The 57,422-nt window shown below is 60.7% G+C and carries 49 protein-coding genes and 4 tRNA genes (2 of these 53 cut by a window edge); 41 read left to right on the plus strand and 12 right to left on the minus strand.

All coding sequences use genetic code 11. The features are described 5' to 3' along the window. From J2X56_RS00570 to J2X56_RS00580, 3 genes are all read right to left on the minus strand, one after another. Positions 1-769, minus strand: partial view of a hypothetical protein gene (locus J2X56_RS00570; RefSeq protein ID WP_310157283.1) — the 5' portion only. It extends 137 nt beyond the left edge of the window; only the first 769 of its 906 coding nucleotides appear in the window; its start codon is at positions 767-769; its stop codon lies off the left edge, out of view. A 208-nt stretch (positions 770-977) separates the two neighbouring features. After that, positions 978-1,064 (minus strand) — tRNA-Leu (locus J2X56_RS00575). A gap of 129 nt (positions 1,065-1,193) precedes the next feature. Continuing rightward, a complete protein-coding gene (locus J2X56_RS00580; RefSeq protein WP_209569116.1) occupies positions 1,194-1,355 on the minus strand; it encodes a hypothetical protein in 162 nt (53 codons plus the stop codon). 16 nt (positions 1,356-1,371) lie between these two features. Between J2X56_RS00580 and J2X56_RS00585 the strand changes: the two genes are divergently transcribed. The 16 genes from J2X56_RS00585 to J2X56_RS00660 all read left to right on the plus strand — a co-directional run bounded on the left by J2X56_RS00585 (position 1,372) and on the right by J2X56_RS00660 (position 16,534). Beyond that, on the plus strand, positions 1,372-2,238 hold the full coding sequence (locus J2X56_RS00585; RefSeq protein ID WP_209569196.1) for an alpha/beta fold hydrolase: 867 nt from the start codon (positions 1,372-1,374) through the stop codon (positions 2,236-2,238). A 73-nt stretch (positions 2,239-2,311) separates the two neighbouring features. Further along, positions 2,312-2,662 carry a RidA family protein gene (locus J2X56_RS00590; RefSeq protein ID WP_008328017.1) on the plus strand — a complete coding sequence of 117 codons (351 nt, stop codon included), beginning with the start codon at positions 2,312-2,314 and terminating at the stop codon, positions 2,660-2,662. 3 nt (positions 2,663-2,665) lie between these two features. Then, positions 2,666-4,918, plus strand: coding sequence for a bifunctional (p)ppGpp synthetase/guanosine-3',5'-bis(diphosphate) 3'-pyrophosphohydrolase (locus tag J2X56_RS00595; RefSeq protein WP_209569113.1), 2,253 nt, complete (start codon positions 2,666-2,668; stop codon positions 4,916-4,918). A 138-nt stretch (positions 4,919-5,056) separates the two neighbouring features. Then, a tRNA-Val gene (locus J2X56_RS00600) sits at positions 5,057-5,133 on the plus strand. 105 nt (positions 5,134-5,238) lie between these two features. After that, positions 5,239-5,315: transfer RNA gene (locus J2X56_RS00605), tRNA-Val, on the plus strand. Positions 5,316-5,651: 336 nt separating this feature from the next. Then, positions 5,652-6,059 (plus strand): response regulator, encoded by a 408-nt coding sequence (locus J2X56_RS00610; protein ID WP_209580743.1) that lies wholly within the window; start codon positions 5,652-5,654, stop codon positions 6,057-6,059. A gap of 478 nt (positions 6,060-6,537) precedes the next feature. Then, complete coding sequence (gene thrS / locus J2X56_RS00615; RefSeq protein ID WP_310157290.1) at positions 6,538-8,445, plus strand: threonine--tRNA ligase; 1,908 nt, start codon at positions 6,538-6,540, stop codon at positions 8,443-8,445. Between the two features lie 73 nt (positions 8,446-8,518). Next, on the plus strand, positions 8,519-9,040 hold the full coding sequence (gene infC / locus J2X56_RS00620) for a translation initiation factor IF-3 (protein ID WP_083859511.1): 522 nt from the start codon (positions 8,519-8,521) through the stop codon (positions 9,038-9,040). Between the two features lie 296 nt (positions 9,041-9,336). Then, complete coding sequence (rpmI, locus tag J2X56_RS00625; protein WP_006712688.1) at positions 9,337-9,534, plus strand: 50S ribosomal protein L35; 198 nt, start codon at positions 9,337-9,339, stop codon at positions 9,532-9,534. A 25-nt stretch (positions 9,535-9,559) separates the two neighbouring features. Further along, a complete protein-coding gene (rplT, locus tag J2X56_RS00630; protein ID WP_006712690.1) occupies positions 9,560-9,922 on the plus strand; it encodes a 50S ribosomal protein L20 in 363 nt (120 codons plus the stop codon). 209 nt (positions 9,923-10,131) lie between these two features. Next, positions 10,132-11,160 (plus strand): phenylalanine--tRNA ligase subunit alpha, encoded by a 1,029-nt coding sequence (pheS, locus tag J2X56_RS00635; RefSeq protein WP_034331543.1) that lies wholly within the window; start codon positions 10,132-10,134, stop codon positions 11,158-11,160. Positions 11,161-11,231: 71 nt separating this feature from the next. Next, positions 11,232-13,658: a phenylalanine--tRNA ligase subunit beta gene (gene pheT / locus J2X56_RS00640; protein ID WP_310157295.1), complete on the plus strand. Its 2,427-nt coding sequence runs from the start codon at positions 11,232-11,234 to the stop codon at positions 13,656-13,658. A gap of 64 nt (positions 13,659-13,722) precedes the next feature. After that, entirely contained in the window at positions 13,723-14,136 is a 414-nt protein-coding gene (locus J2X56_RS00645) for an integration host factor subunit alpha (protein ID WP_051057415.1), read from the plus strand. 3 nt (positions 14,137-14,139) lie between these two features. Then, a complete protein-coding gene (locus tag J2X56_RS00650; RefSeq protein ID WP_034331538.1) occupies positions 14,140-14,541 on the plus strand; it encodes a MerR family transcriptional regulator in 402 nt (133 codons plus the stop codon). A gap of 159 nt (positions 14,542-14,700) precedes the next feature. Beyond that, on the plus strand, positions 14,701-15,225 hold the full coding sequence (locus J2X56_RS00655; protein WP_310157302.1) for a GNAT family N-acetyltransferase: 525 nt from the start codon (positions 14,701-14,703) through the stop codon (positions 15,223-15,225). Between the two features lie 226 nt (positions 15,226-15,451). Continuing rightward, positions 15,452-16,534 carry a collagen-binding domain-containing protein gene (locus tag J2X56_RS00660; protein WP_310157305.1) on the plus strand — a complete coding sequence of 361 codons (1,083 nt, stop codon included), beginning with the start codon at positions 15,452-15,454 and terminating at the stop codon, positions 16,532-16,534. 81 nt (positions 16,535-16,615) lie between these two features. On the opposite strand, the gene J2X56_RS00665 is transcribed toward J2X56_RS00660, so the two are convergent. After that, a complete protein-coding gene (locus tag J2X56_RS00665; protein ID WP_310157308.1) occupies positions 16,616-17,218 on the minus strand; it encodes a phosphatase PAP2 family protein in 603 nt (200 codons plus the stop codon). 444 nt (positions 17,219-17,662) lie between these two features. Between J2X56_RS00665 and epsL the strand changes: the two genes are divergently transcribed. From epsL to J2X56_RS00705, 8 genes are all read left to right on the plus strand, one after another. Then, complete coding sequence (epsL, locus tag J2X56_RS00670) at positions 17,663-18,853, plus strand: XrtB/PEP-CTERM-associated polysaccharide biosynthesis outer membrane protein EpsL (protein WP_134135224.1); 1,191 nt, start codon at positions 17,663-17,665, stop codon at positions 18,851-18,853. 10 nt (positions 18,854-18,863) lie between these two features. Next, the gene (locus tag J2X56_RS00675) at positions 18,864-20,273 is read left to right on the plus strand and encodes an undecaprenyl-phosphate glucose phosphotransferase (RefSeq protein ID WP_051057491.1); all 1,410 of its coding nucleotides are present in this window, start codon (positions 18,864-18,866) and stop codon (positions 20,271-20,273) included. 90 nt (positions 20,274-20,363) lie between these two features. Further along, positions 20,364-21,332, plus strand: coding sequence for an EpsD family peptidyl-prolyl cis-trans isomerase (locus tag J2X56_RS00680; RefSeq protein WP_134135226.1), 969 nt, complete (start codon positions 20,364-20,366; stop codon positions 21,330-21,332). Between the two features lie 77 nt (positions 21,333-21,409). After that, positions 21,410-22,195, plus strand: a complete 786-nt coding sequence (gene epsE / locus J2X56_RS00685) for a polysaccharide export protein EpsE (RefSeq protein ID WP_039786590.1) — start codon at positions 21,410-21,412, stop codon at positions 22,193-22,195. 72 nt (positions 22,196-22,267) lie between these two features. After that, the gene (gene epsF / locus J2X56_RS00690; protein ID WP_121039630.1) at positions 22,268-23,665 is read left to right on the plus strand and encodes a chain length determinant protein EpsF; all 1,398 of its coding nucleotides are present in this window, start codon (positions 22,268-22,270) and stop codon (positions 23,663-23,665) included. Positions 23,666-23,713: 48 nt separating this feature from the next. Then, a complete protein-coding gene (gene epsG / locus J2X56_RS00695; protein WP_051156604.1) occupies positions 23,714-24,592 on the plus strand; it encodes a chain length determinant protein tyrosine kinase EpsG in 879 nt (292 codons plus the stop codon). Between the two features lie 30 nt (positions 24,593-24,622). Next, on the plus strand, positions 24,623-26,266 hold the full coding sequence (xrtB, locus tag J2X56_RS00700; protein WP_310157329.1) for an exosortase B: 1,644 nt from the start codon (positions 24,623-24,625) through the stop codon (positions 26,264-26,266). Between the two features lie 78 nt (positions 26,267-26,344). Then, positions 26,345-27,760, plus strand: a complete 1,416-nt coding sequence (locus J2X56_RS00705; protein WP_310157332.1) for an O-antigen ligase family protein — start codon at positions 26,345-26,347, stop codon at positions 27,758-27,760. 59 nt (positions 27,761-27,819) lie between these two features. Here the strand turns inward: J2X56_RS00705 and J2X56_RS00710 are convergent, their stop codons facing one another. Next, complete coding sequence (locus J2X56_RS00710; protein WP_121039638.1) at positions 27,820-29,223, minus strand: Atrophin-1 multi-domain protein; 1,404 nt, start codon at positions 29,221-29,223, stop codon at positions 27,820-27,822. A 511-nt stretch (positions 29,224-29,734) separates the two neighbouring features. On the opposite strand from J2X56_RS00710, the gene J2X56_RS00715 reads away from it, so the two are divergent. The 5 genes from J2X56_RS00715 (at position 29,735) to J2X56_RS00735 (ending at position 36,838) form a co-directional block, all read left to right on the plus strand. Next, positions 29,735-30,925 (plus strand): glycosyltransferase family 2 protein, encoded by a 1,191-nt coding sequence (locus J2X56_RS00715; RefSeq protein ID WP_121039641.1) that lies wholly within the window; start codon positions 29,735-29,737, stop codon positions 30,923-30,925. 10 nt (positions 30,926-30,935) lie between these two features. Then, positions 30,936-32,096: a WecB/TagA/CpsF family glycosyltransferase gene (locus J2X56_RS00720; RefSeq protein ID WP_310157336.1), complete on the plus strand. Its 1,161-nt coding sequence runs from the start codon at positions 30,936-30,938 to the stop codon at positions 32,094-32,096. 133 nt (positions 32,097-32,229) lie between these two features. Then, on the plus strand, positions 32,230-33,363 hold the full coding sequence (locus tag J2X56_RS00725; protein ID WP_039788631.1) for a sugar phosphate nucleotidyltransferase: 1,134 nt from the start codon (positions 32,230-32,232) through the stop codon (positions 33,361-33,363). After that, a complete protein-coding gene (locus J2X56_RS00730; protein ID WP_310157339.1) occupies positions 33,363-34,790 on the plus strand; it encodes a mannose-1-phosphate guanylyltransferase/mannose-6-phosphate isomerase in 1,428 nt (475 codons plus the stop codon). Before J2X56_RS00725 ends, J2X56_RS00730 begins: the two co-directional genes overlap by 1 nt. Before the next feature lie 710 nt (positions 34,791-35,500). Beyond that, positions 35,501-36,838, plus strand: coding sequence for a lipopolysaccharide biosynthesis protein (locus J2X56_RS00735; RefSeq protein ID WP_204725381.1), 1,338 nt, complete (start codon positions 35,501-35,503; stop codon positions 36,836-36,838). A 112-nt stretch (positions 36,839-36,950) separates the two neighbouring features. Here J2X56_RS00735 and J2X56_RS00740 read toward each other — a convergent pair whose 3' ends face one another. Genes J2X56_RS00740 through J2X56_RS00750 form a run of 3 tightly spaced genes read right to left on the minus strand, consistent with a single transcriptional unit; the run spans position 36,951 to position 40,278 of the window. Then, positions 36,951-37,880 (minus strand): beta-1,6-N-acetylglucosaminyltransferase, encoded by a 930-nt coding sequence (locus tag J2X56_RS00740; protein ID WP_310157343.1) that lies wholly within the window; start codon positions 37,878-37,880, stop codon positions 36,951-36,953. Beyond that, positions 37,877-38,875 (minus strand): polysaccharide pyruvyl transferase family protein, encoded by a 999-nt coding sequence (locus J2X56_RS00745; protein ID WP_310157346.1) that lies wholly within the window; start codon positions 38,873-38,875, stop codon positions 37,877-37,879. The genes J2X56_RS00740 and J2X56_RS00745 overlap by 4 nt, the downstream gene beginning before the upstream one ends. After that, positions 38,872-40,278, minus strand: a complete 1,407-nt coding sequence (locus J2X56_RS00750) for a lipopolysaccharide biosynthesis protein (protein WP_134135231.1) — start codon at positions 40,276-40,278, stop codon at positions 38,872-38,874. Before J2X56_RS00750 ends, J2X56_RS00745 begins: the two co-directional genes overlap by 4 nt. 301 nt (positions 40,279-40,579) lie before the next feature. Here J2X56_RS00750 and J2X56_RS00755 point away from each other — a divergent pair, with 301 nt between their 5' ends. Both J2X56_RS00755 and galE read left to right on the plus strand, forming a co-directional pair. Beyond that, positions 40,580-41,101 carry a serine acetyltransferase gene (locus J2X56_RS00755; RefSeq protein WP_121039659.1) on the plus strand — a complete coding sequence of 174 codons (522 nt, stop codon included), beginning with the start codon at positions 40,580-40,582 and terminating at the stop codon, positions 41,099-41,101. A gap of 92 nt (positions 41,102-41,193) precedes the next feature. Next, a complete protein-coding gene (gene galE, locus J2X56_RS00760) occupies positions 41,194-42,219 on the plus strand; it encodes a UDP-glucose 4-epimerase GalE (RefSeq protein ID WP_121039662.1) in 1,026 nt (341 codons plus the stop codon). 120 nt (positions 42,220-42,339) lie between these two features. Here galE and J2X56_RS00765 read toward each other — a convergent pair whose 3' ends face one another. Beyond that, a complete protein-coding gene (locus J2X56_RS00765; protein ID WP_121039665.1) occupies positions 42,340-42,897 on the minus strand; it encodes an FxDxF family PEP-CTERM protein in 558 nt (185 codons plus the stop codon). 1,189 nt (positions 42,898-44,086) lie between these two features. Between J2X56_RS00765 and J2X56_RS00770 the strand changes: the two genes are divergently transcribed. Next, entirely contained in the window at positions 44,087-45,169 is a 1,083-nt protein-coding gene (locus tag J2X56_RS00770; RefSeq protein WP_134135234.1) for an acyltransferase, read from the plus strand. 29 nt (positions 45,170-45,198) lie between these two features. On the opposite strand, the gene J2X56_RS00775 is transcribed toward J2X56_RS00770, so the two are convergent. Next, entirely contained in the window at positions 45,199-46,356 is a 1,158-nt protein-coding gene (locus J2X56_RS00775) for a glycerate kinase (protein ID WP_134135236.1), read from the minus strand. 291 nt (positions 46,357-46,647) lie between these two features. Here J2X56_RS00775 and J2X56_RS00780 point away from each other — a divergent pair, with 291 nt between their 5' ends. The 4 genes from J2X56_RS00780 to J2X56_RS00795 all read left to right on the plus strand — a co-directional run bounded on the left by J2X56_RS00780 (position 46,648) and on the right by J2X56_RS00795 (position 49,623). Beyond that, complete coding sequence (locus tag J2X56_RS00780; RefSeq protein WP_227022623.1) at positions 46,648-46,902, plus strand: hypothetical protein; 255 nt, start codon at positions 46,648-46,650, stop codon at positions 46,900-46,902. A 110-nt stretch (positions 46,903-47,012) separates the two neighbouring features. Beyond that, the gene (locus J2X56_RS00785; RefSeq protein WP_310157368.1) at positions 47,013-47,942 is read left to right on the plus strand and encodes a hypothetical protein; all 930 of its coding nucleotides are present in this window, start codon (positions 47,013-47,015) and stop codon (positions 47,940-47,942) included. A 141-nt stretch (positions 47,943-48,083) separates the two neighbouring features. Continuing rightward, positions 48,084-48,160, plus strand: a tRNA-Pro gene (locus J2X56_RS00790). Between the two features lie 305 nt (positions 48,161-48,465). Continuing rightward, a complete protein-coding gene (locus J2X56_RS00795) occupies positions 48,466-49,623 on the plus strand; it encodes an acyltransferase (protein WP_134135238.1) in 1,158 nt (385 codons plus the stop codon). A 33-nt stretch (positions 49,624-49,656) separates the two neighbouring features. On the opposite strand, the gene J2X56_RS00800 is transcribed toward J2X56_RS00795, so the two are convergent. After that, complete coding sequence (locus J2X56_RS00800; protein ID WP_209569109.1) at positions 49,657-50,607, minus strand: sialate O-acetylesterase; 951 nt, start codon at positions 50,605-50,607, stop codon at positions 49,657-49,659. Between the two features lie 626 nt (positions 50,608-51,233). Between J2X56_RS00800 and J2X56_RS00805 the strand changes: the two genes are divergently transcribed. From J2X56_RS00805 to J2X56_RS00825, 5 genes are all read left to right on the plus strand, one after another. Further along, positions 51,234-52,250 (plus strand): NAD-dependent epimerase/dehydratase family protein, encoded by a 1,017-nt coding sequence (locus J2X56_RS00805; protein ID WP_166675542.1) that lies wholly within the window; start codon positions 51,234-51,236, stop codon positions 52,248-52,250. 64 nt (positions 52,251-52,314) lie between these two features. Continuing rightward, positions 52,315-53,532, plus strand: a complete 1,218-nt coding sequence (locus tag J2X56_RS00810) for a glycosyltransferase (RefSeq protein WP_121039686.1) — start codon at positions 52,315-52,317, stop codon at positions 53,530-53,532. Between the two features lie 13 nt (positions 53,533-53,545). Then, positions 53,546-55,186 (plus strand): GMC oxidoreductase, encoded by a 1,641-nt coding sequence (locus J2X56_RS00815; protein ID WP_310157380.1) that lies wholly within the window; start codon positions 53,546-53,548, stop codon positions 55,184-55,186. 229 nt (positions 55,187-55,415) lie between these two features. After that, positions 55,416-56,654 (plus strand): acyltransferase, encoded by a 1,239-nt coding sequence (locus tag J2X56_RS00820; RefSeq protein WP_310157383.1) that lies wholly within the window; start codon positions 55,416-55,418, stop codon positions 56,652-56,654. Between the two features lie 118 nt (positions 56,655-56,772). Next, on the plus strand, positions 56,773-57,015 hold the full coding sequence (locus J2X56_RS00825; protein ID WP_034330072.1) for a hypothetical protein: 243 nt from the start codon (positions 56,773-56,775) through the stop codon (positions 57,013-57,015). A gap of 87 nt (positions 57,016-57,102) precedes the next feature. Here J2X56_RS00825 and dmeF read toward each other — a convergent pair whose 3' ends face one another. Next, positions 57,103-57,422 carry the final stretch of a CDF family Co(II)/Ni(II) efflux transporter DmeF gene (gene dmeF, locus J2X56_RS00830; protein ID WP_310157388.1) on the minus strand. The gene runs 673 nt beyond the window's last position, so 320 of the gene's 993 nt are visible here — the last part of the coding sequence; its start codon lies off the right edge, out of view — the gene reads right to left on this strand; the stop codon is at positions 57,103-57,105.

The following is a 57,422-nucleotide window of genomic DNA, read 5'->3' on the forward strand; positions in this document are numbered from 1 at the left end:
ACGCCGTGGGCACGAGCAGCCACGCGAAGCTGCTGCACAGGTTGAACAGCCGCTTGATGGCACCGCACGGTCCACCCAGTACCTCGGCCAGCAGCAGGATGGGCAGAGCGATGAACCCCAGCTTGTCACGCTGGTAGGTCGCCGGGTAGATGCGGGGCAGATCCAGTATCAGTGCGTTGAAGGTCCAGACCAGATAGATGGCAACCAGGACATAGAGGATGCTGCGACTCTTGCGTCGCAGACGCACGGTCCACGGTAGTGTCTCCGGTACCGGCAAGCCTTCGCGAAAATACTGATTGGATGGTGCGCGCGTCAACAGGTAGAGCCCGTAGACCCAGACGGCGATGTTCAGCAGATGTGCGCTACCCGCAATTCTCAAGGAAGGCGGGGTGGAAAACCAGATCGCCAGAGAGGGAATGACACGTATGCAGAGCAAAGGGCGGGCCCATCGCTTCGCCTTGAGCAAGGCATACGCTTCCAAGGGAGAGATGAGCACGTAATACCAGCAACTCGCCCAAAACACCTTCAGATAAAAAAGGACCTCCGGCTGCGCCAAGGCGACCTGGTAACTTTTGCCGTAGACCACCAGCAAGCACGAGAGCGTGCCGGCACTTATCAGCATCGTGTAAGCGAAGATGGCGACCACGGCAGGGCGTTCCCTGATGGGCTGGTGCGCCGGAACCGGCGCTTGAGCACCATCGGGGTTCAGCAGGTTCTCATCGGGAACGGGCGTACTGACCGATCGGGTGGAATCTTGGGTGGTCATCATGGCTGGGCAGTCATATTGCGGAGAAACGTCATGCCATCGCGCGCATTTTCTTTTCGGCTGAGCGCGACAATGGAACATTACTGCCTATAGTACCGAAATTTCCGGAGGGAAACTGATTCATTTGTTAGCGCGTTGACGGAAAGGATTGCGCCGAATTCGATGGCGCCAATCGCCAGAGCTGGCTGTTTTGTGTTGCTGAGAACACTGGTGGTGGGGGTAGTCGGAATCGAACCGACACGGCCTTGCGGCCGAGGGATTTTAAGTCCCTTGTGTCTACCAATTTCACCATACCCCCGGTCTTGCAGTCGTCGCCATGCCGCACGCAGGTGGGCTGGCTGAACTGTCTTGGTCATCGCCTGTGCTGCCGCGATGCCGGCGAGGGCCGCCGGAAAAGGGACGCATTATAGCAGCGACTTGCGCCGCATCATTTGTTTTTTCCTGTGGAAATTTCTGAATTTTTCTTGCGACGGAGGCCGGCGCGTCCGTTGCCTCGTTTACCTTCGGCAGACAGCATTCCCTCCTGTTCCAGGGTGCCATTTCCGGCCGACAAGCTGTCTTGAAAGAGTAGAATGACGACTTCTTTCATCTGGAAGGCCCTCACCATGACTGAAGCGGTAGTCAAGACAGTGCAGTGCATTTCGCCCGCCGGCCTGCATACCATGGCCTACAAGGAGTGGGGCGATGCGCGCAATCCCAATGTGCTGGTGTGCGTGCACGGCGTCACCCGGGTCTCCGACGATTTCGACCGCATGGCCCGCGAGCTCTGCGATACCTATCGCGTGATCTGCCCGGATGTGGTCGGACGCGGCCGTTCCGGACGACTGGCCAATCCGCAGTTTTACACGGTCCCGCAATACGTGAGCGACATGGTGACCCTGCTGGCACGCGCCGATGCCGAGATCGTCGACTGGTTCGGTACCTCCATGGGTGGCCTGATCGGCATGGGGCTGGCCTCGCTGAAGGGCAATCCCATCCGCCGCCTGGTACTCAACGACATCGGCCCTTCGATCAACGGTGCCGCCCTGGCGCGCATCGGCGACTACATCGGCCAGGACGTGCGCTTCGATACCTTCGAGGAGGCCGCCCAGTTCATCCGTACCATTTCCGTCAGTTTCGGTCAGCACAGCGATGAAGAATGGCACAAGCTGGCCAAGGATGTGCTGCGCCAGAATGAAGAGGGCAAGTGGGTGCGCCATTACGACCTGGACCTGGCGGTCCCCTTCAAGCTGACCACGCCGGAAGCCGCCAGCGCGGCCGAACAGATGCTGTGGGCAGCTTATGACGCCATCCGCTGTCCGACCCTGGTGGTACGCGGCGCCCAGTCCGACCTGCTGCTGCCGGAAGTGGCACAGGAGATGACCCGTCGCGGCCCCAAGGCCAAACTGGTGGAACTGCCCGACGTGGGGCACGCTCCCACCTTCATGCATGCCCCGCAGATCGAGGTGGCGCGCCAGTTCCTGCTGGGCTGAGCGGCTCCCGATCCGATTACGTTTTTCATCACCGGCGCGCATTGCCGCCGGGTTTTACTAGGAAGGAAATTTCATGTCCGTACAACGTCTGCACGTCGGCAAGCGTCTCTCCGAAGTCGCCATTCACAACGGTACCGTCTACCTGGCCGGCCAGATCGCCGAAGACGCCACCCAGAACATCGAAGGCCAGACCCGCGAAGTGCTGGGTCACATCGACCGCCTGCTGGCTGAAGCCGGCAGCGACAAGACCAAGATCCTGTCGTGCCAGATTTTCCTCTCTGATGTGAAGGATTTTGCTGGCATGAACGCCGTCTGGGACGAGTGGGTCGCCCCCGGCAATGCGCCCCCGCGCGCCACCGTCGAAGCCAAGCTGGCCCGTCCCGAACTGCTGGTGGAAATCATCATCGTCGCTGCACAGAAGTAATTTATGGTTTCGGTTGCAAGTACCCAGGGCGAAGGCCTGGCGGCCATTACCGCCGGCCTCGGTCCTGACGATGTCGCACGGGTCGAGCAGGCGCTGGCCGAACTCGAGCCGCTGTATGCCGACAGGCAGATCCTGTCCGGGCAGAATGCACTGCAATTCGCGGTCTCGGTGGCCACCGTGCTGACGGCGCTCAATGTCGATGCCGCCACCCGCATCGCCGGGCTGGCCTTCGAAGCCCAGATGCTGCATCCCGAGCTGGAAGAAAAGCTGGAAGAACGCTTCGGCAAGGAAATCGCCGAGCTGGTGGGCAATGTGCGCCAGCTGATGCGCTTTCACAGCCTGAGCTTCCAGCCGCAGAACCAGGAAGTTTTGCGCGGCAAGAACGCTGCCCAGCAGGCCGCCGCCCAGGTGGAAACCCTGCGCAAGATGCTGCTGGCCATGGCCACCGACATGCGCGCGGTGCTGGTGCGGCTGGCCTCGCGCGTGGCCACGCTGCGCTACTTCGCCGAGACCAAGCAGGAGAACGAAGCCAGCGCCCAGTATGCGCGCCAGACCTTCGATCTCTACGCGCCGCTGGCCAACCGGCTGGGCATCTGGCAACTGAAGTGGGAACTGGAAGACCTGTCCTTCCGTTTCCTGGAGCCGGTGACCTACAAGCGCATCGCCAAGATGCTGGAAGAAAAGCGGCTGGAGCGCGAAGCCTTCGTGGCCAACGCGATCACGCGCCTGCGCACCGAGATGGCGGCGCAGGATATCCGCGCCGAGGTCAGCGGCCGGCCCAAGCACATCTACAGCATCTGGAACAAGATGCGTGGCAAGTCCATCGATTTCTCCGAGCTCTACGATGTGCGAGCCTTCCGCGTCATCGTTGATGATGTGAAGACTTGTTATTCAGTGCTGGGCATCGTGCACAACATCTGGACGCCGATTCCCGAAGAGTTCGACGACTACATCTCGCGTCCCAAACAGAACGGTTACCAGTCCCTGCACACGGTGGTCATGGCCGAAGATGGCCGGGCGCTGGAAGTGCAGATCCGTACGCACGAAATGCACCACTTCGCCGAATACGGCGTGGCGGCGCACTGGCGCTACAAGGAAAGCGGCGGCTCCAATTTCTCGGCGCAGAAATATGACGAGAAGATCGCCTGGCTGCGTCAGCTGCTGGCCTGGAAGAACGAAGTCACCGATGCCGTGGTGGACCAGGAAGAAGTACGCCGCGATTGGGTGCAGAAGCTCAAGTCGGCCACGCTGGACGAGCGCATTTATGTACTGACACCGCAGGCGCGCGTGATCGAATTGCCCAGCGGCGCCACGCCGATCGACTTTGCCTATCACCTGCACAGCGATGTCGGCCACCGCTGCCGCGGGGCGCGGGTGGATGGTGTGATGGTGCCGCTGAACACCACGCTCAAGAACGGCCAGACAGTCGAGATCATCACGGCCAAGAGCGGTCCCGGTGTGGGGCCGTCGCGCGACTGGCTCAGTGCCGATTACACCGCCAGTTCGCGTACGCGCTCCAAGATCCGCGCCTGGTTCAATGCCATTGAGCAGCAGGAGACGCTTTCCGTCGGGCGCGGCTTGCTGGAAAAGACCTTGCAGCGCGAAGGCAAGACCGCCGTCAACCTCGAAGAGCTGGCCCAGAAGCTGGGCTTCGCCAAGGTCGATGACCTGTGCCTGGCGCTGGCCAAGGAAGAATTCAGCCTGCGGCACGTGGAGCAGGCGCTGCATCAGGGCGAGGAAAAGAAGCCCGAGATCGATGACGAAGCCCTCATCACGCGCAAAAGCCGTGCATCGAGCATCGTGCAGGGCGCCAAGTCGGGCGTGCTGGTGGTCGGTACCGATGGCCTGCTGACCCAGCTGGCGCGCTGCTGCAAGCCGGCACCGCCGGATGTGATCGCCGGCTTTGTCACGCGCGGCAAGGGGGTGTCCATCCATCGGGTCAACTGCAAGAACTTCGCCGAGATGAGCTTGCATGCGCCGGAACGGGTGATCCAGACCACTTGGGGCGCACCGGCCCGCGATACCGTGTATCCGGTCGACATCTTCGTGCTGGCCAGCGATCGCCAGGGTTTGCTGCGCGATATCTCCGATATCTTCCTGCGCGACAAGATCAACGTGATCGGGGTGAGCACGCAAAGCGTGAAGGGGCATGCGCGCATGGCCTTCACCGCCGAGATCGGCTCGACCGAGCAGCTGCAGAAAGCGCTTACGGTGATTCGCGAGGTCAAGGGCGTGATCGAGGCCAAGCGACAGTAATGCCCAGTTGTTTGGTGGTACAGGTGGGAGAGGGCGGGGAGGCTGGAGACTTGGCGAAATACGCTAACTATTTTTAATTTTTCATCATTTACCCCTTGGCAAATTTTGAAAAGCCTCCTATACTCTCGCTTCTTCGTTAGGCGCGTAGCTCAGCTGGTTAGAGCACTACCTTGACATGGTAGGGGTCGTTGGTTCGAGTCCAATCGTGCCTACCAATTCTTCTGGTTCCATTCGGAGCGGGTGAGTTGGGGCGAAGCAAACAAAAGGAGGCGCGTTCTCGGCTTCCTTTTTTGTTTTATCAAGTTCTTGCAGTCTTCGATAGGCGCGTAGCTCAGCTGGTTAGAGCACTACCTTGACATGGTAGGGGTCGTTGGTTCGAGTCCAATCGTGCCTACCAATTCTTTTGCTTCCTGATGGGGTAAAGGGGTTGGTTGAAGAAAGCTGCAGAAATCAACAAAAGGAAGCGCATTGGCGGCTTCCTTTTTGTTTTTCTGCCTCCCTTTTCTTTCACTTCATTCCGCCTTTCCTGTGTTCTGACTGCAGCTGACGCTGATCTCGCTCCGGCTGCGCGCCTGGCTTTGCGAAGGGTCAATCGCAGGTGTAAAAAAGCGCATCGCATGAAGGAATGTGCCAGATGTTTCGCGGAAGCATCTAAAAATGCTTTACACTTGCGTCGAATTTTTTCGGCAACAACATCTCCAATCCTCATTTTCACGGTTCAGCGAATTTTCCTATGGCAGCAGATGATCAGTATTTCCTCGTGGTTGATGACTTTTCGACGATGCGTCGCATTGTCAGCGGCCTGCTGAAGGAGCTCGAATACACCAAGATGGTGGAGGCCGATGATGGCTCTTCCGCACTGAAGATCCTGGAGGCGGGTGCCTTGCCGGTGACCTTCGTGCTGACCGACTGGAACATGCCGGGCATGGATGGCCTGACGCTGCTCAAGAAGATCCGCGCAACGCCTTCTCTGGCGCACTTGCCGGTGCTCATGATCACGGCCGAAGCCAAGAAGGAAAACATCGTCATGGCGGCGCAGTCCGGCGCGGATGGCTATATCGTCAAGCCCTTTACGGCGGCAACCTTGAAGGAAAAGATCGAGAAGATCCTGGCGCGGCGCGCTACGATGGCCAACGCGTAATCGGCGCTTGAGTCCGGATTTGGGTGCAACTGGGCCCCAATGTAAAAACGGCATCCTCGGATGCCGTTTTTACATTGGGGATCAAACTTCGCTTGTGAGTTGGTGAAAGTGAAGGGGCTTGCTAATCATTGCTGTTTCCGGGAGGTCGCATCGGCCTGCAAGACCGTGGCGACGGCGGTTCCCGGCGGTGCCATGCGGGAGTGGTGACGATGCCCGTGCAAAGTTTGCTATAATGCGCGGCCACGGTCTGATCTGCCCTTTTCGGCAGCGGCCTCCAGAATTCATCCCCTCATCTGTAAGAGCGAGAAAGGCAAACCGGTTATGACACCGCGAACTACCACCGAGGTTTTCACGCGACGCTAGTCGGGTTCTTTTTCGTCCTTTGAAAAAGCGCGGCTGGTCCGCGTTTTTTTTCGTCCTTCTTTCCGACATTACCCTCAACAGGCAAGGCAGCAAGGCTGCCGACATGGAGTGCACAATGGTTTCAGTTCGTCTTCCCGATGGTTCGCAACGCCAGTTCGACAATCCGGTCACCGTGGCGCAGGTCGCCGCCAACATCGGCACTGGCCTGGCCAAGGCGGCCCTGGCTGGCCGCGTCGATGGCAAGCTGGTCGATACGTCTTATCTGATCGACAAGGATGCCGACCTGGCCATCATCACCGACAAGGATCCGGACGGTCTGGAGGTGATTCGCCACTCCACCGCTCACTTGCTGGCTTATGCGGTCAAGGAGCTGTTCCCTGAGGCGCAAGTGACCATTGGTCCGGTCATCGACAACGGTTTCTATTACGACTTCTCGCACAAGCGTCCCTTCACGCCGGAAGATCTGCAAGCCATCGAAAAGAAAATGGCCGAGCTGGCCAAGAAGGATGAGCCGGTCACCCGCAAGGTGTTGCCGCGTGATGAGGCCGTGGCTTACTTCAAGTCCATCGGCGAAGCTTACAAGGCCGAGATCATTGCTTCGATTCCGCAGAATGAAGACGTGTCGCTGTACACCGAAGGCAGCTTCACCGACCTGTGCCGCGGCCCGCACGTGCCCTCCACCGGCAAGCTGAAGGTGTTCAAGCTGATGAAGCTGGCTGGTGCTTACTGGCGTGGCGATTCCAACAACGAGATGCTGCAGCGTGTCTACGGCACCGCCTGGGCCAAGAAGGAAGACCAGGAAGCCTACCTGCACATGCTGGAAGAGGCGGAAAAGCGCGACCACCGCAAGCTGGGCCGCGCGCTGGACCTGTTCCACTTCCAGGATGAGGCTCCGGGCCTGATTTTCTGGCATCCCAAGGGTTGGACCATCTGGCAGCAAGTGGAGCAGTACATGCGCCGCGTCTACCAGGACAACGGCTATCAGGAAGTGAAGGCGCCGCAGATCCTGGACCGCTCGCTGTGGGAAAAGACCGGCCACTGGGAGAACTATCGTGAAAACATGTTCACGACCGAGTCGGAAAACCGCGCCTATGCCCTGAAGCCCATGAACTGCCCGGGTCACATCCAGATTTTCAATTCGGGTCTGCACAGCTACCGCGACCTGCCGCTGCGCTACGGCGAATTCGGCCAGTGCCACCGCAACGAGCCTTCCGGCGCGCTGCACGGCATGATGCGCGTGCGCGGCTTTACCCAGGATGACGGTCACATCTTCTGTACCGAAGACCAGATCCAGGAAGAAGTGGCTGCCTTCAACCGCGTGGTGCGTGAAGTTTACGACTGCTTCGGTTTCAAGGAAGTGGCCGTGAAGCTGGCCCTGCGTCCGGAAAAGCGCATCGGCGCGGAAGAAGTCTGGGACAAGGCCGAGAACGCCCTGCGTGAAGCCATCCGTGCCTCCGGTTCGGAGTGGGAAGAGCTGCCGGGCGAAGGGGCTTTCTATGGTCCCAAGATCGAGTACCACCTGAAGGATTCGATCGGCCGTTCCTGGCAGTGCGGCACCATGCAGGTGGACTTCTCCATGCCGGCGCGCCTGGGGGCGGAATATGTCACCGAAGACAACAACCGCAAGGTGCCCGTGATGTTGCACCGGGCCATCGTTGGCTCGCTGGAGCGCTTCATCGCCATCCTGATCGAAAACCACGCCGGTGCCATGCCCTTGTGGCTGGCGCCAACGCAGGTTGTCATCCTGAATATTTCCGATGCGCAGGCGGATTATGTGCAGAACGTTGCACAAACGCTGAAAAAACAAGGGTTTAGGGTCGAGACCGATTTGCGCAACGAGAAGATTACCTATAAAATACGGCAGCATTCCATTCAGAAGCCGCCCTATATCCTGGTTGTCGGCGATAAAGAACGGGATGCAAACACTGTGGCCGTGCGAGCGCGGGGCAATGTCGATCTGGGCGTGATGTCCATCGACACCTTGGTGGAGCGCCTCAAGGATGAGGTGGCCGCCAAAGCCTGAGACGGGGAAGCCTAGGGCTTCCTCCCAGCGCAAGAGCACGGCTTAATTCATTGGATTTTAAAAGGAAACTGCAATAGCTACTGACAAGTCGCATCGCCTCAACCGCGAGATCACTGCACCGGAAGTGCGCCTTTCGGGTGTCGACAACGAGCCTCTGGGCATCGTCAGCCTGGCCGAAGCCTTACGGCTTTCCGAAGAGGCTGAAGTCGATCTGGTCGAGATTGCGCCCACTGCGCAACCTCCGGTCTGCCGTCTGATGGACTACGGCAAGTTCAAGTACCAGGAGCAGAAGAAGGCACACGAGGCCAAGCTCAAGCAGAAGGTCATCCAGGTCAAGGAAGTCAAGTTCCGCCCGGGTACCGATGATGGCGATTACAACATCAAGCTGCGCAACCTGACCAAGTTCCTGGAAGAGGGTGACAAGACCAAGATCACGCTGCGTTTCCGCGGCCGTGAAATGGCTCACCAGGAAATCGGCATGCGCGTGCTGGAGCGTCTGAAGGCTGATCTGGAGCCGTATGGCCAGGTCGAGCAGTTTCCCAAGATGGAAGGCCGCCAGATGATCATGGTGCTGGCGCCCAAGAAAAAGAAATAAATCGTTTATAACGTTTATATATTTTTCGTTTTTCCAGGTTGTACGTCGCAGTTTCAGTCTAGCCGTATCAGGACGACATCCCTCCGGTGTCGTCCATGCCGCAGCAGCCAGGCCAATCCAGGCGGTGGCGGCAGTGTAGGGCCGACAAAGGATTTGCTGGGCGCAGGCAACTGCGTCAGGCAAAAGCAGCGGGTTCACCCGCTGTCAAATAAGTGAGAGCAGGCATCCAAGAGCAGCGAGCGTGCTGCCACCTGCAATCATCAAAAAATGGAGCTGTCCGAAAGGACAGAGTTGCTATGCCTAAGATGAAATCGAAGAGCAGCGCGAAGAAGCGTTTTCGCGTCCGCCCGGGCGGTACCGTCAAGCGCGGTCAAGCCTTCAAGCGTCACATCCTGACCAAGAAGACCACCAAGAACAAGCGTCAACTGCGCGGTACCGAGGGCGTCCATGAGACGAACCTGAATTCCGTTCGCGCGATGCTGCCGTTCGCTTAACCTCACCATACACTAAGGAGCTACTATGCCTAGAGTCAAACGTGGGGTAACAGCACGTGCCCGCCACAAGAAAGTCCTCGCACTCGCCAAGGGTTACCGCGGCCGTCGCAAAAACGTCTACCGTATCGCCAAGCAAGCAGTCATGCGCGCTGGTCAGTACGCGTACCGTGACCGTCGTAACAAGAAGCGCGTGTTCCGCGCACTGTGGATCGCCCGTATCAACGCCGCTGCGCGTTCGCACGGCGTGACCTACAGCGTGTTCATGAACGGCCTGAAGAAGGCTGCGATCGAACTGGATCGTAAGGTCCTGGCCGATATGGCTGTCACCGACAAGGCTGCTTTCGCTGCCATCGTCAACCAGGTGAAGGCCAACATCGCTGCCGCCTAAATCGACAGCGTGTTTGCGGTAGCCGGCCGCAACATCGGACGCAAGTCAGACGAGCAGCCGGCGCTGCAAAATCCTGCGGGGCAGAGGTGATACACCGATGCCCCGTATGTTTTTGATCCACGGTTTCGTGGATTTTTTTGATTCACCTTCCGTGAATCCCTTCTTTTCGACTTCGTCGTCGGATTTTCGATTGGAGCGAGACTTACCGCATGAATCCCCTAGACCAACTCCTGGGCCAACTGGTCACGCAGGCGCAGGCTGATTTCGCCGCCGCGCCCGACGCCGCCGCACTGGAAAACGCCAAGGCCAAGTACCTCGGCAAGACCGGCCAGATCACCGAGCAGATGAAGGGACTGGGCAAGCTGGCGCCGGAAGAGCGCAAGGTACAAGGGGCGATCATCAACGTCGCCAAGGAACAGATCGAAACCGCGCTGACCGCACGCCGCGATGCACTGGCCAATGCCCAGATGCAGGCGCGCCTGAATGCGGAAGCCATCGATGTCACCTTGCCGGGCCGTGGCCGTGGCGTGGGCGGCATCCACCCCGTGATGCGCTCCTGGCAGCGCGTCGAGGAAATCTTCCGCTCCATCGGTTTTGATGTCGCCGACGGTCCCGAGATCGAGACCGACTGGACCAATTTCACCGCATTGAACAGCCCCGAGAACCACCCGGCGCGCTCGATGCAGGACACCTTCTACATCGAAGGCAACGACACCCAGGGCAAGCCGCTGCTGCTGCGTACCCACACCAGCCCGATGCAGGTGCGCTACGCCCGCATGAACAAGCCGCCCATCAAGGTCATCGCACCGGGCCGCACCTATCGCGTCGACAGCGATGCCACCCACTCGCCGATGTTCCACCAGGTCGAAGGCCTGTGGATCGCCGAGGACATCAGCTTCGCCGACCTCAAGGGCGTGTACCTCAACTTCGTCAAGGCCTTCTTCGAGACCGACGACCTGCAGGTGCGCTTCCGCCCCTCATATTTCCCCTTCACCGAGCCTTCGGCCGAGATCGACATCGCCTTCGGCAGCGGTCCCCTGAAGGGCCGCTGGCTGGAAGTCTCCGGCGCTGGCCAGGTGCACCCGACGGTGGTGCGCAACATGGGGCTGGATCCTGAACAGTACATCGGTTTCGCGTTCGGCTCGGGCCTGGAGCGCCTGACCATGCTGCGTTACGGGATCAACGACCTGCGCCTGTTCTACGAAGGCGACCTGCGCTTCCTGAAGCAATTCAATTAATTCGATCACGCAGGACGCCGCGCTGTCGCGGCGTGCCTCCGGCTCATAGCCGATAGCTGAAAGTCTGAATCATGCAATTCTCTGAAAACTGGCTGCGTACCATGGTCAATCCGACCATGACCTCGGATGAACTGTCGCACCTGCTGACCATGTCCGGTCTGGAAGTTGAGGAAGTCGAACCGGTTGCGCCTCCCTTCACCAATGTGGTGGTGGGTGAAGTGCTGGAAGTCTCCAAGCACCCCGATGCGGATCGCCTGAACGTGTGCCGCGTGAATGTTCATACCGGCACCATCCTCAACATCGTCTGTGGCGCGCCCAACGTGCGCGCCGGTCTGAAGGTGCCTTGTGCCATGGTCGGTGCCGTGTTGCCGCCGGGTGCCGATGGCAAGCCCTTCGAGATCAAGGTCGGCAAGCTGCGCGGCGTGGAGTCGCAAGGCATGCTGTGCTCGGCCCGCGAACTGAAGCTGTCGGAAGATCACGGCGGCCTGCTGGAGCTGCCCGACGATGCGCCGGTCGGCCAGAATTTCCGCGACTACCTGCAACTGAACGATCTGAAGTTCACCATCAAGCTGACCCCCAACAAGGCGGATTGCCTGTCGGTGCTGGGTGTGGCACGTGAAGTTTCGGCCCTGACCGGTACGCCCCTGAAGGCCCCGGCCTATCAGGCCGCCGCCGTCAACCTGGACGAGAAGCTGCCGGTGCGCATTTCCGCGCCCGACCTGTGCGGCCGTTTTGCCGGCCGCGTGATCCGTGGCCTCAACGCCAAGGCCGCCACCCCGCAGTGGATGAAGCAGCGCCTGGAGCGCAGCGGCCAGCGGCCGATCTCGGCGCTGGTGGACATCTCCAATTACGTGATGCTGGAGCTGGGCCGTCCCTCGCACGTGTTCGACCTCGACAAGATCCATGGTGGCCTGGACGTGCGCTGGGGCCGCAAGGGCGAATCCCTGAAGCTCCTCAACGGCAATACCGTGGAAGTCGATGAGTGGGTCGGCGTGATCTCCGACGACAAGGAAATCGAATCCCTGGCCGGCATCATGGGGGGCGATGCCACTGCGGTTTCGCTGGACACCACCAATATCTACCTGGAAGCCGCATTCTGGTTCCCGCAGGCGATCCAGGGCCGTGCGCGCCGCTACAACTTCTCGACCGATGCCGCGCATCGCTTCGAGCGTGGCGTGGACTTCGCCACCGTGGTCGATCACATCGAGCGCATCACGGCGTTGCTGCTGGAAATCTGCGGTACGCCCGAGACCCGCGTCGGCCCGGTCGACGACCAGATCGTCAATCTGCCCAAGCGTGAACCGGTCGCGCTGCGCACCGCGCGTGCGGCCAAGGTGATCGGCGTGGAGATCACTGACGAGATGGTGTCGGATATCTTCAAGCGTCTCGGCCTGTCCTTCGACTACCAGCCTGGCCTGTTCTCGGTGACACCGCCGTCCTATCGCTTCGACATCGAGATCGAGGAAGACCTGATCGAGGAAGTCGCCCGCGTCTACGGTTTCGAGAACATCCCGGCGCTGCCGCCGGTGGCCGCCAATGCCATGCGCATCGCGCCCGAGAACACCCGTTCGCTGTTTGCCATCCGTCGCCTGCTGGCCGATCAGGACTATCAGGAAGTGGTCAACTTCAGCTTCGTGGAAAGCGCCTGGGAAGCCGACTTCGCCGGCAACACCGATCCCATCAAGCTGTTGAACCCGATCGCCAGCCAGATGAGCGTGATGCGTTCTTCGCTCATCGCCGGACTGGTGGCCAATGCACGCTACAACGTCAACCGCAAGGCAGCGCGTATCCGCGTCTTCGAAGCGGGTGCCGTGTTCCACAAGAACGGCGCCATCACCGATGGTCCGCTGGCTGTCGCCGGTTTCGAGCAACCCAAGCGCGTGGCCGCATTGGCCTATGGTCCGGTGGCCGAGGAGCAGTGGGGCCAGCCGACCCGCAACGTCGATTACTTCGACGTCAAGGCCGACCTGGAAGCGCTGTTCGCGCCGCGTGCACTGCGTTTCGTCAAGGCCGAACATCCGGCGCTGCATCCGGGACGCACTGCGCACGTACTGCTGGGCGACAAGGTGGTCGGCGTCATCGGCGAACTGCATCCCAAGTGGCAGCAGAAGTACGACCTGCCGCTGGCCCCCGTGGTCTTCGAGGTGGATGCCGAGGCGCTGCAGGAGCGTGACCTGCCGTCTTACTCGGAAATTTCCAAGTTCCCGGCGGTCAGCCGCGACATCGCTCTGGTGGTCAAACACTCGGTCGGTGCGCAGCAATTGCTGGACGTTTTTGCCGCTGAAAAGCAGGCCAATCCGGATTGCAGCATCTTGCAAGCCCTTGTTTTATTTGATGAATATCAAGGCAAGGGTCTCGAAGCGGACGAAAAAAGCCTTGCGTTCCGCTGCACCTTGCAAGATACTCAAAACACCCTTCAGGATGACAAGGTTGACCTTGCGGTGAATGCACTGGTGGCCGCGGCGAGCGCCAAGCTCGGTGCCAGGTTGCGTGCCTGATGTGATGTCCGAGAGCGAAAATAATTACAGACCGGAATCGGTTGAGGCCCAGTCATTCATCGCCATGAACAACGTGAATTCGAACGAATTTCAATCCGTGCTGGACGCCGACCTGCATCGTGCCGTACTGGAATCCCAGGCACGTTCGCAGGCCGACAAGAACCTGCCGACGCTGACCAAGGCCGAGCTGGCCGAACTTTTGTTCGAGCAGGTCGGTCTGAACAAGCGCGAAGCCAAGGACATGGTGGAAACCTTCTTCGACGAGATCCGCAACGCTCTCGAACGTGGCGAGGCCGTCAAGCTGTCCGGCTTCGGTAATTTCCAGCTGCGCGACAAGCCGCAACGGCCTGGCCGCAACCCCAAGACTGGCGAGGAAATCCCCATCACTGCGCGCCGCGTCGTGACCTTCCACGCCAGCCAGAAATTGAAGGAAATGGTGGAACTCTCCAGCGGCGATGCCGTTGAAATGTCCGTCTAATCTATGAACGATCGTGTCAACAAACCGGCGGCCATCGTCTTGCCGCCCATCCCGGCCAAGCGTTATTTCACGATAGGCGAGGTCAGCGAACTGTGCGGTGTGAAGCCGCACGTGTTGCGCTACTGGGAACAGGAATTCACCCAGCTGAAACCGGTGAAGCGCCGCGGCAACCGGCGTTATTACCAGCACCACGAAGTGCTGTTGATCCGCCGCATCCGTGAACTGCTGTATGAACAAGGCTTCACCATCAGCGGTGCCCGCAACAAGCTCGATGGCACGCACGAGGCCGAGCAGCCGCAAGAGCCGCAGCGTCCCGTCATCAGCCTGGACGAGGCGGCCATCGATGCCTTGCGGACGGAGTTGCAAGCCGTGCTGGAAACCCTGAAGCCCGGGGCTGCAGCCTGATTTACATGCCAGGGTTGTTGCGCCGGAGATCTTGCCGACCAACATAAGCTTTCTCGCTTCTAGGTTTTTATTTTTACGCGCCACACGCTGGTCCTCATCGGCCACCGTGTGGCGTGTTCATTTCCGGGGTGCTCCCGGCCAACAGACGGAGATCTCACCATGAGTCCTTATCAATGGCGTCCGATGCGGGCGGCTGACCTGCCGCACGTGATGGCGATCGCTGACTTGGTTCACGCCGGCTATTTCGAAGCAGAAGAAGTCTTCGCAGAACGTCTGGCCTTGTTTGCGCCTGGCTGCCGGATCGCCGTGCACAGCGGGCAAGCGGACGGCACCGAGCAGGTCATCGGTTACGCCTTCATGCATCCCGCTCGCCTCGGTGTGCCGCCATCCCTCAACAGCTTGCTGAACGGACTGGATACTGCGGCCGATTGCCTGCATCTGCATGATGTCGCGCTCTTGCCGGCGGCACGCTGCTCCGGGCTCGGGCGGGAGTTGGTGGACGATCTGTGCCGGGTGGCTGAGCAGGCGGGGCTGCCGATGGCGACCTTGGTGGCGGTGCATGCATCAAGTGCCTACTGGCGGGCAGCGGGATTTGCCGAGGATGGGCAGGCGCTGGCAGGGAAGGGCGGGAGTCTGGCCAGCTATGGCGAGGGCGCGCTCTACATGTCCAGGCGGTTACGCTAGTGCCGGTGCTTGCTTTGGCGGAAGATTGATTGTTGTCAATGTGGCAAAAAGTTAACGCTCACGCGTTAACGAGTTTTTCACTTGATTGATCGACAACTGTTGTCTTAAAATTAATGAAAAATTTACAACAGTTTGCTTGGATTTGCGTCTTCCAAGCGCGTTCAATTCACTTCCGCCACCTGATCTGACAAGCGAAGGCGGCATCCGTTATAAGGGGTAACGTTCCATGTCGCGTCTTTCCAGGTCGGTGCTGGCCGGTGTTGCTGTCTTGCCTTTCCTTTCCCTTGGTGTGAGTGCCGCTGCGCAGGCCGCCGTAGTCCCGCTGACTGGCGCTGAAGCGCTGCAGCAGTTCAACCTGGTGGTGCTGGGTAATGCCACCTCCAATTCGCACGTCGATGGCCGGGCCTGGATTGGCGGTTCGGTGACGGGCGGTGACTACGTGCAGCACTCCGGCAGCACGCCCGCATCGAACTATGCCGGTCTGACCGTGATGGGGACGGCGAGCGGTCTGCATGTCAACGGACTGGGCTCCTATATAGGAGGCTCCTTCGTCGGCTCCACCGTCAACAGCGGTTCCAGCTATATTGCCGGTTCGGCGAGCGGCAGCAATCTGAATGGCCCTGCCTATGTGGCGGGCAGCACCAGCGGGGTCAACTTCAATGGCGGCCGCTCGTCGTCGCCGAGCACGCTGATGCAGACCAATGCCGATGCTGCCGGCTCGACCAATTTCAGCAACACGCTGACCAGCCTGTCCAATAGCCTCAAGACAGCCACCGCCAACAGCACGGTCTCCGTCGCGAACAACAAGGCCACCTTCAATGCCGTGGCCAACAACCAGGGTGTCGCGGTCTTCAATCTGGATAACACCACCAGCGCGTCGGTGTTCTCGGTAGGTGAATTTTCCTTCGCCGCCAATGGTGCCAGCACCATCATCATCAATTCCAGCGTGAGCTCGGCGGTCATCGGTGCCAACTTCCTGGGTGGACAAGCGCAGTCGTTGGGCAAGTCCATCGTCTGGAACTTCTACAATGCGACCAGCCTGATCATCAACAATCAGTTCGGCGGATCGATCCTGGCTACTCACGCCAGCCTGACCAACAACCAGAACATCGAAGGCGGAGTGTTCGTCAACAGCTTGACGCAGAACGCCGAGCTGCACCTGCAATCCTTCACCGGCAACCTGGCGGCAGTGGCCCCGGTCCCCGAGCCTGAGCAATATTTGATGATGCTGGGCGGCCTGGCCATCGTGATCGGTGTGGCGGCGCTGCGGCGTCGGCGCGTGGCGTTGCCCGGCCTGCGGCTCGCCTGATCGCGGCCCGGGGGGCGTATCAGCGGAAAGGCCGTTCAGTATGGACTGAGCGGCCTTTTTCTTGTAGAGCTGTTCAAAACGTCAGAGGGGGGCGTGGCGGACATAGACCTCGGTGCGGCCAGAGAGATTCTTGGCCAGTTCCTGCAGGAAACTTTGTGTCGGTGCCGGCTTGTCGAAGCCGGTCATCAGGAGGCCTGCAGCGAGGGCGAATGGAAGCAGAAAATGGCGCAAAGCCGGTGCCGGCTCGCGCAGCGACAGGCCAAAGGTCCAGGCCGCGCTGGCGCCGACCAGTAGTCCCAGCAGCACTTCCGATTCCGAATGCACCTTGATCATCAGCCGGGACAGCCCGACTGCCGTCACGAGGAGCGCGGTGATGGCCAGGATGGTGGTGCGCCAAGCCAGCGTGCTGCGTCGGGTCAGCAACAGAGCGACGGACAGATAGAGTGCGCAGGAGGAAGCAGTATGACCGCTGAAACCGGTGAAATTGAGCAAAGGTGGCCGGATATCCCAGCCCATGAAGAGCAGCTTGCTGATCACCACGATCAACATCGCGCCACCAAATGAAATGAGCCAGGCCAGCATCGGCCGCCACAGTCGGTTGACGGCCAGCCAGAGTGCCAGGATGCATGCACCGGGAACGGTGATGGCGCTGTCGCCAAGAAAAGTGATGGTGTGCCAGTTCATGAAAAGGGGATCAGCGGAGCGATTGCGTCAGCGATCTTACTCGCTTGCGCGGTGCGGAGAAAGCGCTAGGACTATTGTTCTCCTATAAACGTTCAGTTTTTGTTGCGGTGCGATATATATCGTTTACGAATTTTCATGAGTTTGTTGCCAATCTTTACATTTACCGTTTCTCCTACAAAGTCACGCTACCTTGTCTGATTGCCGCTTTTGGATGGGCGCGTATCCTTGTTGGTCTGCTTTCTGACCGGCAATGTTTTGCATAAATTTTTGCCTAAATTTCGAAAATGATGCATGATTACTTCTAATTTTTTTCGTGTTGCACTGCAACAATACGGACTCCAAATATTGCCATTGTTTTAAAAGTAAAACTAGAAAAAGAAAGGGCTCTGATTCGTGAAGCCATGGCAGTTTCGCATTAGCAGCGGGCGCAGGACTCAAGTGCAGATGTGCGCTCTGCTGGTGTCCGTGACATGCCCGCTGGCGTACGCAGCCGACCCGGGCCAAGTGGTCGTGCCGTATGTGCAGTACAGCTACTTGCATGATGACAACGTGCTGCGCCTGAGCGGACCCGACGCCGCCGTGTCGGCGCTCGGTGCGCCAAAGTTGTCCGATTCGGTGCAGAGCCGGACTGCCGGCCTGAAGCTGGACCGTGAGCTGAGTCGCCAGCACGTGACGCTGGACGCCAGCGCGACAAAGAATACGTACGATTATTTCTCGCAGTTTGACAATGATGCGCGCGATCTGAAAACCAACTGGAGCTGGTTTTTGGGGGAACGCTTTTCGGGCGACATCGGCTATGTGTATTCCAAGTCGCTCACGCCCTTCCAGAACTTCCGGATATTGGGTCTGAACATTCGCACCATGCAGACCAAATATGCAACGCTGGCATGGCAATTGCACCCGGACTGGACAGTGCGCAGCCAGGTCTCGCATTTCGCGCTGGGCTACGACCTGAATACGCAGCAGGCCAACAACTTCAGTCAGAACCTGGCTGAACTGGGTCTGGATTACAACCCGCGCAGCGGCAGCGTGGTCGGCGTGCAGGTGCGCAAGACCGACGGGCGGTATCCGAATGACGTGCTGGTGGGTACCGAGTCCATCAACAACTCATTTACTCAGGAAGACTACAAGCTCAAGGTGATCTGGCTGTACAGCGCCAAGACCAAGCTGCAGTTCCTGGGCGGCCTGACCCAGCGGGATCGCAAGTCGCCCACGGGTGGCGGCGGTTACCGCGGTTTCAATGCGCGTCTGGTCGGCGACTGGGCCGTCACTGGCAAGACCGGTTTCGTGGCCAACCTGTGGCGTGAAATTGGCGGCGTCAACGACGTCGATGCGAATTTCGCACTGACCACCGGTGCCAGCCTCGGTGCGACCTATCTGCCGACGGCCAAACTGCGGGTGGAAGGTCTGGTGGATGTCGAACGGCGCAACTACAACGGTGCCTCCATCGTCACCGGCGTGACGCCATCGAGCCGCCGGGACAGCTACGAGAAGGCCAGTTTGAGCTTGACGTATGCGCCGACGACCTCCTTGTCGATCTTGTTGGCGGTCTATCGTGAGAACTTGCAATCGAACATCAGCAACTTTGGCTACGTGTCCAACGGCGTATCACTGACTTCGCGCTATGAATTCTGAGGCTCCAAAAATGAGTGACCTGCATGACGGTCTGCCGTTGGCCAATGTCAAGGCCAATACCATCACGATGGTATTCAAGCGCTTTGTCGAACCAGCCCTGATCGTGGCTTACCTGTGGGTGCTGGTGCGCCTGCACGGTCATGCATTCAACGGGGATTATTGGGTGCTGGCCATCATGGCGTTTTTCCTCTCCTCCTATTTCTTCACCGAATTCCACGAGCGGCGTCTGCGCCGCAACCCCAAGGGGCCGTCGATCATTTCGCCCGTCCTGGACTGGCTGGCGGTGGCAGCGGTGCTGGTCGTGGTGGCGTATATCTGTGAGTTCTATCAGCAGTTTTCGCTGCGCGCGATTTTCTTCTGGGTGGTCACCACGCCGGTGGGCCTGATCATCTCCCAGCAATTGCAGTCGCGCGTGATGCGCGACTTGCACAGCAAGGGAGAAGTGCGCAAGGCCATCATCATCGGTGTCAATCCGGCCGCGCTGAAGCTGGCGGATCGCGTCGAGAAATATCCTTCGCTGATGATCAAGCTGATGGGATTCTTCGACGACCGCGAGCTCAATCGCCAGCCGGCAGGTACCTTCACGCCGCTGCACGGCAAGATGTCGGACGTGGCTGCGTACGTGCGCGAGAACAACATCAACATGGTCTACATCAGCATGCCGATCTCGGCGCAGCCGCGCGTGCTGCAGATGATCGACGAGTTGCAGGACACCACGGCCTCGATCTACTTCATTCCCGACATCTACATCTTCAACCTGATCCAGGCGCGCTTCGATTATGTCGGCGGGATGGCGGTGATGGCCATCTGCGAGACGCCCTTTACCGGTACCAACAACATCGTCAAGCGCATCAGCGACCTGGTGCTGGCCTCAGGCATCCTGCTCATGCTGCTGCCGGTGATGATGGTCATTGCCCTGTGCGTCAAGCTGACCTCGCCTGGCCCCATCATCTTCAAGCAACGCCGCTACGGGCTGGATGGGGAAGAGATCGTGGTCTACAAATTCCGCTCCATGACGGTCATGGAGGACGGCGGCAAGGTCACCCAGGCCACCAAGGGCGACATGCGCCTGACCAAGATCGGCGGCTTCCTTCGCTCCAGTTCGCTGGATGAATTGCCGCAGTTCTTCAACGTGCTGCAGGGACGCATGAGCATCGTCGGTCCGCGCCCGCACGCAGTGGCCCACAACGAGTTGTACCGCAAGCAGATCAAGGGTTACATGCTGCGCCACAAGGTCAAGCCGGGCATCACCGGCTGGGCCCAGGTCAACGGCCTGCGCGGCGAGACCGAGACGCTGGACAAGATGAAAGCGCGTATTGAATTCGACCTGGAATACCTGCGCCGCTGGTCGCTGATGTTTGACCTGTGGATCATCTTCCAGACCGTGCGCATGGTGATCAAGCGCGATAACGCTTATTGATGGACAAGGCCTTCTCGCAGGGGAGGGGCAGCAAGCACCGGCCGCGGTGGCCGGCAACAAGTGACACAGAAAAGAAGAGAGCTTGGTCAAATGAAAATCGGGAAGGCAACAGTTTCATGGCAGCACAATGTCGCGGCGAAGGCGCTGGTCTCCGCGATGCTTCTGGTGGCATTGGCCGCCTGCGGCGAGAAGAAGGCCGCGTCAGGTTCCAGCCAGGTGGTGGCCATTGTGGACGGTCAGGAAATCACCATTCACCAGGTCAACAATGAGTTGGCCAAGACCGGCGGCACGCAGGTCACCAAGCAGCTGCTTGACGGACTGGTGGCGCGTCAGCTGATGATCAACGCCGCCAGGAAGGACAAGCTCGACAACGATCCGGCCGTGGTGGCCGACATGGAGCGGGCACGCAACCTGGTGCTGGCGCAGAGCTACGTGGCCGGCAAGCTGAAAGCCCCGGTTCGCCCGTCGGATCAGGAGATCGAGGATTTCTATCGCAAGAATCCCGATTGGTTTGCCCAGCGCAAACAATATGAATTTGCCCAGTTGATCATCGCGGGGACCAGCCTCACCCCCGAACTCAACGCCCTGATGGACCAGCCCGGCAAGCGCCTGGACGATGTGGTCGGCTGGCTGGATTCGCACCGGGTGCAGTATGCGCGCCAGCAGGTGGTCAAGACTTCGGCGGATCTGCCGCAGCAGATGAATGCCAGCCTCAAGACCATGGAGCGCGGCACCATGTTCGTGGTGATCGAAGGACCGACGGCCATCCTGACCTCCTTGCAGGACGTCAAGAATGTGCCCATGACGCTGGCGGTGGCCTCGCCCCAGATCGCCCAGTATCTGGTGACCCTGCAGCAGAATCAGGCATCCGAGCAGTTGGTGGAACGATTGAAGAAGGACGCCAAGATCGAGCTCACCGAGCAGGCCAAGTCGTTCAAGGATCTGAGCGCGGCGGCCCCGGCGGACAAGGATGGCGCAGCCGCGCAGGGTAGCCCTGGCAAGGATGCTGCTTCAGCGGACAGCGAGGCGATCAAGCGCGGCGTCGCCGGTTTCAAGTAAGCATGGATCAACAACGGGCGTGCAGCGCCTGAATCAAGAACCTCAAGAACCTGATGTATTGCGGAGTAATGACGATGATGAGAAAAATAGTATTCCTGCTGATCGGTCTGATGCTGTCCAGCGTGAGCCTGCTTGCGCAGGCCGACGATATCCTGCTCGGGCCGGGCGACGTGATTCGCGTCAAGGTCTATGGCAGCGATGACCTCAGCCTGGAGACCCGCATCAGCGAAGCCGGCGTGATCAGCTTCCCGCTGGTGGGCGAAGTGAAGATTGGTGGCCTGTCCACCGCCCAGGCCGAGACCAAGATCGCCGGTCTGCTCAAGAAGGGTGGCTATCTGGTCAACCCGCAGGTGAACATTCTGGTCACCGTTCCCCAGAGCCAGATGGTGTCTGTGCTGGGACAGGTGTCCAAGCCGGGGCGCTACCCGCTGGATGGCAAGCGCAACGTGGCGGACGTCATCGCGCTGGCCGGTGGCGTGACGCCTGATGGCGGCGACGCCGTGACCATCGTGCGCAAGAACGGCGGTGCGGTCAGCAAGCAGCTGGTGGACATCTACAGCATCACGCACAGCGGCGACACCTCGGAACTGCCGGAGGTGCAAGCCAATGACGTGATCTATGTGGAGCGTTCGCTGCGTTTCTACATTTACGGTGAAGTGCAGCGTCCGGGCATGTACAAGCTGGAACGCGGCACCACGCTGCTGCAGGCGCTCTCCGTGGGGGGCGGCCTGACCCAGCGCGGTACCGAACGCGGGCTGGTGGTCAAGCGCCAGGTGGATGGCAAGCTGGAGGAGCTGCACTTGAACAAGGACGACCCGCTGCAGGCCGACGACGTCGTCTATGTCAAGGAAAGCTGGTTCTGATCCGGCACCCGGCTGCAACGCACATGATTTCCCATTTTGCTATCGCAAACGCCAACCAGGAGGCGTGATCCCATGAATCTTTCTCAATTTGTTCTGATCCTGCAGGCCCACCTGCGGGTGATCCTGCTGATCCTGTCGATCACCGTTCTGGTGGCGCTCGGTATCAGCCTGACCCAGTCCAAGCAATACAAGGCGACCTCGTCGGTGGTGCTGAACTACAAGGCCTCCGATCCGGTGACCGGCCTGGTGGTCGCGCCCCAGGCCTTGCCCGGCTTCATGCCGACCCAGGTAGCCATCATCAACAGCCCGTCGGTGGCACTGGCTGTCGTGGACAACCTGAAACTGGCGCAACAGCCTGCGGTCAAGGCTGCCTTCGACGCCCAGAATCATGGCGATATGGATATCCGCAACTGGCTGGCCGGCGTGCTGCTGGCAAAACTGGATGCGGTGGCCTCCAAGGAAAGCAGCGTGATCGACATCACCTTCCGCGCTGATGATCCGCAGTTTGCGGCACTGGTGGCCAATGCCTTCGCGGCGGCCTACCAGCAGGTCAGCATGCAGCTGAAGCTGGACCCGACCCGCAAGGCGTCGTCCTACTTCAACGACCAGACCAAGCTGTTGCGCGATGCCTATGAGCAGGCGCAGGCCAAGCTGTCGAAGTACCAGGAAGAGCATGGCATCACCAATCTGGACACCCGTACCGATGTCGAAAACAACCGCCTCAACGACCTGTCGACCCAGCTGGTGATGGCCCAGTCGGCCTTGGCCGAGGCGCAGTCTCGCAGCCGCCAGGCCAAGGCCGGTGGCGCTGCCGAATCGCCGGACGTCAATGCCAGTGGCCTGATCCAGACCCTGAAGTCCAACCTGGCCATCTCCGAAGCCCGCTTCGAGCAGGCCTCCAAGCGCCTGGGCGTGAACCACCCGGACTACCTGGCGGCCAAGGCCGAGCGTGATGGCCTGCGCGCGCAGCTGGCCAATGCGAGCGCCGCCATCTCCGCCTCGGTGGGCGGCAATGCCACCATCCTGGCCAAGCGTGAAGCCGAGATTCGTGCCGATTTCGAAGCGCAAAAGCGCAAGGTGCTGGAGATGAACCGCACCCGTGACGAACTCGCCGTGCTCAGCCGCGAACTGGAAAGCGCCCAGCGCGCCTACGAGATGACCTCGCAGCGCTTCGCCCAGACCAGCCTGGAAGGGCAGTCCAACCAGTCGGATATCTCGTTGTTGTCGGCCGCCGTCCCGCCGGTCAATCCGTCGAGCCCGCGCATCCTCATCAACCTGATCCTGGCCGTGTTCGTCGGCGGCATCCTCGGCGTGATGACTGCGCTGGGCCTGGAGCTGACCAATCGCCGGGTACGTTCCGAGCAGGACCTGGTGGAAGAGCTGGGGCTGCCGGTGCTGGGTTCGATCACTCGCCCGGTGACAAGCTCGTCTCGCCGCCGCTTCGGATTCGGACGCGGCAAGCCCGCCTGATCCGGGCCCGTTTTCATCGCCAATAAAAACAGATACCGCGGGAATAACATGACTACAGCAACGTTGACATTCACTGAAGGCACCTCGCTGCCGAACCGCTCCATCGGCGCCATCCTGGTCGACAGCGGCAAGCTGACTCCCGAGAATGCGGAACGCATTCTGCGTCTGCAGCGCGAGCGCGGCATGCGCTTCGGTGACGCCGCCATCCAGCTCGGCTTGCTGACGCAGTCCGATATCGATCAGGCCTTGTCGCGCCAGTTCGACTATCCCTATCTTCTCAAAGGCGAAAGCAAGGTCAGCGAGAAGGTGGTGGCGGCCTACAATCCGTTCAGCAAACAGGTGGAAGCCCTGCGCGCCTTGCGCAGCCAGCTCATGGTCCGCTGGTTCGACATCGACGGCAAGCACAAGGCGCTGTCCATCGTCAGCCCGGCCAGCGGGGAAGGGCGCAGCTTCATCGCCTCCAACCTGGCCGTGGTGTTCTCGCAGCTGGGCGAGCGTACTCTCCTCATCGATGCCGACATGCGTCAGCCCTGCCAGCACGAGCTGTTTGGCCTGGATAACCGCAACGGCCTGTCGGGCGTGATCGCCGGCCGCTGCAGCGCGGCCGATGCGCTCCAGCGCGTGCCGGATCTGCTGGACCTGTCGGTCTTGCCCGCCGGTCCGACCCCACCGAACCCGCAGGAATTGCTGGGCCGTCCCAACTTCACGCAGTTGCTGGGCGACCTGGTACAGGACTTCGATGTGATTCTGGTCGATACCCCGTCTGGCGGCCAGTATGCCGACGGCAACATGATCTCGGCACGCACCGGTGCCAGCCTGGTGGTAGTGCGCACCAACATGACCCACATCTCGGCCGTCCGTACGCTCACCGACAACCTGACCAGCGCACACGTGGCCGTCGTCGGCAGCGTCGTCAACGAGTTCTGATCTCCCGACCCTCCTGACGAGAACTGCAAGATGACTGCCCAGACCCTGCGCCCCATGCGTCAACAGCCATTCTCCGGCCTGCCCTGGCTGGTGGTGGCGGCGGGCCTGGCGGCCATGTACGTCCCCAGTTTCATTGACCTGTTCCATGGCGTGTGGGGCACCGAGCGCAATGCGCACGGCCCGATCGTGCTGGCCGTCGCGTGTTGCTATCTGTTCGTGCGGGTGCGCCAGCTGCATCAGGACGGGCTCATCGAGCGCCGTCCGGCACCCATCGCCGGCATGGTGTTCCTGTTGCTGGGCTTGCTGTGTTTCGTGCTGGGCCGCTCGCAGACCGTGCTCTTCATGGAAGCGGGATCGCTGATCCCGATCCTGATCGGCATCGTGTTGCTGCAGTTCGGGATCCGTACCTGCCGCCGCCTGTGGTTTGCCTTTTTCTTCATGTTGTTCATGGTGCCGCTACCGGCCTCGGTCGTGGACCTGCTCACCCAGCCGCTCAAGATCGGCGTCTCCTACGCCTCCGAACTGATCCTGCGTCAGTTCGGTTATCCGATCGCGCGCAGCGGCGTGATTCTCTACATCGGCCCCTACCAGTTGCTGGTCGCCGATGCCTGCGCCGGGCTGAACTCGCTGTTCACCCTGGAAGCGCTCGGCTTGCTGTACATGAACCTGGTGCGTCACCAGTCGCTGTTCCGCAATCTGGTGCTGGCGGTCCTGATCGTTCCGATTTCCTTCACGGCCAATACGGTGCGCGTCATGGTGCTGGCCCTGATCACCTATTACCTTGGCGATGCCGCCGGCCAGGGCTTCCTGCACGGGTTCGCCGGGATGCTGCTGTTCTTCGTGGCACTGGGCCTGATCATCGCGCTGGATAGCCTCTTGCGCTGGATTGCCGTGCGCCATGCGGCCTGGCGCGGGCTGCCGGCGCCCGAGGCCGTGCCGCGCCAGCGCGCCGCTGCGGCCGCGCAGGACACCACGCAGTTTTCCATGAACCTGCGGCTCTCCATTGCCGTGGTGATCGCCATGGTGGTCTCGGTGGGCCTGGTGCAGTTGCTGGTGCCGCGTGAGGTCAACGTCGTCAAGAAGGGCAACTTTGCTACCGTCATTCCCACCCAGTTCGGGCAGTGGAAGGAAGTGCCGTCGCCGTTCCTGCAAGTCAACGTGGGTCTGGAGGATGGGACTGACCGCAGCACCGACCAGCCCTACGACGACGTGCTTGGACGCACCTACGTCAACAGCCAGGGACAGATGGTCATGCTGGCGCTGGCCTACGCCAAGGAGCAGACCCAGGACGTGAAGATCCACCTGCCCGAAGTCTGTTATGTGGCACAAGGATTCGTGTTGAGCGGCAAGGAGCGGGTCGCCATCCCGGTGCGGGCGGGCAGCCAGCCCGTCATGGGTTCGCGCTTCGTTGCATCCCGCCAGAACCGGGTCGAGGCGGTCACCTACTGGGTGCGCATCGGCGATGGATTCCCCAACGGTGGCCTGGCCGCACGACTGAAGATATTTGAAGACGGCATGGCCGGCCGGATCTCCGATGGCATCCTGGTGCGCGCCTCCACCCTGGTGCAAGAGGGGGCATCGCAGGCCGACGAGTTCGCCTTGCAACAGCGTTTCCTGGAAGACCTGCAGTCAGCCGTGGGTGCGGGCAACCCCGGCCTGCTGGTACCGGCGTGAGCGCCTGCGTGATGGCCGGCGTGGAATGTTCAGCAGTCGCGCAACAGGCAGGCTCGGCTTGCAGCGAAGGACAATGAAATGAGAAAAATCAATCTGGACTTGACCCAGCTGCTCATCCTGGCAGCCGGCGTCATGGTGGCCGTGCTGGTCGGCATGGTGCTGCCGGTGGCGGCAACCTTGCTGGGCGACAGCGTCGGACGTCTGGCGGCAGTGCCGGCGCTGTTCCTGCTGGGCGCCATCTTCGTCTTCAACAAGCGCTTGCTGCTGTTGCTGATCCTGCTGCTGCGCGCCTCCGGCGACGTCGTGCTGGAGTCCACGCGGGTAGGGGCCGGCGGCGGCGGTGCCGGCCTCGGCGGGGCCATCAATGCTCTGATCATTTTGATCGCGCTGCTCTTCTTCATCGAGCGGCCGCGCCTGCTGCCGCGCAAGGCGGCCGTGGCCTGGCTGATCTTCCTGGCATGGGAGGCGGTGTGCGTAGTGGTCTCGCCCAATGCTGCCGTTGGCCTGAAAACCGCGCTCTCGCTGTGCTCCTACTTTGCCGTGTTCGTCTGCGCGTTTTATATCGTGCGCACCGAGGATGACTTCCGCTTCATGGTGCGCCTGATGATCGGCTCGTCGGTCATTCCCGCCATCTACGGGCTGGTCAGCGTGGCGATGGCCGGTGGCGTGTCCGGCGGCTTCCGCCTGCAGAGTACTTTTACGCACCCGAACATCCTGGCCTTCTACCTGACCCTGATCATTTCTCTGGGTCTGTACGTCCTGAAAAGCCCGACCTTCAAGCTGAGCCAGCTGCAGCGCTTTGCCTTCACGGGCTATCTGGGCGTGCTGATGGTCTTGCTGCTGCTGACTCAGACGCGCAGTGCATGGGCGGCGGTTCTGGTGCTGTTCGTTCTGTACGGGCTGATGTTCGAACGGCGCTACCTGATCTACCTGCTGGTGCTGTGCTGCCTGTCCTTGCTGATCCCCAGCGTGCAACAGCGGATCATGGATCTGGACGGAGGCGGTACGGTGGTAGGCAACTACGCCAAGCTCAATTCGTTCGCCTGGCGCGTGCTGCTGTGGGAGAGTGCGCTGAACTGGATGTCGCCCAGCCGCTACCTGACGGGCTATGGCGTGGAAGCCTTCGGTTACTACTCGAACGTGTTCTTCCCGCTGTCAGGCAACTTCGAGTGGAAGGCACACAATGTGTTCGTCCAGCTGATTTTCGATATTGGCGTCATCGGGCTGGTCGCCTACCTGGTGCTGTTCTATCAGGCCTTCCGGGCGCTGCTGCGGCTCTATCCCAGGGATCGGCTGGGTGCGGGCATCCTGATTTGCGCACTGGTTCAATATCTGGTCGTGTCGGCCTCCGACAACATGCTCAGCTATCTGGCGTTCAACTGGTATTTCTGGATGGCGATGGGCATGGGCTGGTCGCTCTATCTGAATGGACAGCCGGCTGATAAGGAAAGGGCGGGGCAAGCGTCGCGCCTGCCCGCAGCCCCTGCTGCCTGAGGGGCCATGATGGGTGGGCTGCGCCGTGCAGGTGCAGCCCACCGCAGCGGGCCTGGCCGTTATTCGGCCTTGATCAGCTCCGCTCCGACGGTCGAAGAAGCGCCGCCGCTCTGCGCGTAAATGATCAGTTGCGGGGTGTTGGCATTCCAGACGAAGGTCGTGCTCTGGCCATTGGCCAGGTAACCGGAGTCGGTGACCACCTTGCCGACCAGCTTGTCATAGATGGTCAAGCGCAGCTTGCCGCCACCTGTGGCACGCGCTGTCAGTTTGTACTTGGCACCCATGACCGGCTTGGCCCAATCGACCGGCTGCATGCCGCGATTGGAGTAATTGACGGCAATCGTGGAAGCACTGGCGCCGGAGATCACCACCGATTGCTGCCACGAGTCGAAGGTGGCCTGGCCGCTGCCGGCTTGCAGGGTCCAGGCACCGCGCATGGAGAGCAGGTTGAGATTCTGGTTGGGCGTGAAGGCCTTGCCGTTGCCATCGATCCAGCCGCTGGCCCCGGTCACGCGGCGCAGGGCGGCACGGATGGTTTGCAGTTCGTTGGAGACGGTGGCATTCCAGCCGCCCGGGGAAGGATTGGCGCTCGATCCGATCTCGGCAAAGATGGCGAAGGGCGTGCCGTCGTTGGCGTCGATGACGTAGGCACCGTAGCGCTTGAGCGTTTCAGCGATGCGGCGCACTTCTTCGTTGGTGATCTTGGATGTGTCAAAGGAAGGCGGCAGCATCATCAGCGCGCCTTCCGGGAATGGACCGCTGTTGACCTTCGCCGCATTGACGTCGGCCGAGGTGGCCGGGAAAACGTAGGTAGGCTTGGCGCTCAGGCCGTTGTAGGTCATCGTCATGGCCAGCGCGTGCGGATAGTACTCCGGCTTGGCGGCAGCTTCGTGGATGCGGATCAGCCCGGCCGAAGCAGGAACGCCCGCCGCACGCGCGCCCTGGTAGTAATGCGCAGGATCAGGCCAGCCGGTGCCGTTCATCTTGGTCCATGCGTAGAGTCGTGCAGTCCATTTGCCGTCCTGCTGTTTCAGGCCCCAGAAGGAATGGATGATGCCGGTGGACGGGTCCGCGATATCGGCGTGAGCATCGCCGCCCGGGCCCGGCTTGGTCGCGGCCGGCCAGTGGGGAATGGTGATGTCGCGGAAGACCTCTTCGTCAGCGATCTTGAGGCTGTTGCTGCCGGTTGGCCCGGTCACGGTGACCGCCGGATCATTCGGGCTGGCGAGGAACACGCCGGTCGAGTAATCGCCGTTGGTGATCAGCGGCGAATAGGTCGATGTAGGGATGACGTCGTTGGAAAAAGTGGGATTGACCGGCCGGCTGTTCCACAGTGAATCCGCAGCGAAGGGTTTGAGGTAGCTGCCCCATTCCTGAGCCCAGACCGGTGCACTGGCCAGGGCTGTGCATCCAAGCGCCAGACATAACTGGGCTTGGCGTAGCTTGCTGAATTTTCGTTGCATGAGCATTTCCTATGAAGTAGTGGGGGTGCCGCAGGGCAAGATGCTGCCTTGGGAATCAGTCTGACGCACAAAGCGCCCAACGGTTCGGTGCCCCTGAAAAGTATAGCGAGCCTGTCGCTGTTCATGGCGTAAAAAAAGCTGAAAGCTCAGGCCAGGTTGAATGCGAACTTTTCATTTGATGGGCTCTCGAAGCGCAGCAACAAAATGTGTGCAAGTGCAGCAAATTTGTGCGGAGGATGCCGCATAATGTGAAAGATAAGGTGAGCTTTCACTCTTGATGAGACCGGTTTGGTGCCATGTGGAAATGCACATTCTGACCAAGTCGTTGACTGCCGGTTGCGTGCCACTGGCCAAACTCATCAGGAGAGCGCGGCGCCAGGGCCAGTGGCTTCTGCTGCAGGTGAAAATGCGAGCCGGGTGGTTGCGGCGAAGCCTTCGGACAGCGCCCGGCGGCACGCTGGTGGCGCAGGGCGCATGAAGGATTTTGAATCGGAAGAGACGGAAAGAGACGATGTTGATAGGACTATTGCAAACGATACTGCTGCTGTTCCTGGTGCTGCTGGCCATTCCGGTGACGGTATTGCTGGTGCAGGTGCTGGCGGCGCGGTTCGCGCGCCCCCGGTCGACGGTGCTGAGTCCGCTGCGTCCGCGCATCGCGGTGCTGGTGCCGGCCCACAATGAGGCGGGAGGGATTGCCGAGGTCATCGCCGGCATCCGTGCCCAGCTGGTGCAAGGCGACCGTGTGCTGGTGGTGGCGGACAACTGCTCCGATGACACCGCTGCCATTGCCCGCGCGAGCGGTGCCGAGGTCACGGAACGCTTTCATGATGTCTTGCGCGGCAAGGGTTATGCGCTCGACCATGGCATCCGGCAGCTGTCGCAGGATCCGCCCGACGTGGTGATCATCGTGGATGCGGACTGCTTCCTGGGTCCCGATGCGCTGGACACGGTCAGCCGCGCCGCGGTGCAGTCGGGCCGTCCGGTGCAGGCCTTGTACCTGATGCATGTGCCGCAGGAATCCGGCCCGATGCGCAAGATCGCCGAGTTTGCGTGGGTGGTGAAGAATCATGTGCGGCCCCTGGGTTTCCAGCGCCTCGGCCAACCCTGCCAGCTGATGGGCACCGGGATGGCATTTGGCTGGCAGCAGATCGGACGGGTCGATCTGGCCACCGGTCACATCGTCGAAGACATGAAGCTGGGTGTCGACCTGGCCACCGTGGGACAGCCGCCGCTGTTCTGTCCGGACGCGCTGGTCTACAGCTACTTCCCGGTCAGCGAAAGCGGTGTCAGCACCCAGCGCACGCGCTGGGAGCACGGCCATCTGAGCGTGATCCAGACCTATGTGCCCAAGCTGCTGCGGCAGTCGCTGCGCCTGCGCAATGGTGCGCTGGCGGCGCTGGCGCTGGACCTGAGCGTACCGCCGCTGGCCTTGCTGGTCATGCTCACCGGCGTGGCGTGGCTGCTGGCCTTGCTGGCCGCGCTGGTCCTGGGCGGTACGGCGGCCCTTGGGCTGGCCAGCCTGATGCTGGCCGCGCTGGTGTCGTCGGTGCTGCTGGCCTGGTCCGGGTTTGCGCGCGATGTGATCAATCTGCGCCAGTTGCTCAGCGCCGTGGGCTATGTAGCACGCAAGGTGCCGTTGTATGTGAAGTTTCTTTTCAATCGTCAGGTAGAGTGGGTGAGGTCCAAACGTGACTCTGAATGAGCCTATTGCAGTGGCGTCCGCGCCAGTGGCTGCGCAGCCCGGTGCAGTGATCGATCCGGGGCCGGATTTCTCGCGCGAGGTGTATTGCATCCTCGGTTTGCCGTTCGACCTGGTCGATGTGCAGCAAGCCTGCGCGCGCATGCATCTGGCCAGCAAGGAACGCCGCCGCTGCTTCTTGTCCACGCCCAATCTGAACTTCGTGATCGCCTGCCTGCAAGACCTGCAGTTCCGCGAAACCGTCCTGCAGAGCAACCTGTCGGTGATCGACGGCATGCCCATCGTGTGGATCGCCCGCGCCCTGGGATTGCCCTTCACCGAACGCGTCTCCGGCTCGACCTTGTTCGACGCCCTGCGCAGCACGGCTGGCCGCAATGGCGTCGATCCCATGCGCATCTATTTCTTCGGCGGCTTGCCCGGCGTTGCCAAGCTGGCCTGCGAGAAGATCAACGCCGACCGCAGCGGCATGCAGGCGGTCGGCTATGAAACCCCCGGCTTCGGCACGGTCGAGGAAATGAGCAGCCCCGAGACCATCGCGGCGATCAACCAGAGCGGTGCCGATTTCCTCGTTGTGGCACTGGCCGCCCGCAAGGGCCAGCAATGGGTGCAACGCAATCGCGATGCCCTGCAGGTGCCGCTGATGGGCCACCTGGGGGCCGTGATCAATTTCGTGGCCGGAACCGTGTCGCGTGCTCCGGTCTGGGTCCAGAAGACCGGACTGGAATGGGCCTGGCGCATCAAGGAAGAGCCGGCGCTGTGGCGGCGCTACTGGAATGATGGCCGCACCCTGCTGAAGCTGCTGTGGAGCGTCGTGATCCCGGCCGCGCGGGCGGCGCGCCGTCCGGCGCCTGCCGTCGCGCAATTTGATGCGGCCGGCATGGAACTGAAGCTGGATCATGGCACCAGTGAATTGCTGCTGAGCGGTGCCATCGGCCAGCCCAACATCGGGCGCTGGCGCTTGCTGCTGGCCCAGGCTGCGCAAGGGCAGGGGCCGGTGGTGCTGGATTGCGCGCAACTGACCTGGATCGACAGCGCCGCCGTCGGTTCCCTGATCCTGCTGTATGCAGCCTGCATGGCTGCCAAGCGTCCCTGGGCGATCATCAACCCGTCGGCGTCGCTGCGGCGGCAGTTCGAGCTGATGTGCGCACAGTATTTGCTTGAGCCCTTGCGGTGACGCCGTCCCCGCTGTCCTTATTCCTGTCCTGGACAGAGGGACTGCGGCATGAGCGATCTTCGTGCCGCGACCTGTGCCGGGCAACCGTTTTTCGATTCAACTCCATAGAGCAAGAAAGGCAAACATGAAAGCGATGATTCTCGCAGCGGGCAAGGGGACCCGCGTTCGGCCGCTGACCTACGCGCTGCCCAAACCGATGATTCCCATTCTGGGCAAGCCCGTGATGGAGTATCTGATCGAGCACCTGGTGAAATTCGGCATCCAGGACATCATGGTCAACGTCAGCTACCTGCATGACCGCATCGAGAATTATTTTGGCGAAGGCCAGCGTTTCGGCGCGCGCATCGGCTATTCCTTCGAAGGCTATGTGGATGACGACGGCCAGGTCTTCCCGGATCCCATCGGTTCGGCAGGCGGCATGAAGAAGATTCAGGAGTTCGGTGGCTTCTTTGATGAAACCACGCTGGTCATCTGCGGCGATGCGCTGATCGATCTGGACATCCATTCGGCCCTGTTCGAGCACCGCCGCAAGGGCGCGCTGGTCAGCGTGATCACCAAGGAGGTGCCGATGGAGCAGGTCTCCAGCTACGGCATCGTGGTGACCGAGCCCGACGGCAAGGTCAAGTCCTTCCAGGAAAAGCCGAAGCAGGAAGAAGCCCTGTCCAATCTGGCCAGCACCGGTATCTACATCATGGAGCCGGAAGCCCTGGAGCTCATCCCCAAGGACAAGTTCTTCGACATCGGCTCCGACCTGTTCCCGCTGCTGGTGGAAAAGCAGTTGCCGTTCTATGCCCAGAAGCGCTTCTTCAACTGGATCGACATCGGCAACGTCACCGATTTCTGGTCGGTGCTGCAGAGCGTGCTGAAGGGGGAAGTGGCGCAGATGTACGTGCCCGGTACCCAGATCCAGGAAGGTGTGTGGGTCGGACTCAACACCCGCATCGAGTGGGAAGGCACCACCATCGAAGGGCCGGTCTACATCGGAGCCGGTTCTCATATCGCAGCCGGCTCGACCATCATCGGACCGGCCTGGATCGGCCATGGCAGCCATATCTGCAGCGGCGCGAAGGTCATTCGCAGCGTGCTGTTCGAGTATACTCGCGTAGCCAGTGGCACCACCTTTGAAGACAGCGTGGTCTATGGTGCCTACAGCGTCACCCATGATGGCGCAATGAAGCATACGTCCGATCAGCCGGACGAGCAGTGGAACGACGCGCGCGACCGCCGTCTCAAACCACGGACTGGCGTGGATAACAGGAGCACCTAATGTCAATCACCAAAATCTATCCCGTCATCTTGTCCGGCGGTTCGGGAACCCGCCTGTGGCCGCTCTCGCGTGCCGCCTATCCGAAGCAGTTCCTGCCGCTCGTGAGCGAACAGACCATGCTGCAGGAGACGGTCTCGCGTGTCGGTTCCTGGCCGGAAGTCCAGGCCCCGCTGATCGTCTGCGGCAATGAGCACCGTTTCATGATCGCCGAGCAGATGCGTGAAATCGGCGTGCGCCCGCTGGGCATCATGCTCGAGCCGCAGGGCCGCAATACCGCGCCGGCCGTCGCCGCCGCCGCCTTGCACCTGCAGCGCCTCGATCCGGAGGCGGTGATGCTGGTGCTGCCGGCCGACCACGTGATCAAGGACGTGCTGTCCTTCCATGAGGCAGTCCGCCGCGCCATGGCTTCGGTGCAGCAGGGTGCGCTGGCCACCTTCGGTATCGAGCCCACGCAGCCGGAAACCGGCTACGGATACATCCTGCGCGGTGGCGCCCACGGTGCCGATACCGGCAACTTCCTGGTGGATCGCTTCGTCGAGAAGCCGGATCTGGAGACCGCCACCGGTTTCCTGAAGCAGGGCGGCTATTACTGGAACAGCGGCATGTTCCTGTTCAAGGCGCGCGATTTCCTCGCCGAACTGGAAGCCCATCGTCCGCTGATCGGTGCGGCCGTCAAGGAGGCGGTGAGCAAAGCCTACAACGACCTCGATTTCTGTCGCCTGGATGAGGCCGCCTTCGCCGCGTCCCCCTCCGAGTCGATCGACTACGCCGTGATGGAAAACACCTCGCGCGCGGTCGTGGTGCCCGCCAGCATAGGCTGGAGCGATGTCGGTTCCTGGAGTGCGCTGCACGAAGTGCTGCCGGCGGATGCCGAGGGCAACGTGGTGCGCGGAGACGTTCACCTCAACCAGGTCAAAAATACCCTGGTGCGCGCGGAAAGCCGCATGGTGGCGGTGCTCGGCGTGGAAGACCTGATCGTGGTGGAAACCGACGATGCCGTGCTGGTCGCCAATCGTGAGAAGGTGCAGGAAGTGAAGGCCTTCGTCGACAAGCTCAAGAATGCCAAGCGCACCGAGCACGTCCATCACAAGCGCGTCTTCCGTCCTTGGGGCAGCTACGAGAGCGTCGATTCCGGCGAGCGCTTCCAGGTCAAGCGCATCATCGTCAAACCGGGCGAGAAGCTGTCGCTGCAGATGCATTACCATCGCGCCGAACACTGGGTCGTGGTCAGCGGCTCGGCCCTCGTCACACGCGGCGAGGAAGTCACCCTGCTCAGCGAGAACGAGTCCATCTACCTGCCTATCGGCGTGACCCATCGCCTGGAAAATCCGGGCAAGCTGCCGCTGCACCTCATTGAGGTGCAATCGGGCAGTTACCTGGGCGAAGACGACATCGTCCGTTTCGACGACGTCTACAAGCGCGCCTGAGGTCGCCGGACCGTTACCAGGGCCTGTTCACCTTGAATCTCGCAGATTCAAGGTGAACAGGCCCTGATTCTTTTGCCTTGCAGCCGGCTTCTCCGGCAGTGGCATCAGGAAACTGCATCACGCCCGATGGCTGCCATCGGGCGTTTTCTTTTGTGCTCCCGCCAACTTTCTTCTGCTTGACGCCCCCACAGCCGCCAGATTGGTGGCGATCACCGCTTGCGCATATCCTTACATGTTGCACTGCAATATGTAAATGAGGGTTTGTCAGTATTTTGTCAGCAAATACGTACTTGGAAAACGCGAGTTTTATTAATTTGCGCGTTACTGGCTGCGGCGTCAGTGGCACGTCAGTGCGCTGTCAGTGCTTTGTCAGGAAGGGTGTTTCAAGAGGTAACAGTGCGTATAAAAACCGATCCAAGTGATTTTTTATTTGTTTCTGGACCGTTTTTTATGCGAGCATAACAATGCGTCAAGTTTGTTTTTATGACCACGAATTCTTTACTGTGCGCCGCAGCATTATGGTAAATTCCTTACCGCTCTTTACAGATGAGCTGCCGCCGTTCACAGGACTCCTGGCGTCGATGTCCGTTGCGTGCCACGCGCTTCGTGGCTCTGCCGGCTTCGTTGCCGACCTTGCGCAGCAGCTGAAGGCTTCTGCTTGTTTCTGACGCCGCTGCACGTGGTCTTCGATCCCATCAAATCCATACCCGATGTCCTTCAAAGAGATAGTCAAGTCTTCCGGAAGAACCCTGCTGACCACGGTCGGCGTGACGGTGCTCGGTTTTGCCATTTCTGTGTTGACCACGCGCATGCTGGGTCCGGAGGGGCGCGGACTGCTGTCGGGCTCATTGCTCATCATCGGCCTGTCGACGGCGCTGGGGCGCTGGGATCTGGCGTACAGCTACATCTACTTCCGCGGTACCGGGCTGTACTTCCATCAGCGGCGCTTCGTGTATCTGTCGGCGCTGGTGATCGGCGTCGGGACACTGCTGCTGGCCGCAGTAGGTGTCCGAATCAACGACAACGCCATCTTGCACCAGCACATCGCGCTCATTACCGCCTTTGCAGTGGTCACGGGCCTGCAGAATTACCTGTTCAACCTGTCGCAGCTGGAAACCTCGCTGGCCTTCCTGAACCTGACGCGCATTTCCGGAGCGATCTTCAACCTGGCTGCGCTGGGTGTGCTGTATTGGCTGTGCCGACCAGTGCAATTCGAATACATCCTGATCGGGCAAATGGTGTGTGCGCTGGTGCTCATCGCCATGTGCCTGCAGTGGTGCCGCCTCTACCTGTTCAGCGCCCGCCCGGCACCGGCCGAGCTGGCCAGCCTGCCGCGGGCGCGCACCTCCGACATGGTTAAATACGCCTTGAACCAGCACGGCACCGGGCTGGTGGCGCTGGCCATGACCTATTTCGACAAGGTCTACCTGCTCAAGGTCGGTACCATCGAGGAGTTCGGCTACTACACGCTGGCCTTCACCACCTCGCGCCTGATCGGTGCGATCCACGAGGCGATGAATACGGCCCTCTATTCGCGCTATGCCGGCAAGGAGGAGGGGGAATTGAATTCCAGCATCAACACGGCTTTCCGCTTCACGCTCGTGCCCATGCTGGTGCTGGCAGGGATTGGCTCGGTGCTGGCCCCGTGGCTGATTCGCCTGGCTTACGGCCCCAAGTTCGACTCGGTGACGCCGAGCTTCATCATCCTGATGTTTGAATGCGTGCTGTCGGGAGCTGCCTGGACCCTGGCCCAGCGTTTCAATGCCGGCGGCAAGCCTGGCCTGATTTTGCGACGCCATGTGCTGTCGCTCATCCCGCTGGTCCTGATGCTACCCTTCCTGCCGAAGGAGAACATCTCCGTCTATCTGGCCCTGCTGATGCTGCTGGGCGCGGTGCTGCGGATGATCATCACGCTGGCGATGTATCCCTACGTGCTCAAGCAACCGGTTCCGCGCCTGGTCCCGACCATGGCCGAGATTCGCAAGCTGTTCGGCATGATCAAGGCCCGATGGGAGCGTCGCCGCCTGGGCGGCAATGAGTCTGCCTGAGTCAGTTCCCGGGCGGGTTGCGTGCCTGTCCCAGGAGACTCACTGCAACTGGCGGACATGAAAAAACAGCCCTCGGCGCAGTGGCGGAGGGCTGAGATCGGCTGTCTGGTGTTCAGTGCGGGGAGAGGGTAGTCTGCGCCTTGCGCTGGTTGTTCTCCAGCAGGGTTTCGACGACCTGCCATGGCTCTTCGTTGAACTTGCGTGCAAACAGCACTTCGCCACCCGGCAACGGACAGTTGTGCCGCTCCGAAGCCATCACGACGGGCTGCGCGAAATGCGCCAGGTAGGATTGCGTCAAGGTTTCCGGGCTATCCCGTTTCGGCTGCCAGTCGGTATAGGTGATGCTTGGCTGCAGATCCTTGCCATGCTCCGAATTGCCCAGGATGGTCTGGAAAAAGAATTCATCAGGGCAGTCGACATGCTTACAGAACGACGCCAGCCGGGGGTGCTGCCGGTGGTAGTCCAGCATGTAGCGGCAAGCCTCGCCCGTCACTGCCCACCATTGGGAGCCGGCCATGGGCTGCAGTTCGCCCAGCGCCTTGCGGTAATCGCGCAGCGGCGCGTAGCGGATGATCAGGTCCTGCAACTTCCAGCGGTAACGCATGAGCGGTCTGGCCCGGCGCACCCAGTAATGGGCCAGCCGGCCGATGCGCTTGCCGTATTCTTCATTGGGCATCGGGTAGGCTTCCATGAAGTTCACATCCGCCTGGCGCTGGAAGAAGTCTTCGATATACGACCTTGGCTGGACCGGCAGCGTGCTGCCGCTGAGCAGCACTACGCGGCCGGTTTGCGGCTCGTGCTGCAGGGCCAGTTCCATCATGTTCAGCGTGGCCTGCACCAGCGAAAAATCACCCCATGCCCCGTTGATGCGCTTGTCGCAGAACAGCACCCGCGGCATCGCGCGCAGCCGTTCGAACTGCGTGATATCGGCCTTGCTGTCGATGTGCAGAACGAAAGTGGCACGCTCGCTGGAGAGTTCGGCAATCAGCCGTTCCAGCAGCCTGGGGTTGTTGTGCGCGAGGATGAGGTAGGCGATTTTCACGTCTTCTCCCGTGCCAGCGTCGTCAACGGGCTTTCTATCGTCCACTGGTTCATGTAGCTGGAGTTCTTGCCATAGTTGTTGTCGATGACGATGTGTTTCTTGTCCATAAGGCAGGCAAGGATGTGTCCGTGCAATCGATCGGTAACGACACTTTCATGATCAGCGAATAAGTCGACAGCCTTGTTCATGAACCTACGGCATACAGGTACCCAAAACCACTTGGACAAAGCCGTTAATGCACCAGGCATGCCGTAATGTTTGAGACGCCACTCCAGCTTCTCGAACACGGTGATCAATTTGCGTTCGTCACCAATAAGCTCCACCCAATCGGTTGTCGTCCGTATTGACAACTGCTTGATCACTTCTGGTGTATAGGGTTTCTCCTTGTCAACCCGTTGAATTCGGAGAACCCCTTTGGCACCTCTATCCGTGGATTTGACTGGATACAGTTGGTGAGCCATATCGGGAGCCAGATATACCTTGTCCGTAAATTCGTGCGCCAGCTTTTCAGAGACAATATCGCGCACAAAGATATGCAGATCTTGATGCGAACACATGGTTGCTACTGATTTTGCTAGAGCATCTTCGGACGAGAAAAAGAGCGTTTGCGGAAGCTGAATGATCCTGTTATTGGGAAAGGCTGCAATCAACGCTTCTCGGCGTCCGTGAATGCTGGTGTAAAGATCGCCAAAGTTCCCCCCGCCTTGAAGCACTAAAACGTCATCGGCACGAACGCGCGTGTGATCGAAATAGGGGAGTGTCGCGATCGTGCTGGGTGTTAATCCATGAATTTGAAAAAATCGAAGCGTGCCCAGCATGATAAGCAGGTCGCCGATGTTGTCGTAATCAGGAATGTCTACGAAATGGAATCGCTTCCCCTTGAGCATCCCGGCGATGATTGCGTGATGTGCCTTGAGGCCTTCCATGACTTCAGAATGCTTGTTCATTACTTGACTTTCTTGTGACGGGATCGAGAGGGGGAATGAGCGGTTCATGCGGATTCTCCTTTATGCATACGGCGTTGCCATTGTGCGCGTGCCATGGCGATGACCTTGCGGACTTCATCGGCCGAGGGGAACAGGCGTGGAATGGGTTCGCGCAGGACGTAGGGATAGATCACCAGGGTGATGGCCATGCGCAGCGACGCGCCCAGCAACATCAGCAACGCCAGGTAGACCGCGATGTTTTCGCTCGGCAGGAAGGGCAGCAGGGCGACTACCGGAACGATCGAGATGAGCTGGCGCACCAGCACCAGTCCGGGCCGGCCTGCCGCATTGAAGCGCTGGGCCAGCGTCCAGCCGGCACCCGAGATCACGCATTCGAACATCAGGATGATGAAGGTCGGCGTCACCGAGGCGAACTTGGGGCCATAGACCAGGTGGATCAGCCACGGTGCCAGTACCGCACCGAACGCGGCCAGCAGCAGCATGGGCAGCAGCGTGAAGCGGAAGGCCATGTTGATGCTGCGGCTGAGTTCTCCTTCTTCCTTGCCGGCATAGCGCGAATAAAGTGCGGTGTTCATGGCGTCGTAGAGCACCCCGATCAGACGCGAGGTGGTAAAGGCCAGCGAGTAGTAGCCGAACTCGACGATGGTCGCCACCTTGAGCAGATAGACCTTGTCGAAATTGGTCAGCGCCAGCCCGACCAGCACCGTGCCGTGCTGGTTGAAGGCGTACTTGAGCATCTGGCTGGTCTTTGCCTGCGGCGCGGCCGCTTGCTGCGGGTTCGGCGCAGCAGTGCTGAACACGTTGCTGCGTGCCCAGTTCAGGCACAGGCCGATCAGCAGCAGGGCGCATACCAGTTGCCCGATCAGGATCTGGACGAAATCGACCGGGCGCAGCAGCAGGTACAGCAAGCCCAGCGCCGTCACGTTGAGCAGCACACCGGCGATGCGGGTGACGTTGAGGAAACTCAGGCTCGGTTGCATCTGCGTCAGGTTGATCAGGTAATTCTGCAGCGCCGTGATGAGGGCGAAGCCGATGATCAGCGGCAGGTGCTCGCGCAGTTCGACGTTGTGGTTGAACATCAGTCCGACGAGGGCCAGCAGCGCGGCCAGCAGGCCGATGAACAGCGCCGACAGGAACACGAAACGTTTCTGGGCGAATTGTTGCCCGGCACCGCGATGGTAGATGTAGGTATAAGCCAGTCCGCAAGTGGCGATGGAGCTGGACAGGCTGATGATGAGCAGGGCACCGGAGAGCAGGCCGCGGCCTTCAGGGCCAAGGATGCGTGCCGTCAGTACGGAGATGATGAAGCCGATCGCGGTGACGCCGACCGTGGTGAGGAGTGTTTTGCCTGAGGATTTGACTATCTCTTTGAAGGACATCGGTCTGGACGAGTTGTAATGGTCTGGTCGCAAATACAAGAGCAGCGCGCACAGCACGCTGTTCTTGGACATTGCGTCGGGGGAGTTACCGGTGAAGAGGGTTCATGCCCTCCGTTATATTTTCACGTTGTCCGGATGAGCTTTCCGCCCGGAAACGCACGTGTGGCCTGTGTCCTGCCCCTAGCCAGCGCGTCGAATTTATCATATTGTTGCGGCGCACAGATAATATTGTGATGTGTAAATGGCGCTGATTTCAACCAGATTATTTTAAAAAATTGCTGCACTGAAAGAGAACTTTCTTTCATTTGAAGGCTCGGTGCAGCAGACAAAACAACATGCAGCTTTGCCAAGCGCTATATGAAAGGATTTTCCGATGAGCAAGGATCCTGACTGGGATGCCGACCTTCGTCGCTACAACATGCGCCGTCCTTTCCTGAAAGAGCAATCGATCTGGGCAATCTGGGTCTACCGCTGGGGCCGCCGCATCGAAGCCGCCCCGCCCGGGCTCAAGAGAAAGCTCAGCAATGTGTTCTACTGGGCGGCCTTCCGTTTCGTGGAAACCGCCTTTGGTATCAGCCTGCCCCGCACTGCCCGCATCGGACCAGGACTGCGCATCTGGCACTTTGGCAACATCTTCCTGCACGCCGACGTGGTGCTTGGCGCGGGCTGCACGTTGCGCCAGGGCGTGACCATCGGCAACCGCAGGGAAGATGGTCCGGTTCCGGTCATCGGCGACAACGTCGAGTTTGGTGCCTATGCGCAGGTCTTCGGCGGCGTTCACGTCGGCGATGGCAGCAAGATCGGTGCCATGTCGGTGGTGCTGCATGACGTGCCGGCCGGTGCCACCGTCGTGGGCGCGCCCGCGAAGGTCGTTGCGCGCGAGCCGGCGGCTTGACCTGCCGCTGCGTTTCAGGCACCGCTGCCGGGTGTGGATGTGCCCGGTCATGGATGCTTCACAGACTTCTTCACTGAACTACAAGGAACAAGATGGCCAAGCAAACGATCCTGGTGACCGGCGGTGCCGGCTACATCGGCTCTCATACCTGCGTGGAGCTGCTGCATGCGGGCTACGACGTGGTGGTGCTGGACAACCTCTGCAACAGCCGCCGCAGCGTCATCGATCGGGTGGCGCAGATCTCGGGCAGGGCGCCGGTATTCATCGAAGGCGATATCCGCGATGCGGCCCTGCTGGACCAGGTCTTCAGCACGCATGCCATCGATGCGGTGATTCACTTCGCCGGTCTCAAGGCAGTCGGCGAATCGGTGCAGCAGCCGGTGCGCTATTACGACAACAACGTCAACGGCAGCAACCTGCTGTTTGCCGCGATGGCACGGCACGGCGTCAAGAAGCTGGTGTTCAGTTCGTCGGCCACGGTCTATGGTGATCCTGCCTCGGTGCCGATCACGGAAGATTTTCCCCTGTCGGCCACCAACCCCTATGGCCGCAGCAAGCTGATGGTGGAGCAGATTCTGGGCGATATTCATGTCTCGGACCCCGATTGGCACATTGCCTTGCTGCGTTATTTCAATCCGGTCGGCGCGCATGAGAGCGGGCTGATCGGCGAGGATCCGAGCGGCATTCCCAACAACCTGCTGCCTTTCATCGCGCAGGTGGCCGATGGCCGCCGCGCCAGCCTGGCTGTCTATGGCAGCGACTATCCCACGGTGGACGGCACCGGCGTGCGCGACTACATCCACGTCGTGGACCTGGCGCTGGGCCATCTCAAGACACTGGTCAAGCTGGGCGAGGGCCCGGGCGTGCGCATCTACAATCTCGGTACCGGACGCGGCAACAGCGTGCTGGAAATGCTGGCCGCCTTCGAGAAGGCCTGTGGCAAGAAACTGCCCCATCAGCTGACCGCACGCCGTCCCGGTGACATCGCCATGTGCTATGCGGCCACCGATCGCGCCGAGCGTGAGCTCGGGTGGCGTGCCGTGCGTGACGTGGATGCCATGTGTGCCGATACCTGGCGCTGGCAGTCATTGGCCAAGAAGCTGGCTACGGAAGAGTAGGAAGCGGGGAGGCAGCGTCCTTCCCGGCGCTGTCTTCAGGCAGCGTTGCTCCAAACAAAAAAACGCCCGATATGAATCGGGCGTTTTCTTTTGGCAGTTCTGGCAGGCCAGTCTTGCAGGTCAGGCAGCGGTCATCTGCGAGGCTGCGAAGGACTTGCTGTCTTCGTTGCGACGGCGACGCAGGGCCACGAAGCCCACCAGTGCCAGGCCACCCAGCATCATGGCGGTGGTCGAGGCTTCCGGCACGGCTGCAACGTTCAGGCCGCCAGCGTAGAAGCCACCGCTGATGCCGGACACGCTACCAGCGATGTTGAGCTTGTACGAACCACCGGTCAGCAGCGTGACGGGAATCGAGTAGTTGGTGCCGGTCGACGAGCTGCTCGAATTGAGCACGGCGTTGAACACGGTATTGGTCGTGGTGTTGGTCAGGGTGACGCTGTTGATGGCCAGACCCAGCAGTTGACCCAGGGTGATGGTGGTCAGCGAGCCCGATGCGCTGCTGTTGCCCGGCAGCGAGAAGGTGTAGTTGTCGCTGAAGGTCGAGCCAGCACCGGTCGTGATGACGTTGCTGAACGTGGCTACGCCATTGGACGAGAAAGTCAGGGGGGCAGCTTGCGCGGCGGTACCGGCAAAGCTCAGGGCCATTGCGATGGCCGAGGCAGCGAGAAGTTTTTTCATGGGATCAATCCTTAGGGATGCGGCAATTAATGAAGAGGATTGCGCGTGGCGCTTTCCATTCAAACAAATCAACTCACTTGATGCTGGATTGCCCGTGACTCTTGTGTCGCAGTCAATCTTCTAATTGTCAGATATGCAATTTCTGCTGACAACCTCTGACACTTGTAACAAAACATGCGTTGATGTCGGAACTATAACATTTGCTTTCTCGCGCAAGCAATAAAAAAACGACAAAAAACACAAACTTCCCGGTTTTTTTAATCGGCCGGAAAGCCGCGCCAGTAAAGGATTTCCACTGTTTCCGCAGCGCACTACTGATGAGTAGTGCACTGCGGAAATGAACTGATCCGTACGGCAATAAAATTATCTTTTGAATAACAAAAAATGACCAATTTTATTGTTTAAAAATCAATGATTTAGCGCTGTTTGTTCGTGAATTTTCACGGGGTGGGGAAATGATGCTTACATTTTCCTGATAGAATTTAATTACTTATTTGCAATCTTTTTCGTTCAGATTTGGCATGGGTCAGAGTTCATTGCAAAACTGTCGTAAAAAATCACATGCGGAGCTCGATACTGAGTTCAGGAGGCTGCGTTGCTTGCTTGCGGATCAGGTTGAAGGGGAAGTTGGGATGAGATATTGATGCCGGGCAGCTATCGGCATTCACCCGCCACCGTTCGGAACGGCGGTTTTATGTTGTTGTAAAATAATTATGCTGTATTGCATAAAATGAAATCGACAAATGCTGCTCTGCGCAATATAGTAGACAGACGAAGAAGGTGTTTTGCGCGTTGTTGATGGTTAATAATTGCCGCTTATCTACATTTTCGAAAAATAAAGGAATGCATTACACCGCAGCAAAGTCTGCCTGATCGCCGTTGTTGACTGGTAGCGCACGCTGGCCCGACACCCCTGGGGAGGAGTGGCGGACATTCAAAGTGCGAGCCACTACCTCTGGAAACCCCTGAAACGCATCGTCGCAAGGATCTGCCCGACAGGCCCTTGCAGACCTCGCTCGTCCCTCCACGCTGAATCGGGTGCGGGGCTGGCGAGCGGTGGGGGTGTTACGGCAACCGCATCCGGGCGGCCGCTTGCTGCGGGAAGGCATCAGGGGGCGTTCACGCAGCCGGTTCAGATCATGCAACCGGGGCGTGAACGTTGACGGCTTGACTTCAATCGGGGAAAAACATGCTGACAACATCGGGCAATCATCTGTTGACGGTGCAATTCCTGCGCTGTGTGGCCGCCGCACTGGTGGTGGCGCAGCACGCGGCGCTGGAACTGCGGGCGCGCAGCGGGCAGGGCGACTTGCTGTCCTACTGGCACGAGTTTGGCGGGGTGGGGGTAGACATCTTTTTCGTCATCAGCGGGCTGGTCATGTACCTGTCTACCCGCCGCAGGCCAGCGCCAGCGGATGCGGTTGCTACGGCCAGCATGTTCTTTCGCCGGCGGCTGATCCGTATTGTGCCGATGTACTGGTTCTATACCTTGTCCAAGGCGGCCATCGTGCTGACCATCGGGTCCAGGGCCTTTGCGGAGGGATTGCCGTTCCTGTATCTGTTGGGCTCCTTGCTGTTTTACCCGATGGTCTCACCGGCCAGTGGCGAGCTCCTGCCACTGGTGGAGTCCGGCTGGACCCTCAGTTTCGAGATGCTGTTTTACGCCGTGCTGGCCGGCGTGATCGCATTGCGGCTGCCACGCCTGAAGACGGCGACCGTGATCCTCGGCTTGCTCTTCATCGTGGCCCACGCCTGGGGTGCCGGCGTCCTGGCGCAGTTCTTCGGACGCTCGGTCCTCTTCGAATTCCTGCTGGGCATGGCGGTGGCACGCGTGTGGATGCAGTTCAGGCAGCCGCCAGTGTGGGTGCCTGCCGCGCTGATTGCGGTGGCAGTATTTGCGCTGTTTGTCCATCGGCTGCAGGTGGACCGCTTCATCGCTCTGGGTGTGCCGTCCGCCATGCTGGTACTGGGCCTGGCCTGGATGGAGCGTTTTGAATGGGTGCGCCGGCAGGCCGGCCGCCTGGCCTTGCTGGGCGATGCCTCCTATTCCACCTATCTCGCCCACGGCTTCATCATGCCCGCCGTCGTGATCGTCGGCCTGAAATGGATGCCGCATGCCTACGGCCTGATCTGCCTGGCCGCCGTGCTCACGGCCACGGCCGTAGGTTGCCTGTCTTATCTGCTGCTGGAAAAGCCCCTGACACGCCGCCTGATGGCCCGCTTCGGCGGGGCGCGGACGGTTGCCTCCGGCGAGAATGCGGCCCCGGTCTGAGTGTGGCCCGCTGATGCGTCAGCCCCCGCTCAACGCGGGGCCGCGGCCTGCCACAAGCGTGCCAGCTGTTCGCCGCTGTCCTTGAGCAAGCCCGGTGCCTGAGCGATGGCGTCCTGCAGGCTCATCGGTCCGAAGGTGATGGAGAAGCACCCGGAGAAGCTGGTCTGCAGCTTTTCCAGCGACTTGCGATCGATTCCGCCCGAGAGCAGGGTGGTCGGCACCCCGGCGCGACGCGCGCGCTGGCTGGCGATGAAGGGGGCCTTGCCGTGCAGGGTTTGTGCATCGCTGCGGCCTTCGCCGGTAATGAGCCAGTCCGCGCCCGCCAGCGCCTCATCGAGTCCGATATGGTCGGCCACGGTCTCGGCACCCGAGCGGAATTGCGCGCCCAGCATCAGCAGTGCGTAGCCGAGTCCGCCGGCGGCACCTGCGCCGGGCTGGCCGGCGGCATGGCGGCCGAGCGCCTGTTCCAGCACGCCAGCGAAGTGTGCCAGTGCGCCGTCCAGCAAGGCCACCTGCTCGGGCCGCACGCCTTTCTGCGGACCAAACACGGCGGTCGCTCCTTCTTCGCCGCACAAGGGATTGTCGACGTCCGACATCGCCACGAAATGGGCCTCCTTGACCCGTGCATCCAGCCCCGAGGCATCCACCTGCGTCACGCGCTGCAGTTGTGCCGGCACCGGCGGCACGATCGCGCCGGAGGCGTCAAGAAACTTCACGCCCAGCGCTGCCAGCAGCCCGGCGCCACCATCGTTGGTGCTGCTGCCGCCAAGCGCCACCAGGAAATGACGGGCACCACGGTCCAGCAGTTGGCCGATGGCATCGCCGACGCCCAGCGTGGTGCGCTGGTTGACCGCGACGGCCATGCCGGCGGCATCAGTGATGCCGACGATGGCGGCTGATTCCACGACGGCGCTGCCGTCCTTGAGGATGCCCACCGGAGCCGAGGCTGGCTGGCCGGCGGCATTGCGGCAGTCGACGGTCAGACGCTCGCCGCCGGCGTGCATGAGGGCGTCGAGCGTGCCTTCGCCGCCATCGGCAATCGGGCACAGCCGGACCTGAGCTTCGGGAAGTGCTGCCTGGATCCCGGCACCGATGGCCGCAGCCACTTCCTCGGCGGAGAGTGAACCTTTGAAGGAGTCGGGAGCGATGACGACGATGGGGGCACGACGGGAGGCAGGGGTGGTCATGATGATCGGCTTGTCCTGATGCAGGCGCGCTGCAGGGCAGGGCGCGCCGGAGGGTCTCGTTTTGATTGTGGTGCCGGAGGGTGGCCCGGCTCGGCTTGTTGCCGCGACATTATATAAGCAGCGCTGCGCTTCATTATGGCCACACTGGTATAGGCAGTAATAACGCTTGGTGAAGATTGCTGCATCCTCGCGTCGACATGAATGAAGCGAGTAACAAATGGTAAGGAGATTGGCGGGCACGGCGACGCCGGGCCATAGTGTCATGTTGGTGCCGTTGCGCCGCTGGAGTTCATGATGAAGCCCTTACCGCGTTCTGCCTTGCTGATGGCCGTGCTGCCCGCCGCATTGCTGCTGGGCGGCTGTGTGGCCGTCCCTGCCAGTCCCTACAATGGCGCGGCGGTCTACCCGGCGCAGCCGGTGTATTCACCGTATTACGCCTATCCTGCTTATCCGGCGTATCCCGCCTATCCGGCTTATAGCTATCCGTCGTCGTCCTTCTATTTCGGATACAGCAGCGGATGGGGTGGCCGCGGGCGCTGGCGCTGAGAGTTATGCAGAGAAACTGGGCGCTATCAGGCCGGTGAGCAGTTCAAAACCGGCTAAAATGTCGCCTTTGTTGATGGGTTAGCATGGCAGGGCTGGAGCGGACGGGGCGCATGAGCGGCCTGATCCGGAGCGCGCGGGCATGGACCGTAGTCGCTTATTCGCCGCTGTCTTCACACCGTATGAGTTTTATCGTTTCGTCGACCCGAACAGACATCCTTGCCCGCTCCCGGCGCAGAACTGCGCTGGGTATTGCTTCGTCCATACTGGTGCATGCGGTGTTGTTCATGTTCGTGCGCGCAAAACTGAACGAAACGCCTCCGAGGCTGGAGTCTCCCGGCCGTCCCGATGCGCCCTTGCAGGTCAGCTTCATCCGTCCTGCGGCACCCGTGGTGCAACCGGAACCGCCCAAGCCCGCCCCGGAGCCCAAGAAACCGGAGCCGGTCCAGAAGAAGCCGGTTGCCAAGCCGGCACCTCGCCATAGCGCCCCGGTGGCGCGTCCTTCGGTTCCCCAGCGGACCCCGTTGCCGGTGAACGAGGCACCCAGCCGCAATGCTGCGGCCGCTGCACCGGCCGCTCCTGCGGAAGATTTCATGGCGTCGTTGAAGCGCAATCAACAGAAGCGAGAAGATGCCGAGCAGGCTGCGGCCCAGGAAAATGCCGCGGCACGTGCCGCGGAAAATCCCTCTGCCAACGACATTGCCCGCGCCAATATCGCCTTTCAGGAACGGCGTGGCCGTGCCATCAGTGGCATGTTTCAGATCATCAGCATGGGTCCGCGCGTGGCGCAGTACAGCTTCCGTGGCTGGACGAATGACCAGCGCCGCAGCCAGAGCCAACTGATCGAGGTCGATGCCGGCTTTGGCGGCGATGTGCAACTGGCTGTCGTCAACAGCATGATTACGCTGCTCCGCCGCTACTATCAGGGCGATTTCAATTTCGAGTCGGACAAGCTTGGCCGGGTGGTGATCTTGTCGGCACGACTTGAAGATACCAAGGGGCTGCAGAATTTCCTGCTTAATGAATTCTTTGGTCGGCAGTGATGGGGCGTGTCGTCGCTGCAGCGATGGTCGGCGAATTGTCGGGGAAGAGGGCATACAGCTGCGCTCCCCTAAATGATTAAAAATGTTTTGCAGAAACAGTTGATTTAATAACATAAGCGCTCTATAATCTTTGTCTTCAGTCGGGGCGTAGCGCAGCCTGGTAGCGTACTTGCATGGGGTGCAAGGGGTCGTGTGTTCGAATCACACCGTCCCGACCAATAGAATCAAGCAGTTGCGGCGAAAGCTGCATGAACAACGGCAGTGATATCGGATTTCTGATATCACTGCCGTTTTGCTTTGGGGCCTTGGATAAGGGCAGCTCTGCATTCGCGCATGTATTGTTCTTCGCTGATTTTTCGGCGTCTGCGGTGTGGCTCGGCCGCCAGGCGCGCCTCCCTCTTCCTTCTCCTCTCCCGTATTGCCGCACTCGCGCCTTCAGCAAACAAGAAGAAAAGCAGAACTTTAGCTGTTCCGTTTTCTCAAAGCCCGACCTTCATCAGCGCGCTTCAAAGCGGGGTCGACCATGGAAAACACGGCAATGTCAAACCATTCGAGAATCGATTTCCTCGATGGCATGCGCGGGCTGGCAATCCTGCTGGTAATCGGATTCCACGCCTATGCGCGGTATCCGGATGTGATGCCATTCGGGGATCATTTTGCGACGGTCCCCGTTTTTCAGTATGGGTGGCTGGGGGTTCAGCTTTTCTTCCTGATCTCGGGGTTTGTCATTTTCATGACCTTGGAGAAGTGCAGGGGCTTTGTGGATTTCATGCTCCGTCGTTGGTTGCGACTCTTTCCCGCAATGCTGATCTGCAGCGTGATCGTCTATGTGACCTTTACCTTTCTCATGCCGGGAGTCCGGGAGGTTTCTTTGCGGGCGATGCTTCCCGGCCTGACCTTCATTGAACCTAAAACCTGGTCGAAACTGTTGGGCTCGGCGCAGCCTGTCCTGGAGGGCTCTTTCTGGTCCCTTTACGTCGAAGTTCGCTTCTACGCGTTTGCCGGACTCCTGTTCTTTGCCTTTGGTGAAATCGCTGCTATCGCCGGCATTACCTTGATGTTCTTCATCGCGGTTTCCTATGAGCTGTTCCCGCTGGTGGCACCGGGGATTTCCCTGCATTTGCTTGAGATCTTCCGTAGCTGGACTTCTGCGGAATATTTCGGATGGTTCGCCGCGGGCGCGCTGTATTACCGGTTTTTCCAGACGCGCGCCATGTCGCTTTTCCTCGCCGCGTCAATGCTTGTTGTTCCTGCCGCGCTGACTACGCATCAGGTGAGCATGTCGCTGAGCATTCCGACGGTCCTGGCCGCACTTCTGATCGCCGCTTTCTTTGCGATTTCGGTGTACGGAGAATGGCTCAGGCCAATCTTGAGGAGCCGCCTGCTGCTGTTCATCGGTTACATCAGCTATCCCTTGTATCTCGTGCATGAAAATATCATGGTCCAGTTGACGCTCAAGCTTGCCAACGTGGCTCATTGGATTCCGCCGGGGCTGCTTCCCGTGCTGCCGATCTGTGCGGTCGTCGGCCTGGGGTGGTTGATCGCCCGCTACGCGGAGCCAGCGCTATCTTCCGTGATCAAGCCCCTTTATCTGCGAGCGCGTGCATTCGCCCGGATCGATAAGCCTGTTTTGCGGGCGGGATCTGTGGCTAAAGCCCCATTGCCCGGTGCGGGGGCGTGAGGCAAACCGACGGGGTCTGCGGCGATCGGCTGTCTAGCTTTGCGTCGCACTTCCCACCGCCTTCTGCGGATGACGAATCAGCTCCACCCATTCCGCCGCCGCCTTCTCCGCCCCGCGGCCGGAAAGGTGGCAGCCATCCGACCTGTCTTCCGGCCCGATGAGGTCCGTATTGGGGCCCAGATACACATTCTTGAGTCGTGTCACCGCGCGCTGGCTGTCCAGGATCTCGCGCGAGGAGGGCAGCGGGCAGAATGCCGATGCCTGCGCCACGAAGAAACGGGCATTCGGGAAGTAGCGCTGGGTCAGCTGGATGATCTCGGTCAGTCCTGCCTCGTAGTCCCGATAAGCATTGTTGTTGTCGATCTCGCCCTGATGCCAGAAGAAGTGGGTCACGTTCAGCCCCTGTTTCTGCGCGTCCTGCAGCCGCGCTTCCAACATGCCATTGAGGTTGCCGCCTTTGCGCCACTGTGCCACCGAACTGCCGCCGACCCCCGCTGACATCAGGACGACCTGGTCGGCCATCTCCTGGCTGATGAGCTTGTTGGCCAGGGTGGTCCACAGGCTGCCGCCTCTGCCAGTCGCGCCCAGCAGCGGATCGGCGGCCTTGTAATAGCGGCCTTCGAAATAGTTGAACACCTTGCCGGTAGCAGCCTGCTGGCGCTCGCCGATGCTGTTGGCCGAATTGCTCTGGCCAAAGGCGAACGCGACCATGCTCCTGTCAGTGAGAACAGGCGCAGGGACGGGCACTTTGGAGGAGTCGCTGACCAATTGGTCCAGCGCATTGCTCTGGGTGTGGGTATAGCCGAAGGACAAGGTCTGCGGCGGCACGAAATGGCGCTTGATCTTCACCGCCAGGTTGAACAGCTGGTTCTGGCTCAGGGCCGATTGGATGCCCAGGGCCAGCATCGTCAGGCACGCCAGTCCAAGCAAGGTGGCCAAACCTGCATATTTGAGCGCTCTCGCGCCCGCTTGTGTTTTCTCCATCTGCCCCCCCCCCGGGTCGTCGGATACGGCGGCCGACCCCTCGCGGGACCTGCCAGGTCCTTCATCAAGCGCCTTCTGTTCGCATTGCCACTGCACCGAGCAGAAGATGTCGAAACTCTAACATTCGCTTTGTGCGTCTGCAATAAAAACTCTCGAAGTCAGGGCTTTTGTCAATCGCATTGTCAAGCGGAAAGTCTTTATGGGTATGGACTTATGGAAATATTGATGCGAGGAATTTTAAATGAGGCGGCGCAATATAAAATTCTGCATCCTGCGGAGCTTGAGTACTGAAGGCAGGCCGCATGCGGTAGATCAGTTTGCCTCGTGTCCAATATTGCTCACAGATTGTCAGCCGTGTAATATTGGCAACTCAAAATGATGCGGCGCAAAAAACCTTGTCCGTTGGTGCGTCTCATACGGAGGGCTGCAGGCCGGTAGCGGCCCATGGCCGCATCATGGCTGTCGGAAAGAATCAAGAACAAGCGTCATGGCCTCGACCGCGTGCCTCGGCGTCATCGGGCCTGGCGGCACCTGCAGCAACAGGCTGGCCTGAATACGCTGACTATGCAGGCAACTACAACGCAACAACCCCTCATTCATTTTTGAAAAAGTCAACGGGAGCCCATGTGAAAGTGCTAGTGCTCGGAGCAACCGGATTCATCGGACAGCGGCTGGTTACGCGCCTGCGCGACAGTGGCTGGGCCACGCCGGTATTGGCGGGGCGTCGCGCGCCTGCCGCGCGCGCCGATGGTCTGGTGTTTCGCCAGGTTGATACCCTCGATGCCGCCAGCCTGCGCCAGGCGCTGGGCGATATCGACGCAGTCGTCAATTGCGTGGCCGGCCACGGCGATGCCATTGGCCGTGGCGCACAGTTGCTGGTCGAGGCCGCCTTGCAGACCTCTCGCCCGCGCATCGTGCACATGAGTTCCATGGCGGTCTATGGCAATCAGGAAGGGTGTCTGAACGAAGACAGCCAGCTGGACCCCGCAGCCAGCTGGTACGCCCAGGCCAAATGCGAGGCCGAAGAACATATGAAGGTTTATGCAGCGGCGGGGCATCCGTTGGTCATGTTGCGCCCTGGCTGCGTGTACGGGCCCGGCAGCGACATGTGGGTGGAGCAGATGGCCCGTCTGGTGGCCGCCGGCAGGCTGGGTGATCTGGGGGGGAGCGGCGAGGGCTGGTCCAATCTGGTCCACGTCGATGACGTCTGCGCGGCCGTGCTGCTGTCGCTGCAATACACATCCCGGTCTCCTGATACAAGCCCGGTGCCGGCACCCGTCTTCAACCTCACCGGCGATGACAGTCCGCGCTGGAACCGTTATTTCGTCGATCTGGCCCAGGCCCTGGGTGTTGGCGCAGCAGCCAGGATTTCGCCGCTTCGCCTCAAGCTCGATGCCAGGCTCGGTACGCTCTTCATCCGTGTGCTGCAGCGGCTCGCGCGCGCGGCGGGAAAGTCCGGCCGGGGCCTGCCGGTGGCGCTGTCGCCGTCCTTCCTGCGCTTGTGGCAGCAGCAGTTGCGCCTTGATGGCCAGCGTGCGCGCTCCGACCTCGGGTTTGCCCCGCGTCCCTATGCCCAAGGGTTGGCGGAGTCGGCGCAATGGGCGCGGAGTGAAGGAATTGGAACCGCACGGGCGCCCGGATGATCCATGCATGCAACGCTCGTTTGCGTCCCCTGATGCCCCCTCAACCTGCCTGCAACACTGAAAAATGAGAATAGCCTACCTGACCAGCATCTACGCGCGCGCCAGCGACACTTTCATCCGCAACGAAGTTCTGGAACTGCGCCGCCGCGGTCACGAGGTGCATACCTTCTCGATCCGCCGTGAAGCCGGTGACGCCGCCGTGAGTGCCGACGTCAAGAGCGAGCAGGCCAGCACCGACTACATCCTGGAAAACGGCCTGCCGCGTCTGCTCGGTGCAGCCCTGTCGACCTTGCTGCAATCGCCGGGCCGCGTGCTGGAGGTATTGAAGCTGGCCCGCCGCACGCGCGCAGCCGGTCTGCGTCCTGCCTTGCTGCACGTGCTGTACCTGATCGAAGCCTGCTACCTGGCACGGCGACTGCGCGAGCAGAAGATCGAGATCCTGCACAATCACATCGCCGAGAATTCGGCCACGGTGGCGATGTATGCCTCCATGCTCTCCGGCATTCCCTACAGCATGACGGTGCACGGACCGGGCATCTTCTTTCATCCGGTGGCCTGGGCGCTGGGCGAGAAGGTGCAGCGCTCGGCCTTCACGGCCACCATCACGCATTTCTGCAAGAGCCAGTGCATGCTGTTTTCCGAGGTCGAGGCCTGGCCGCGTCTGAACGTGGTGCGCTGTGGCGTCGGCCCCGCGTTTGAGGATGCGCCGGCCTTGCCGATTCCGGAAGTGCCGCGGCTGGTCTTCGTCGGCCGCCTGTGTGCAGAGAAGGGCGTGCCGCTGCTGATTGAAGCGGTCACCCGGCACGTCAAGGCCGGCAAGCCCTGCGAGCTGGTGCTGGTCGGTGACGGCCCGCTGCGGCCCTTCATCGAGAAAGCCATGGCGGGCGGTCCGCTGGGCAATGTGATCCGTATTCTTGGCTGGAAGAGCAGTGCCGAAGTGCGTGCCGAAATCGAGCGCAGCCGGGCGCTGGTCTTGCCCAGTTTTGCTGAAGGCCTGCCGGTGGTGGTGATGGAGGCGCTGGCCTTGTCGCGCCCGGTCATCAGCACGCGCATCGCCGGTATTCCCGAACTGGTTGAAGACGGCGTCAATGGCTGGGTGGTGGCACCCGGCTCGGTCGATGCGCTGGTCACGGCCATCGACGAGGTGACCTCGGCATCGGTGGAGCAGCTGCAAGCGATGGGCCAGCACGGTGCCCGGGCAGTCCGCCAGAAGCATCATCTGGGTACCGAAGTGGGCAAGCTGGAACAGCTGTTTGCCGCGCACGGTCGCCCGCAGGCCTGAAGGGAGAGGCAGCTTGATCCGATATCTCTCCGATTGCGACAGCGCAAGCCTGCAGGATTACCCGGTCTGTGTGGTCGGCAGCGGCCCCGGTGGCCTCAGCCTGGCGGTGGCCTTGTCGCGCCAGGGCCAGCGGGTGTTGCTGGTCGATGGCGGCGACTGGCGTGAAGAGCAGGTCGACGACGACGCCTACCAGGGCAGCGCCGCTGCGCCACACCCGGCGACCACCGAATACCGCCGTCAGCGTTTTGGCGGCACCACGCATTTGTGGGGTGGCCGCTGCGTGCCGCTGGATCCGGCGGACTTTGCGGCGCGCCCGCACGTCCCGCTCAGCGGCTGGCCGATTTCCTATGAAGAATACGCACGCTATCTTCCGGAAGCGATGCAGTACTGCGATGCGGGCGCGGCTGACTTTACGCCGGCCAGCCTGGTCGGGGGCAATGGTCCGATGTTTTCCGAGCTGCCCCAGCTGCAGGAGGCTCTCACCGAATACATCGAGCGCTACAGTCTGCCGACCGATTTTGCGGCGAAGTTCGCCGAGGAACTGAAAGCCTCCGATCGGGTGACCGTGGTACTGCGCGCCCGCTGCACGCGGCTGGTGGCCAGCGCCGACGGTTCGCACATCGAGTCCATCGTGCTGCACGATGGCCAGCAGCAGGTCCCGGTGCGGGCAGGACAGTTCGTGCTGGCGGGCGGTGCCATCGAGGCGACCCGCCTGCTGCTGTGTACGCGCGAGGAGCTGCCTGCATGGCAGCGCTTCGACGGCAGCCTGGGTCGTTATTACGCCTGCCACTTCGACCTGATCTTCGGCGAGATGCGTCTCACCGGCGAGAAGCCGCGTTTCAGTTTCCAGAAGACGCAGGATGGCGTCTATGCGCGCCGCAAGCTGCAGTTCACGCCGCAATGGCAAAACCAGCTGGGTTTGCTCAATTCGACCTTGCGGCTGCATTTTCCATCCTATGGCGATCCGGGCCATGGCAGTGGCGTGCTGTCGGCGATTTATCTCGCCAAGTCGGTTCTGCCTTCCGAACATCAGGACATTCTCAATCACGGCAGCCAGAGCGCAGCCGCTGATCCACGTCGGCTGGCGCATCTGCGCAACGTGATATTCGATGCGGGTTCGGTGTTCGGCTTTGCCTACGACATGGTGGTCAAGCGCAAGCTGGCCAAGCGCAAGCTGCCTTACACGCTGATCCCCAACCGCAACGGCACCTATCCGCTGGAATTCAACAGCGAGCAGGTGGGCGATGCCGGCAACTGCATCCGCCTGCTCGATGCGACCGACCGCTACGGCATGCGGCGGGTGGATGTCCACTGGCGGCTGACCGCGCAGGATATCGAGTCCGGTATCCAATCCTTCACGACCATGCAGTCGCTGCTGGCCAAGACCCGGCACTGCCGCCTGGACTTTGATCAGGGTGAGCTCCGGGAGCAGGTGACGCGCGCCTTGCCCGTGGGCGGGCATCACATCGGCAGCACGCGCATGGGAACGTCGGTGCGTGACAGCGTGGTCGATACCGATTGCCGCCTGCATGGCGTGGACAACCTGCTGGTGCTCAGTTCCTCGGTATTCCCCACCAACGGGCATGCCAATCCGACCCTGAGCATCGTGGCGATGGCCTTGCGGATGGCGGAGCATTTGCGTAGCGGGCAGTGAGCATGCCGGTCTGGATGCCATGTCTGCGAGCGCGCGAGGACATGCGTCCGGGTCAGGTGGAAATGCAGTGAGGAGCATTGAATCAGTCGGACCAGAGAGGGGACCATAAAACAAGCCGGAGGCTTAGTCACAAGATCTGCAAAAAGCTTCATGTATCCGTTTCCGACAGCGCTTGTCCGGCTGGCGGCAGGGATATCGGGGGGATGAGCAAAGCAGTCTGAACACCGTAGTGCAACGTTGGCCAGAGAAGTTCATACACGTAATTCCAGCCGGCACCCACGGGTGCAAGCTGGACTTCACCCCGGGGGGAGTCATGAACAAGGCAGTCCAGACGCTGTATCAGGGGCAGGCAAAGATCGAAGAGCTGGAAAGCATCCGCGGCATGGCCGCCTTATTGGTGGTGTTCTACCACATCCCCAACTGGAACCCGCTGTTTGACATCGGCATCGTCCGCAGCGGCTACCTGATGGTTCACCTGTTTTTCGTGCTGTCGGGCTTCGTGATCTACAACGCTTATGCTGCCAGGATCGGCAGTGCGCAGGATCTGATGCGCTTCCAGTTTCTGCGCTTCGGTCGGCTGTATCCGGTGCACCTGCTCTTCCTGCTGGTCTATGTGCTGTTCGAGGTCGCCAAGTACGTCGGCCAGGCCAGGCTGGGAATCGTCAGTCCCAACTCCCAGCCGTTCCGCGAAAACAGTTTGACGGCCCTGGTGCAGCAGATCTTCCTGGTCCAGGCCATCGGGCCGGCTGGCCATCCCACCAGTTTCAACACGCCGGCCTGGTCCATCAGCGTGGAGTTCTATACCTATCTGATCTTCGGCGCGATCGTGCTGTGCCTGCCACGGATCAAGAACCTGCTGTTTTCCCTGCTTGCCATGGCTTCCTTGCTGATGCTGGTGACCAACGCCACGTTCGGGTTTGGTGATCTGCTGAAGTGTCTGGCGGGTTTCTTCATCGGCTGCCTGACAGCCTTTACCGTTCAACGGTTGCCGCTGGCTTTCCCGCGGGCGCTTTCCCTGATCCTCTTTGCCGCCATCGTCGCGTTTCTTCACTGGAAGACGTCGGAGCGATACGATGCGGTGATCTACCTGCTCAGTGCCTTGCTCATCGCCAGCGTGGTCGCCGTCAAGGATGGCTACCTGAATCGCCTGCTCAACCTCAAGGCGCTGACCTGGCTGGGTGCAGTCTCCTACGCTGTTTACATGTCGCACGTGGCAGTGATCTGGGTACTGAGCCAGGTCATGCGGGTGGTGCTGAAAAAACCGGAAGCCATGATCGGCGAACGAAGCACGCCGCAACTGTCGGTCGTGGAAGTGATCATTGCGTGGGGGCTGCTGATCGCGATCGTGCTGGTCATTTCCGCCCTGGTCCAGCGTTTCGTGGAAACTCCATTGCGCGCCAGATCGCGGCGTCTCGCGGAAAGATGGTGGCGTGCAGAAATACATCCCGCCTCCCGGCAGGTTACATAAACACACAATTTCAGGTCCGCCCGCTTCTGATTTGGCTCGTTATCTGTTCACCACCATCGTGGTCAACGGCGTCTGCTCACGCCGTCACATTCCGCCAAACAAGATCAGGAGCAAGACCATGAAATCCCTACTATTGATCCCGGCACTGGCCGCGGCCTTCGGCCTGAGCGGCTGTGTGGTGACCCCGCCGACGGTACGCCCGGCCTATGTGGCCCAGCCGGCCTACGTTGCGCCGCCGGGGGTGGTGTACGTGCAGCCCACCTATGCTTCGCCCGGTCCGGGCTGGGTCTGGGAATACCACTCCTACTATGGCTGGGGCTGGCATCACCCGCACTACGGCTGGCATCGCGGCTGGCGTTGAGCCAGCACGCTGCACCCGGCAGATGTAAAGACAGCGGCCTCGGCCGCTGTCTTTTTGTTCATCGTTTCACGCCAGCCTGCCGCTCACTCATCCGGCCTGATGCAGTTCCAGCGTCAGATGGCGCAGCTCGCTCACCGCCGCCAGTTTTTCCCGCAAGCGAGCTTCCGTGACGGACTGGCCGCCGGACACGCTCACGATCGCCGCGCGCGCCGCAGGACCGATGCGCCAGACGTGCAGGTCCTCGATGTGCACCGCTTCGTCCGCCAGCGCCTGCTCGATGCGTGCCGCGACCTGTGCATCGGTCACATCCAGCAGCACCGCAGCGCTGCTTTGCAACAGGCTCCACGACCAGCGCGCAATCACCGCCGCACCCACCACGCCCATCAGCGGATCCAGCCAGGTCCAGC

The sequence above is a fragment of the Herbaspirillum sp. 1173 genome, from assembly GCF_031455335.1.
GTDB classification, from domain to species: domain Bacteria; phylum Pseudomonadota; class Gammaproteobacteria; order Burkholderiales; family Burkholderiaceae_D; genus Herbaspirillum; species Herbaspirillum huttiense.

Bases quoted from the DNA above. Each gene is read 5' to 3' on its own strand.
- J2X56_RS00580 (WP_209569116.1), bottom strand. From the start codon at position 1,355: ATGAAAGAAGTCGTCATTCTACTCTTTCAAGACAGCTTGTCGGCCGGA.
- J2X56_RS00585 (WP_209569196.1), top strand. From the start codon at position 1,372: ATGACTGAAGCGGTAGTCAAGACAGTGCAGTGCATTTCGCCCGCCGGC.
- J2X56_RS00590 (WP_008328017.1), top strand. From the start codon at position 2,312: ATGTCCGTACAACGTCTGCACGTCGGCAAGCGTCTCTCCGAAGTCGCC.
- J2X56_RS00595 (WP_209569113.1), top strand. From the start codon at position 2,666: ATGGTTTCGGTTGCAAGTACCCAGGGCGAAGGCCTGGCGGCCATTACC.
- J2X56_RS00610 (WP_209580743.1), top strand. From the start codon at position 5,652: ATGGCAGCAGATGATCAGTATTTCCTCGTGGTTGATGACTTTTCGACG.
- thrS (WP_310157290.1), top strand. From the start codon at position 6,538: ATGGTTTCAGTTCGTCTTCCCGATGGTTCGCAACGCCAGTTCGACAAT.
- rpmI (WP_006712688.1), top strand. From the start codon at position 9,337: ATGCCTAAGATGAAATCGAAGAGCAGCGCGAAGAAGCGTTTTCGCGTC.
- rplT (WP_006712690.1), top strand. From the start codon at position 9,560: ATGCCTAGAGTCAAACGTGGGGTAACAGCACGTGCCCGCCACAAGAAA.
- pheS (WP_034331543.1), top strand. From the start codon at position 10,132: ATGAATCCCCTAGACCAACTCCTGGGCCAACTGGTCACGCAGGCGCAG.
- pheT (WP_310157295.1), top strand. From the start codon at position 11,232: ATGCAATTCTCTGAAAACTGGCTGCGTACCATGGTCAATCCGACCATG.
- J2X56_RS00645 (WP_051057415.1), top strand. From the start codon at position 13,723: ATGAACAACGTGAATTCGAACGAATTTCAATCCGTGCTGGACGCCGAC.
- J2X56_RS00650 (WP_034331538.1), top strand. From the start codon at position 14,140: ATGAACGATCGTGTCAACAAACCGGCGGCCATCGTCTTGCCGCCCATC.
- J2X56_RS00655 (WP_310157302.1), top strand. From the start codon at position 14,701: ATGAGTCCTTATCAATGGCGTCCGATGCGGGCGGCTGACCTGCCGCAC.
- J2X56_RS00660 (WP_310157305.1), top strand. From the start codon at position 15,452: ATGTCGCGTCTTTCCAGGTCGGTGCTGGCCGGTGTTGCTGTCTTGCCT.
- J2X56_RS00665 (WP_310157308.1), bottom strand. From the start codon at position 17,218: ATGAACTGGCACACCATCACTTTTCTTGGCGACAGCGCCATCACCGTT.
- epsL (WP_134135224.1), top strand. From the start codon at position 17,663: ATGTGCGCTCTGCTGGTGTCCGTGACATGCCCGCTGGCGTACGCAGCC.
- J2X56_RS00675 (WP_051057491.1), top strand. From the start codon at position 18,864: ATGAGTGACCTGCATGACGGTCTGCCGTTGGCCAATGTCAAGGCCAAT.
- J2X56_RS00680 (WP_134135226.1), top strand. From the start codon at position 20,364: ATGAAAATCGGGAAGGCAACAGTTTCATGGCAGCACAATGTCGCGGCG.
- epsE (WP_039786590.1), top strand. From the start codon at position 21,410: ATGAGAAAAATAGTATTCCTGCTGATCGGTCTGATGCTGTCCAGCGTG.
- epsF (WP_121039630.1), top strand. From the start codon at position 22,268: ATGAATCTTTCTCAATTTGTTCTGATCCTGCAGGCCCACCTGCGGGTG.
- epsG (WP_051156604.1), top strand. From the start codon at position 23,714: ATGACTACAGCAACGTTGACATTCACTGAAGGCACCTCGCTGCCGAAC.
- xrtB (WP_310157329.1), top strand. From the start codon at position 24,623: ATGACTGCCCAGACCCTGCGCCCCATGCGTCAACAGCCATTCTCCGGC.
- J2X56_RS00705 (WP_310157332.1), top strand. From the start codon at position 26,345: ATGAGAAAAATCAATCTGGACTTGACCCAGCTGCTCATCCTGGCAGCC.
- J2X56_RS00710 (WP_121039638.1), bottom strand. From the start codon at position 29,223: ATGCAACGAAAATTCAGCAAGCTACGCCAAGCCCAGTTATGTCTGGCG.
- J2X56_RS00715 (WP_121039641.1), top strand. From the start codon at position 29,735: ATGTTGATAGGACTATTGCAAACGATACTGCTGCTGTTCCTGGTGCTG.
- J2X56_RS00725 (WP_039788631.1), top strand. From the start codon at position 32,230: ATGATTCTCGCAGCGGGCAAGGGGACCCGCGTTCGGCCGCTGACCTAC.
- J2X56_RS00730 (WP_310157339.1), top strand. From the start codon at position 33,363: ATGTCAATCACCAAAATCTATCCCGTCATCTTGTCCGGCGGTTCGGGA.
- J2X56_RS00735 (WP_204725381.1), top strand. From the start codon at position 35,501: ATGTCCTTCAAAGAGATAGTCAAGTCTTCCGGAAGAACCCTGCTGACC.
- J2X56_RS00745 (WP_310157346.1), bottom strand. From the start codon at position 38,875: ATGAACCGCTCATTCCCCCTCTCGATCCCGTCACAAGAAAGTCAAGTA.
- J2X56_RS00750 (WP_134135231.1), bottom strand. From the start codon at position 40,278: ATGTCCAAGAACAGCGTGCTGTGCGCGCTGCTCTTGTATTTGCGACCA.
- J2X56_RS00755 (WP_121039659.1), top strand. From the start codon at position 40,580: ATGAGCAAGGATCCTGACTGGGATGCCGACCTTCGTCGCTACAACATG.
- galE (WP_121039662.1), top strand. From the start codon at position 41,194: ATGGCCAAGCAAACGATCCTGGTGACCGGCGGTGCCGGCTACATCGGC.
- J2X56_RS00765 (WP_121039665.1), bottom strand. From the start codon at position 42,897: ATGAAAAAACTTCTCGCTGCCTCGGCCATCGCAATGGCCCTGAGCTTT.
- J2X56_RS00770 (WP_134135234.1), top strand. From the start codon at position 44,087: ATGCTGACAACATCGGGCAATCATCTGTTGACGGTGCAATTCCTGCGC.
- J2X56_RS00775 (WP_134135236.1), bottom strand. From the start codon at position 46,356: ATGACCACCCCTGCCTCCCGTCGTGCCCCCATCGTCGTCATCGCTCCC.
- J2X56_RS00780 (WP_227022623.1), top strand. From the start codon at position 46,648: ATGATGAAGCCCTTACCGCGTTCTGCCTTGCTGATGGCCGTGCTGCCC.
- J2X56_RS00785 (WP_310157368.1), top strand. From the start codon at position 47,013: ATGAGCGGCCTGATCCGGAGCGCGCGGGCATGGACCGTAGTCGCTTAT.
- J2X56_RS00795 (WP_134135238.1), top strand. From the start codon at position 48,466: ATGGAAAACACGGCAATGTCAAACCATTCGAGAATCGATTTCCTCGAT.
- J2X56_RS00800 (WP_209569109.1), bottom strand. From the start codon at position 50,607: ATGGAGAAAACACAAGCGGGCGCGAGAGCGCTCAAATATGCAGGTTTG.
- J2X56_RS00810 (WP_121039686.1), top strand. From the start codon at position 52,315: ATGAGAATAGCCTACCTGACCAGCATCTACGCGCGCGCCAGCGACACT.
- J2X56_RS00825 (WP_034330072.1), top strand. From the start codon at position 56,773: ATGAAATCCCTACTATTGATCCCGGCACTGGCCGCGGCCTTCGGCCTG.